The 54983-nt window shown below is 63.6% G+C and carries 55 protein-coding genes and 1 riboswitch (1 of these 56 only partly in view); of the genes, 33 read left to right on the plus strand and 22 right to left on the minus strand.

Features of this window, described 5'->3' with window-relative positions; all coding sequences use genetic code 11:
• Positions 1-103 precede the first annotated feature (103 nt).
• The 4 genes from udp to BN1133_RS00215 all read left to right on the plus strand — a co-directional run bounded on the left by udp (position 104) and on the right by BN1133_RS00215 (position 2922).
• Positions 104-859 (plus strand): uridine phosphorylase, encoded by a 756-nt coding sequence (gene udp / locus BN1133_RS00200; protein ID WP_050664556.1) that lies wholly within the window; start codon positions 104-106, stop codon positions 857-859.
• A gap of 147 nt (positions 860-1006) precedes the next feature.
• Positions 1007-1942, plus strand: coding sequence for a pyrimidine-specific ribonucleoside hydrolase RihA (gene rihA / locus BN1133_RS00205; protein WP_050664557.1), 936 nt, complete (start codon positions 1007-1009; stop codon positions 1940-1942).
• 10 nt (positions 1943-1952) lie between these two features.
• Positions 1953-2402, plus strand: coding sequence for an eCIS core domain-containing protein (locus BN1133_RS00210; RefSeq protein WP_050664558.1), 450 nt, complete (start codon positions 1953-1955; stop codon positions 2400-2402).
• Complete coding sequence (locus BN1133_RS00215) at positions 2392-2922, plus strand: MOSC domain-containing protein (RefSeq protein WP_050664559.1); 531 nt, start codon at positions 2392-2394, stop codon at positions 2920-2922. Before BN1133_RS00210 ends, BN1133_RS00215 begins: the two co-directional genes overlap by 11 nt.
• Here BN1133_RS00215 and BN1133_RS00220 read toward each other — a convergent pair.
• The 4 genes from BN1133_RS00220 to BN1133_RS00235 all read right to left on the minus strand — a co-directional run bounded on the left by BN1133_RS00220 (position 2906) and on the right by BN1133_RS00235 (position 4960).
• On the minus strand, positions 2906-3343 hold the full coding sequence (locus BN1133_RS00220) for a universal stress protein (RefSeq protein WP_050664560.1): 438 nt from the start codon (positions 3341-3343) through the stop codon (positions 2906-2908). The two genes, BN1133_RS00215 and BN1133_RS00220, sit on opposite strands and share 17 nt — an antisense overlap.
• Before the next feature lie 64 nt (positions 3344-3407).
• Positions 3408-3833 carry an EamA family transporter gene (locus tag BN1133_RS00225; protein ID WP_050664561.1) on the minus strand — a complete coding sequence of 142 codons (426 nt, stop codon included), beginning with the start codon at positions 3831-3833 and terminating at the stop codon, positions 3408-3410.
• 92 nt (positions 3834-3925) lie between these two features.
• A complete protein-coding gene (locus BN1133_RS00230; protein ID WP_050664562.1) occupies positions 3926-4348 on the minus strand; it encodes a VOC family protein in 423 nt (140 codons plus the stop codon).
• Positions 4349-4378: 30 nt separating this feature from the next.
• Positions 4379-4960, minus strand: a complete 582-nt coding sequence (locus BN1133_RS00235) for an NAD(P)H-dependent oxidoreductase (RefSeq protein WP_050664563.1) — start codon at positions 4958-4960, stop codon at positions 4379-4381.
• A 136-nt stretch (positions 4961-5096) separates the two neighbouring features.
• On the opposite strand from BN1133_RS00235, the gene BN1133_RS00240 reads away from it, so the two are divergent.
• Entirely contained in the window at positions 5097-5717 is a 621-nt protein-coding gene (locus BN1133_RS00240; RefSeq protein ID WP_050664564.1) for a helix-turn-helix transcriptional regulator, read from the plus strand.
• Positions 5718-5917: 200 nt separating this feature from the next.
• On the opposite strand, the gene recN is transcribed toward BN1133_RS00240, so the two are convergent.
• Positions 5918-7588, minus strand: a complete 1671-nt coding sequence (gene recN / locus BN1133_RS00245) for a DNA repair protein RecN (protein WP_050664565.1) — start codon at positions 7586-7588, stop codon at positions 5918-5920.
• A 140-nt stretch (positions 7589-7728) separates the two neighbouring features.
• A complete protein-coding gene (gene nadK / locus BN1133_RS00250) occupies positions 7729-8616 on the minus strand; it encodes an NAD(+) kinase (RefSeq protein WP_050664566.1) in 888 nt (295 codons plus the stop codon).
• Positions 8617-8774: 158 nt separating this feature from the next.
• On the opposite strand from nadK, the gene grpE reads away from it, so the two are divergent.
• The 4 genes from grpE (at position 8775) to BN1133_RS00270 (ending at position 13879) form a co-directional block, all read left to right on the plus strand.
• On the plus strand, positions 8775-9347 hold the full coding sequence (gene grpE, locus BN1133_RS00255) for a nucleotide exchange factor GrpE (protein WP_050664567.1): 573 nt from the start codon (positions 8775-8777) through the stop codon (positions 9345-9347).
• Positions 9348-9594: 247 nt separating this feature from the next.
• Positions 9595-11523, plus strand: a complete 1929-nt coding sequence (gene dnaK, locus BN1133_RS00260) for a molecular chaperone DnaK (RefSeq protein ID WP_050664568.1) — start codon at positions 9595-9597, stop codon at positions 11521-11523.
• A gap of 121 nt (positions 11524-11644) precedes the next feature.
• Entirely contained in the window at positions 11645-12781 is a 1137-nt protein-coding gene (dnaJ, locus tag BN1133_RS00265; protein WP_050664569.1) for a molecular chaperone DnaJ, read from the plus strand.
• Between the two features lie 213 nt (positions 12782-12994).
• Positions 12995-13879, plus strand: coding sequence for a cation diffusion facilitator family transporter (locus tag BN1133_RS00270; protein WP_050664570.1), 885 nt, complete (start codon positions 12995-12997; stop codon positions 13877-13879).
• Between the two features lie 27 nt (positions 13880-13906).
• Here the strand turns inward: BN1133_RS00270 and BN1133_RS00275 are convergent, their stop codons facing one another.
• Positions 13907-14095 carry a YgaP family membrane protein gene (locus BN1133_RS00275; RefSeq protein ID WP_050664571.1) on the minus strand — a complete coding sequence of 63 codons (189 nt, stop codon included), beginning with the start codon at positions 14093-14095 and terminating at the stop codon, positions 13907-13909.
• Positions 14096-14186: 91 nt separating this feature from the next.
• Here BN1133_RS00275 and BN1133_RS00280 point away from each other — a divergent pair, with 91 nt between their 5' ends.
• The 9 genes from BN1133_RS00280 (at position 14187) to BN1133_RS00320 (ending at position 23747) form a co-directional block, all read left to right on the plus strand.
• Positions 14187-14504, plus strand: coding sequence for an ArsR/SmtB family transcription factor (locus BN1133_RS00280; protein ID WP_050664572.1), 318 nt, complete (start codon positions 14187-14189; stop codon positions 14502-14504).
• Positions 14497-14910, plus strand: coding sequence for a YeeE/YedE family protein (locus BN1133_RS00285; RefSeq protein ID WP_050664573.1), 414 nt, complete (start codon positions 14497-14499; stop codon positions 14908-14910). Before BN1133_RS00280 ends, BN1133_RS00285 begins: the two co-directional genes overlap by 8 nt.
• A gap of 10 nt (positions 14911-14920) precedes the next feature.
• Positions 14921-15355, plus strand: coding sequence for a DUF6691 family protein (locus tag BN1133_RS00290; RefSeq protein ID WP_050664574.1), 435 nt, complete (start codon positions 14921-14923; stop codon positions 15353-15355).
• A 91-nt stretch (positions 15356-15446) separates the two neighbouring features.
• On the plus strand, positions 15447-16391 hold the full coding sequence (locus BN1133_RS00295; RefSeq protein WP_231686218.1) for an efflux RND transporter periplasmic adaptor subunit: 945 nt from the start codon (positions 15447-15449) through the stop codon (positions 16389-16391).
• The gene (locus BN1133_RS00300; RefSeq protein WP_050664576.1) at positions 16381-19521 is read left to right on the plus strand and encodes an efflux RND transporter permease subunit; all 3141 of its coding nucleotides are present in this window, start codon (positions 16381-16383) and stop codon (positions 19519-19521) included. Before BN1133_RS00295 ends, BN1133_RS00300 begins: the two co-directional genes overlap by 11 nt.
• Before the next feature lie 27 nt (positions 19522-19548).
• A complete protein-coding gene (locus tag BN1133_RS00305) occupies positions 19549-20679 on the plus strand; it encodes an efflux RND transporter periplasmic adaptor subunit (RefSeq protein ID WP_050664577.1) in 1131 nt (376 codons plus the stop codon).
• On the plus strand, positions 20672-21352 hold the full coding sequence (locus BN1133_RS00310; protein WP_050664578.1) for an ABC transporter ATP-binding protein: 681 nt from the start codon (positions 20672-20674) through the stop codon (positions 21350-21352). Before BN1133_RS00305 ends, BN1133_RS00310 begins: the two co-directional genes overlap by 8 nt.
• Positions 21346-22548 (plus strand): ABC transporter permease, encoded by a 1203-nt coding sequence (locus BN1133_RS00315; protein WP_050664579.1) that lies wholly within the window; start codon positions 21346-21348, stop codon positions 22546-22548. The genes BN1133_RS00310 and BN1133_RS00315 overlap by 7 nt, the downstream gene beginning before the upstream one ends.
• A 17-nt stretch (positions 22549-22565) precedes the next feature.
• Positions 22566-23747, plus strand: coding sequence for an ABC transporter permease (locus BN1133_RS00320; RefSeq protein WP_231686213.1), 1182 nt, complete (start codon positions 22566-22568; stop codon positions 23745-23747).
• Here BN1133_RS00320 and BN1133_RS00325 read toward each other — a convergent pair.
• Positions 23744-26185 (minus strand): diguanylate cyclase domain-containing protein, encoded by a 2442-nt coding sequence (locus tag BN1133_RS00325; RefSeq protein ID WP_082177832.1) that lies wholly within the window; start codon positions 26183-26185, stop codon positions 23744-23746. The genes BN1133_RS00320 and BN1133_RS00325 overlap by 4 nt on opposite strands.
• Before the next feature lie 443 nt (positions 26186-26628).
• Here BN1133_RS00325 and BN1133_RS00330 point away from each other — a divergent pair, with 443 nt between their 5' ends.
• The 3 genes from BN1133_RS00330 to BN1133_RS00340 all read left to right on the plus strand — a co-directional run bounded on the left by BN1133_RS00330 (position 26629) and on the right by BN1133_RS00340 (position 30116).
• Positions 26629-28323 (plus strand): pyridoxal phosphate-dependent decarboxylase family protein, encoded by a 1695-nt coding sequence (locus BN1133_RS00330; protein ID WP_050664580.1) that lies wholly within the window; start codon positions 26629-26631, stop codon positions 28321-28323.
• 90 nt (positions 28324-28413) lie between these two features.
• A complete protein-coding gene (locus BN1133_RS00335) occupies positions 28414-29013 on the plus strand; it encodes a histidine phosphatase family protein (RefSeq protein WP_050664581.1) in 600 nt (199 codons plus the stop codon).
• Between the two features lie 353 nt (positions 29014-29366).
• A complete protein-coding gene (locus BN1133_RS00340; RefSeq protein ID WP_224160009.1) occupies positions 29367-30116 on the plus strand; it encodes a gamma-glutamyl-gamma-aminobutyrate hydrolase family protein in 750 nt (249 codons plus the stop codon).
• Here the strand turns inward: BN1133_RS00340 and BN1133_RS00345 are convergent.
• Positions 30113-30865 (minus strand): DODA-type extradiol aromatic ring-opening family dioxygenase, encoded by a 753-nt coding sequence (locus tag BN1133_RS00345; protein WP_050664583.1) that lies wholly within the window; start codon positions 30863-30865, stop codon positions 30113-30115. The two genes, BN1133_RS00340 and BN1133_RS00345, sit on opposite strands and share 4 nt — an antisense overlap.
• 165 nt (positions 30866-31030) lie before the next feature.
• Here BN1133_RS00345 and BN1133_RS00350 point away from each other — a divergent pair, with 165 nt between their 5' ends.
• Positions 31031-31462 (plus strand): GNAT family N-acetyltransferase, encoded by a 432-nt coding sequence (locus tag BN1133_RS00350; RefSeq protein WP_050664584.1) that lies wholly within the window; start codon positions 31031-31033, stop codon positions 31460-31462.
• Between the two features lie 6 nt (positions 31463-31468).
• Here the strand turns inward: BN1133_RS00350 and BN1133_RS00355 are convergent, their stop codons facing one another.
• The gene (locus BN1133_RS00355; protein WP_050664585.1) at positions 31469-32029 is read right to left on the minus strand and encodes a YceB family lipoprotein; all 561 of its coding nucleotides are present in this window, start codon (positions 32027-32029) and stop codon (positions 31469-31471) included.
• 92 nt (positions 32030-32121) lie between these two features.
• Between BN1133_RS00355 and cls the strand changes: the two genes are divergently transcribed.
• Entirely contained in the window at positions 32122-33603 is a 1482-nt protein-coding gene (gene cls / locus BN1133_RS00360; RefSeq protein ID WP_050664586.1) for a cardiolipin synthase, read from the plus strand.
• Between the two features lie 66 nt (positions 33604-33669).
• A complete protein-coding gene (locus BN1133_RS00365; RefSeq protein ID WP_050664587.1) occupies positions 33670-34935 on the plus strand; it encodes a DUF945 family protein in 1266 nt (421 codons plus the stop codon).
• Between the two features lie 40 nt (positions 34936-34975).
• Here the strand turns inward: BN1133_RS00365 and purU are convergent, their stop codons facing one another.
• Positions 34976-35812: a formyltetrahydrofolate deformylase gene (gene purU / locus BN1133_RS00370; RefSeq protein ID WP_050664588.1), complete on the minus strand. Its 837-nt coding sequence runs from the start codon at positions 35810-35812 to the stop codon at positions 34976-34978.
• Between the two features lie 165 nt (positions 35813-35977).
• Positions 35978-36122: riboswitch (FMN riboswitch) on the plus strand.
• Positions 36123-36213: 91 nt separating this feature from the next.
• On the opposite strand from purU, the gene ribB reads away from it, so the two are divergent.
• Both ribB and BN1133_RS00380 read left to right on the plus strand, forming a co-directional pair.
• A complete protein-coding gene (gene ribB, locus BN1133_RS00375) occupies positions 36214-36870 on the plus strand; it encodes a 3,4-dihydroxy-2-butanone-4-phosphate synthase (RefSeq protein ID WP_050664589.1) in 657 nt (218 codons plus the stop codon).
• A 219-nt stretch (positions 36871-37089) separates the two neighbouring features.
• A complete protein-coding gene (locus tag BN1133_RS00380) occupies positions 37090-37329 on the plus strand; it encodes an Lpp/OprI family alanine-zipper lipoprotein (RefSeq protein WP_005363258.1) in 240 nt (79 codons plus the stop codon).
• Positions 37330-37467: 138 nt separating this feature from the next.
• On the opposite strand, the gene BN1133_RS00385 is transcribed toward BN1133_RS00380, so the two are convergent.
• Together BN1133_RS00385 and BN1133_RS00390 are read right to left on the minus strand one after the other, a co-directional pair.
• The gene (locus BN1133_RS00385) at positions 37468-38316 is read right to left on the minus strand and encodes a tetratricopeptide repeat protein (protein WP_050664590.1); all 849 of its coding nucleotides are present in this window, start codon (positions 38314-38316) and stop codon (positions 37468-37470) included.
• Between the two features lie 13 nt (positions 38317-38329).
• Positions 38330-39034 carry a 4'-phosphopantetheinyl transferase family protein gene (locus BN1133_RS00390; protein ID WP_050664591.1) on the minus strand — a complete coding sequence of 235 codons (705 nt, stop codon included), beginning with the start codon at positions 39032-39034 and terminating at the stop codon, positions 38330-38332.
• 268 nt (positions 39035-39302) lie between these two features.
• On the opposite strand from BN1133_RS00390, the gene BN1133_RS00395 reads away from it, so the two are divergent.
• The 3 genes from BN1133_RS00395 to BN1133_RS00405 all read left to right on the plus strand — a co-directional run bounded on the left by BN1133_RS00395 (position 39303) and on the right by BN1133_RS00405 (position 41714).
• The gene (locus tag BN1133_RS00395) at positions 39303-39788 is read left to right on the plus strand and encodes a C40 family peptidase (RefSeq protein ID WP_050664715.1); all 486 of its coding nucleotides are present in this window, start codon (positions 39303-39305) and stop codon (positions 39786-39788) included.
• Positions 39789-39925: 137 nt separating this feature from the next.
• Positions 39926-40873: a 23S rRNA (adenine(1618)-N(6))-methyltransferase RlmF gene (gene rlmF, locus BN1133_RS00400; protein ID WP_050664592.1), complete on the plus strand. Its 948-nt coding sequence runs from the start codon at positions 39926-39928 to the stop codon at positions 40871-40873.
• A 124-nt stretch (positions 40874-40997) separates the two neighbouring features.
• Positions 40998-41714, plus strand: coding sequence for a MaoC family dehydratase (locus BN1133_RS00405; RefSeq protein ID WP_050664593.1), 717 nt, complete (start codon positions 40998-41000; stop codon positions 41712-41714).
• A gap of 43 nt (positions 41715-41757) precedes the next feature.
• Here BN1133_RS00405 and BN1133_RS00410 read toward each other — a convergent pair whose 3' ends face one another.
• The 6 genes from BN1133_RS00410 to BN1133_RS00435 are packed head-to-tail and all read right to left on the minus strand — an operon-like array spanning position 41758 to position 47058.
• Entirely contained in the window at positions 41758-42477 is a 720-nt protein-coding gene (locus BN1133_RS00410; protein WP_231686214.1) for a substrate-binding periplasmic protein, read from the minus strand.
• A gap of 55 nt (positions 42478-42532) precedes the next feature.
• The gene (locus BN1133_RS00415) at positions 42533-44290 is read right to left on the minus strand and encodes a bifunctional molybdopterin-guanine dinucleotide biosynthesis adaptor protein MobB/molybdopterin molybdotransferase MoeA (protein WP_050664595.1); all 1758 of its coding nucleotides are present in this window, start codon (positions 44288-44290) and stop codon (positions 42533-42535) included.
• Entirely contained in the window at positions 44277-44861 is a 585-nt protein-coding gene (mobA, locus tag BN1133_RS00420; RefSeq protein WP_153006671.1) for a molybdenum cofactor guanylyltransferase MobA, read from the minus strand. The genes BN1133_RS00415 and mobA overlap by 14 nt, the downstream gene beginning before the upstream one ends.
• Positions 44845-45543, minus strand: a complete 699-nt coding sequence (locus BN1133_RS00425; protein WP_050664597.1) for an ABC transporter ATP-binding protein — start codon at positions 45541-45543, stop codon at positions 44845-44847. The genes mobA and BN1133_RS00425 overlap by 17 nt, the downstream gene beginning before the upstream one ends.
• Position 45544: 1 nt before the next feature.
• Positions 45545-46246 (minus strand): ABC transporter permease, encoded by a 702-nt coding sequence (locus tag BN1133_RS00430; protein ID WP_050664598.1) that lies wholly within the window; start codon positions 46244-46246, stop codon positions 45545-45547.
• Positions 46243-47058, minus strand: coding sequence for an ABC transporter substrate-binding protein (locus BN1133_RS00435; RefSeq protein ID WP_082177847.1), 816 nt, complete (start codon positions 47056-47058; stop codon positions 46243-46245). Before BN1133_RS00435 ends, BN1133_RS00430 begins: the two co-directional genes overlap by 4 nt.
• A 249-nt stretch (positions 47059-47307) precedes the next feature.
• Here BN1133_RS00435 and BN1133_RS00440 point away from each other — a divergent pair, with 249 nt between their 5' ends.
• Positions 47308-48648 (plus strand): sigma-54-dependent transcriptional regulator, encoded by a 1341-nt coding sequence (locus tag BN1133_RS00440; RefSeq protein ID WP_050664600.1) that lies wholly within the window; start codon positions 47308-47310, stop codon positions 48646-48648.
• Positions 48642-50681, plus strand: coding sequence for a sensor histidine kinase (locus BN1133_RS00445; protein ID WP_407922031.1), 2040 nt, complete (start codon positions 48642-48644; stop codon positions 50679-50681). The genes BN1133_RS00440 and BN1133_RS00445 overlap by 7 nt, the downstream gene beginning before the upstream one ends.
• Here the strand turns inward: BN1133_RS00445 and BN1133_RS00450 are convergent.
• The 3 genes from BN1133_RS00450 to BN1133_RS19910 all read right to left on the minus strand — a co-directional run bounded on the left by BN1133_RS00450 (position 50678) and on the right by BN1133_RS19910 (position 54101).
• Entirely contained in the window at positions 50678-51547 is an 870-nt protein-coding gene (locus tag BN1133_RS00450) for a helix-turn-helix transcriptional regulator (protein WP_082177848.1), read from the minus strand. The genes BN1133_RS00445 and BN1133_RS00450 overlap by 4 nt on opposite strands.
• Before the next feature lie 116 nt (positions 51548-51663).
• The gene (locus tag BN1133_RS00455) at positions 51664-52506 is read right to left on the minus strand and encodes a formate dehydrogenase accessory sulfurtransferase FdhD (RefSeq protein WP_050664603.1); all 843 of its coding nucleotides are present in this window, start codon (positions 52504-52506) and stop codon (positions 51664-51666) included.
• A 101-nt stretch (positions 52507-52607) separates the two neighbouring features.
• Positions 52608-54101, minus strand: coding sequence for a hypothetical protein (locus BN1133_RS19910; protein ID WP_153006670.1), 1494 nt, complete (start codon positions 54099-54101; stop codon positions 52608-52610).
• Positions 54102-54457: 356 nt separating this feature from the next.
• On the opposite strand from BN1133_RS19910, the gene BN1133_RS00460 reads away from it, so the two are divergent.
• Positions 54458-54940 (plus strand): DUF3305 domain-containing protein, encoded by a 483-nt coding sequence (locus BN1133_RS00460; RefSeq protein ID WP_050664604.1) that lies wholly within the window; start codon positions 54458-54460, stop codon positions 54938-54940.
• On the plus strand, positions 54937-54983 hold the 5' portion of the coding sequence (locus BN1133_RS00465) for a hypothetical protein (RefSeq protein ID WP_050664605.1). Its footprint extends 355 nt past the window's final position; 47 of the gene's 402 nt are visible here — the first part of the coding sequence; its start codon is at positions 54937-54939; its stop codon lies beyond the right edge, outside the window. Before BN1133_RS00460 ends, BN1133_RS00465 begins: the two co-directional genes overlap by 4 nt.

Raw genomic sequence — 54983 nt, forward strand, 5'->3', positions numbered from 1 at the left:
GGATCGCCCATAGTTGGCGCTCCCCGAAACGGGGGGAAAGATAGCTTGAAAAGTACCTTAAACACTGCGCCTGCCAGATGGCGGTGGCGATCAGGAGTTGACTATGTCTGATGTATTTCACTTGGGTTTGAAGAAAGCGGATCTGCAAGGTGCCACGCTGGCCATCGTGCCGGGTGACCCGGAGCGGGTGAAGCGCATCGCCGAGCTGATGGACAATCCTGTGCTGCTGGCCAGCCACCGTGAATTCACCACCTGGCGCGCCGAAATGGACGGCAAGGCCGTCATCGTCTGCTCCACCGGTATCGGCGGTCCCTCTACCTCTATCGCCGTGGAGGAGCTGGCCCAGTTGGGGATCCGCACCTTCCTGCGCATCGGCACCACGGGTGCCATCCAGCCGCATCTGAACGTGGGCGATGTGATCGTCACCACCGGCTCTGTGCGCCTCGACGGTGCCAGCCTGCACTTCGCGCCGATGGAGTTCCCGGCCGTGGCCGATTTTGAGTGCACCACCGCCCTGGTCGAGACTGCCAAGGAGCTGGGCTCCAGGCTGCACGTGGGCATCACCGCCTCTTCCGATACCTTCTACCCGGGTCAGGAGCGTTACGACACCTTCTCCGGCCGCGTGGTTCAGCGCTTCCAGGGCTCCATGAAGGAGTGGCAGTCCATGGGCGTGCTCAACTTCGAGATGGAGTCTGCGACCCTGCTGACCATGTGCTCCAGCCAGGGGCTGCGTGCGGGCATGGTGGCCGGTGTCATCGTGAACCGTACCCAACAAGAGATCCCGAACGCCGAGACCATGGCGAAGACCGAATCTGATGCCATCAAGATCGTGCTGGGCGCCGCCCGCAAGCTGATCTGATAGCACCACGCCGAGTGGGGGGTGGGGGCCGTTGCGAAAGCGCGGCCCCCATCTTTTTTTGTCATCCCCGAAAGTGTGAGCCGGTCACCGGAAGGGGACGAACGAGACTGGTAGGGTAGGCGTTTTTCCAGCGGTAAGGAGAAACCCATGGCGCTGCCCATCATCATCGACTGCGATCCCGGCCACGACGACGCCATCGCCCTCATACTGGCCCTGGCCAGCCCTGCGCTAAAGGTGCTGGCGGTCACCACCAGCGCCGGCAACCAGACCCCGGACAAGACCCTGCGAAACGCCCTGCGTATCCTCACCCTGCTGGGGCGACGTGACATTCCGGTCGCCGCAGGGGCACCCAAGCCCTTGCGGCGTGAGCTTATCATTGCCGACAACGTGCACGGGGAGTCCGGGTTGGACGGCCCGGCGCTGCCCGAGCCCGCCTTCGCCCCCGTATCCCTCACCGCCGTCGAGTTGATGGCCAACGCCTTGCGCGACAGTCCCGAGCCGGTGACCCTGGTGCCGACCGGTCCGCTCACCAACGTGGCCCTGCTGCTGGCGGCGCACCCCGAGCTCAAGCCCAGGATCGCCCGTATCGTGCTGATGGGGGGCAGCGCCGGCCCGGGTAACTGGACGCCGGCCGCCGAGTTCAACATCTATGTGGACCCCGAAGCGGCCGAGATGGTGTTTCAATCCGGTGTGCCCATCACCATGTGTGGGCTCGATGTGACCCATGAGGCCCAGGTGATGGATAAGGATATCGAGCGCATCCGTGCCATCGGCAATCCGGTGGCACGCACCGTGGCCGAGCTGCTCGATTTTTTCATGATCTACCATCGAGATCCCAAGTGGGGCTTTGCGGGGGCGCCGTTGCACGACCCTTGCACCATCGCCTGGCTGCTGCGCCCGGGGCTCTTTCATGGCATCGACTGCCGGGTCGGCATTGAGACCCGTGGCGAGTACACTGTGGGCATGACGGTGGTGGATCGCTACGGCCTGTCGGGCATGGCCCCCAATGCCACCGTGTTGCTGGGGGTGGATCGCCCGGGCTTTATCGATCTGCTGGTGGAGCAACTGCACGCCTATGACTAGGGAGTAGAGGATGCGCGGGAATCTGGGGTGGCTGCTGGCCGCCCTCGCACTGGGGGGCTGCTCGTCCCCCTTCGAGCGAATGTGGAGTGGGCTGGAGCAGTGCCGCTTCGATGGTCTCTATCTGGATCCCGAGAGCGGCGAGCCGGGCAATCCCGCATTGGCCCGCTACCGCCCCTGGAAGGTGGAGGAGGGGCTCGCCTGGTTTCGGGTTGAGGAACACTATCGCGACATTCCGGTGAGCGGCTTTGTTGTGCCTGCCTCCAGCTTCGATGTGCATCTGCTCTTCATCCCGCTTCCCCTCGACGAGGCGCGGCGCCAGTTTATGCACTACTTCGGCACCGATTTCTCTGACGTGCGTCCCTACCGGGATGGCACGGCCCCCCTGCTGACCCGCAATCGCGGGGATCTCGAGACCAGCGTGCTCGACTGCACCCGCCCCGAGGAAGACGATGAGGATTAACGAGGCCTCGCCCCTGGCGGCTCTGATGGACTCCTTTCCCTATCCGGGTCGGCTCGAGCTGATTGCCTTGCGCCCGGCGCGTGGCGCCCCGGTTGTGCTGGTTGAGCAGGCCCGGTTACAGCCGGGCAAGGGGCTGGAGGGGGATCGCTTCGCGGGCCGGGAGCAGAGCAAACGGCAGGTGACCCTGATCCAGGCCGAGCATCTGGCGGTGGTGGCCGGCTTGTTGCAGCTGCCCGGGCTGGCCCCGCTCGGCAGCACCCTCTTTATTGAGGCGATGGCGGCGCGCGTTAGACGCAACCTGGTGGTGAGCGGCATCAACCTGCTCGCCCTCAAGGGGCGCACCTTTCGCCTCGGGGAGGCGCTGCTCGAATACACGGGGCCGTGCGAGCCCTGCTCCAAAATGGAACTCACCCTCGGCCCCGGCGGCTACAACGCCCTGCGCGGCCACGGCGGCATCACGGCGCGAGTGCTACAGGGCGGCGCTATCGGGCAGGGGGACGCACTTATCCCGCAGCCCTGAGGGGCTCGGCGATGGGCTCGTGACAGATCTGGATATCCACCGGCAGCTTGTAAAGCAGCTGGCGCGCCAGGGAGCCCTCCATCCAGTGGTGCCGGCTGCCGACCAGCAGCAGGTCGCAAGGATGGCTGGCGAGCCAGGCCGCCAGATCCCGAACCACGTCGTCGACCGCCAGGCATTGATACTCGGCCGGATGGGAGAGGGTGGCGACAAGCTCGCTGATCCCGGCTTTGGCGGCGAGCTCGGCGCGGGCGCTGCGCTCTGCAGCGGGCAGCTCGATATGCTCGTTTCGCACCTGGCTGCTGTGGGTCAGGTGCAGCAGGGTCAGCGGGCTGCCCATGGCGTGCGCGAGGCGGCTCGCCTTGGCCAGGGTCTCGCGTTCGTACGCCTTTCCTTCCAGCAGCAATACGATACCGTTTTTCATCGCTCTCTCCTTCCTGTGAGGCTCGGCACCCACAGTGCCACTCATCGATGAATCCCTCATGAAGCTAGCGCCGCAGCGCTAGCAGCAGCACGCCCCCCGAGATGAGGGCCAGCGCGAGCCACTCCCTGAGTTGCGGCCGCTCACCGAGCAAGAGCACGGCGAGCAGGGTGACCAGCACCAGGCTCAGCTTGTCGACCGGGCCCACCTGATAGACCTGGCCCACCTTGAGGGCGCGGAAATAGCAGAGCCAGGAGGCGCCGGTTGCCACGCCCGAGAGGATGAGAAAGAGCCAGGTTCGTCCACTCAGGGTGCCCAGCTCCCCCCACTTGCCGGTCGCCACAAGCGCGAGGAGAGGCAGCAGCACCAGAGTGCGGATCAGGGTGGCGAGATCCGGGTCCACCTCCTGCAGTCCCAGCTTGGCAAGGATGGCGGTGAGGGCGGCGAAGAGCGCCGACAGCAGGGCCCAAACAAGCCAGTCGGAAGCGGGCATGGCTCACCTCGAGGTTAGGGGTTTTCCTGAGTGTAGGCAGTGGCGGAGCGCAGGGCGGTGCACATGCTACCGGTCTGGCTCACGGCTCCTCATCAGGCCGGGTATTGGTTGCGAAGTGCCGGGTCGTCGCTCGAGTACTCGACAAACTCCACCTCCATGCCGTCCGGATCGATGAAATAGAGGTTGCGCCTGCCCGAGTCGGGGGCCCCCCGGCTGCTGACGGGATAGCCGGCCCCCGTCATTCGGCTCTCCAGTGCATCCAGGTTGCTGGTGACGAAGGCAAAATGAGCCAGACCGGGTTGATGGCCGGCGAGCTCGCGGCTGTGCCCTGCGCCGTTATCGTTCAGGGTCAGGTACTGATAGTCATCGCCGTAGTGCAGCCAGCGGCGCGCCTTGCCATGCCAGCTGCCTTCGCCGCCGCCGCGCACCCGCCACTGGGGAAATGCGGTGCGATAGAAGGCGAGGCTGCGGTCCAGATCGGTGACCACCAGATTGAGATGCTCGAGATGAATCATGGGATGCTCCTTGGTTGAATAGACTCGGGTTCACATGCCGTAGGGATAAGGGTCCCGATAGTGGCGTAGCGGCAGTAGCAGCTCGCTGTAGCGCGCCAGCAGGGCGAGACTCTCGTCGATGCGACGGCGCAGGGATCGTTCGCGTTCACTCTGTGCCGACTCTGGCTGCGGATGCAGGACCGAACCGACCCTGCGGACGATGAGGTGGGCGGGAATAAAGAGCAGCTTGTTGTTCTTGTTGCTGCCTTGCAGCTCAGGGATGGGATAGACGCCGTGGATGCCGCTCGAGACGCTCACCAGCAGGGTTGGCTTATGGCCAACCAGAGGGACATCAGCATTCATCAGCCACTGCTTGAGCAGTGGAGAGGCCATGCCATTCCATTTTGGAGAGATCAGAATGAAGGCATCGCTCTGGGCCAGCCGGGGGACCATCGCCTGCCAGGCCTCTCCCTTGCTTGCTTCATCCTCTCCATCCCAGAAGGAGATGGGATCCCGGGCGAGATCGATCCGCTCAATGTCGTGAAACCCGACCGCCTGCTCGGCTAAATACCGTGCGACACGGGCACTCTGGGCCTCTTGTCGCGGACTGCCATTGATGATGGTGAGTCTCATAATAAATAAACCAAAATGTTGTTAAATTGTTTTTGTAATGTATTTGCTTTATTTAAATGGCGCAAGATAAAGTAAACAAAAAAGTTTACTTAACCTCGTCGGCGGCCATAATAGGCCGACAAGGGGGAGTGAGACGATGAAGAGCACAGAGCGGATCCTGGCACTGCTCAAGCAGCAGGGACCCATGACGGCGGCGGCGCTGGCCGCTCAGTTGGAGATGACCTCAATGGGGGCGCGTCAGCATCTGCAGGCGCTGGAGGCCGACGGCATGCTCAGCTTTGAGGATCGCAGCGAAGGGCGCGGCAGGCCTGCGCGTTACTGGCGACTCACCGAGCAGGCGCAGCCCCATTTCGGGGATCGCCATGAGGAGCTGACCCTGAAGCTGATCGACTCGGTACGGGTCATCTTCGGCGAGCAGGGGATGAAGGCCTTGATTGCCCACCGCGAGGCGACCAGTGAGGCGCACTACCGGGCGGTACTGGCCGGCGCTACGACCCTTGCCGAACGACTGGCTCGGTTGGCCGAAGAGCGCAGCCGTGAGGGCTATATGGCCGAGGTGATGCAAGAGGGGGAGATCTGGTGGTTGCTCGAGAACCACTGCCCCATCTGCGCCGCCGCCAGCCACTGTCAGAACTTCTGCCGCTCCGAGTTGGCGCTCTTCAGGAGCCTGTTGGGGGAGGGGGTGACGGTGGTGCGAGAGGAGCACATCCTGGCCGGGGCGCGCCGCTGCGCCTACCGGATCGACGCGACCGTCTGACGGTCAAGGGGCCATCAGGCCCCTGTCTGTTATGCCCTTCGCCGCCGGTGAGGGGGCGCCGATTATCTCCCACACCGAGAAGAGGGCCCGATGGCCCTCTTGTACGCTTAGCCAGCCAGTCGCTCGCGGGCGTTGGCCAGGGTGTTGTCGGTGATGTGATCCCTGAAGCGAGAAGAGGGCCCGATGGCCCTCTTGTGCACTTAGCCTGCCAGCAGCTCGCGGGCGTTGGCCAGGGTGTTGTCGGTGATGTGATCCCCCCCGAGCAGACGGGCCAGCTCGTTGAGTCGGTCCCGCTGGGCCAGGGGCTGCATGCGGGTTTCCGTGGTGTGGCCGTCGGTGTGCTTGCTCACCACCATGTGCTGGTGCCCGTTGCCGGCCACCTGAGGCAGGTGAGTCACGACCAGCACCTGGGTCGATTCCCCGAGCTGGCGCAGCAGGCGCCCCACCACGGCGGCGGTGGGGCCGCTGATCCCCACGTCCACCTCGTCGAAGATCAGGGTGGGGGTAGCCATCTGGCGAGCACTGATCACCACCAGCGCCAGGCTGATGCGCGACAGCTCACCACCCGAGGCAACCTTGCCGAGGGGTTGCAGCGGCTGTCCCGGGTTGGTGGTGACCATAAACTCGATCCGGTCGATGCCAAGGGGCGAGAGACTCTGCCCCCGATCGGCGATCACCTCGATGGCAAACTGGCCCTGGGGCATGGCCAGCTCGGCCATGCTCTCGCTGACCCGGCCGGCCAACGCCTCGGCGTGACGGCGACGGCTTTGGCTCAGCGCCTCGGCGGCGGTGAGGAAGGCCTCGCGCGCCTCGGCGAGCTCAGTCTCCATCCCCTCGAGACGCGCCTCGTCGGAGCCGATGCGATGCAGCTCTTCGGTCAGCCCCTGATGATGCAGGGCCAGTTCGGCCGGTTTGACATGGTGTTTGCGGGCCAGCGAGATGGCCCGCGACAGGCGGCTCTCGAGCTCGATGAAACGCTGGGGATCGAGTTCGAGATTGTCCAGATAGCCGCGCAGCTCCCCATGGCTCTCTTGCACCTGGATGAGCGCCTCATTGAGCATCTCGAGCACAGGGGTGAGGCGGGAGTCCATGCCGACCAGCCCTTCGGTCTTGTCGATGGCGACCTGCAGCAGGCTGGTGATGGTGGTGTCGTCGTTCTCGTAGAGCAGATCGATGCAGCTGCCGCACTCTTGCATCAGCTCGGTGCCGTTGGCCAGGCGCTGGTGCTCCTCTTCTACTTCCTCGAACTCGCCGGGTTGCAGGGCAAACTCGTCGAGTTCCTGCACCTGATACTCGAGCAGCTGGCGACGAGCCTCGCGCTGCTGCTGCTCGGCCTTGAGGCGGACCAGCTCGTTTTGCAGCTGGCGCCAGCGCTGGTAGTGCTCGCGCACCTCACCGAGGAGCAGGGTATGGCCGGCGTAACCGTCGAGCAGGGCAAGCTGATAGTCGGGGCGTAGTAACAGCTGGTGGGCGTGCTGGCCGTGCACGTTCACCAGCAGCTGGCCCAGGCTCTTGAGCTGGGCCAGGGGCACAGGCACGCCGTTGATATAGCTGCGTGAACGCCCCTCGGCCGAGACCACCCGGCGCACTATGCACTCTTCTCTCTCTTCGCTTTCCAGCTCGTTGCTGGTGAGCCAGCCGCGGGCGGCGGGGTTGCCGGCAAGCAGGAAACGGGCGCTCACCTCGGCCTTGTCGCAACCGGGGCGCACCATGCTGGCCTCGGCCCGCTCGCCCAGGCACAGGCCCAGGGCATCGATGGCAATGGATTTGCCCGCACCGGTTTCACCCGTGATACAGGTCATGCCCGACTGGAGATCGAGCTCGAGGAACTTGACGATGGCGAAGTTGGTAATGGTGAGCTGTGCCAGCATGGTCGCGCGTCCTGTAAGGCCATACATTACTGTTTATGTATCCAGTATATACTGGTTTTACATACAGTAAAGATGCCGGGCCGAGGATCTCGAAAAACGGCCCGCACAGGGCCGAATGACACGGGGCCAGAAGGGCAGGGTTAGAAGAGCTTGCTGCCCCAGCCGAGCTTGTTGCGCAGCACGTGGAAGTAGCTGTAATCGAGGGGATGCACCAGCTTGAGCTGGTGGTGGCTCTTCTTGATGATGATCTCGTCGCCCGGGTGCACCGCCAGGGTGATCTGGCCGTCGCAGCTCACCTGCATGGCGTCGTCCTGGTTGTCGGGAGAGACCAGCAGGCGCACCTCGCAGTCGGCGTCCAGCACGATGGGGCGGCTGCTCAGGGTGTGCGGAAACATGGGCACCAGCGTGATGGCGCTGAGCTTGGGGGTGAGGATGGCGCCGCCGGCCGAGAGGGAATAGGCGGTGGAGCCGGTCGGGGTCGCCACGATAAGTCCGTCCGAGCGCTGACTGTACATGAAGCTGCCATCGATGTAGACCTCGAACTCGATCATGTGGGCGATCTTGCCCGGGTGCAGCACCGCCTCGTTGACGGCGAGGTTGCTCGCCTTGCGCTCCCCGTGGCGATAGACGGAGGCCTCCAGCAAGAAGCGCTGCTCGCTCTTGAAGTGGCCCGAGAGCACCTGCTCGAGGGGCACCAGATAGTCTTGCGGCGAGAGATCGGTGAGAAAGCCGAGGTTGCCCCGGTTGACGCCGATCACCGCCACGTCGAAGCGCGACAGGACCCGCGCCGCCCCCAGCATGTTGCCGTCGCCGCCCACCACGATGGCGAGATCGGCGCGCTCCCCGAGCTGCACCAGATCGACGATGGACTCATTGTCTGCGACGCCGAGGGCCTGTGCCACCCGGCTCTCGACCAGCACGGTGAAGCCGCGTTGGGTCAGGTAGTCGTGCAGTCCTTTGAGGGTCTGATTGGCGCCGTTGTGATGGGGTTTGCCGATGAGGCCTATGGTCTTGAACGGAGAATTCATGGTTTGCGTCGTATGTCGCCCGTGATGGGGCGAGTATACCGCGTTTGCCCCGCTTTTCTGCTGCTATATAGCCAAACCGGCGCATGCCCTCTTGAAAGCCGGTTCGTCGTCCCCATAATAGCCCCACGTAAAGAAGTTACCTGTAATTTGGAGATGTCATGAACCACGAAGAGCAGAAGGTCGAACAGGTGGAAGGGCTGGAAGATCACGTCGAGCAGCCCGATGTGGACAGCGAACTGACCCCGGAGCAGGCACGCATTGCCGAGCTGGAGGCCCAGCTCGAGGCTGCCACTGCCGCCGCGGCCGACGAGCGGGATCGTGCGGTTCGCGCCGTCGCCGAGATGGAGAACCTGCGTCGCCGCGCCGCCCAGGACGTGGAGAAGGCGCACAAGTTCGCCCTCGAGAAGTTTGCCGCTGAGCTGCTGCCCGTCATGGACAACCTGGAGCGCGCCATCGAGCTGGCCGACAAGGAGAACGAGGCCCTCAAGCCGATGGTGGAAGGGGTTGAGCTGACCCTCAAATCCATGCAAAACGGCGTGGCCAAATTTGGTCTGGTGGCGGTGGATCCCACCAACCAGCCGTTCGATCCCAACGCCCATCAGGCCATGAGCCTGGTGCCGAGCGCCGATGTCGCCCCCAACACCGTCATCGCCGTGATGCAGAAGGGCTATGAGCTCAACGGCCGCGTCATTCGTCCGGCCATGGTGATGGTCTCCAAGGCCGTCGACTGAGTCGTCCGGCCGGGAGTGAGCCCGCCCCGTGGCGGGCTTTTTGTTGATTTTTTTTAAGGCCTACCCCTTGAAGGGTCGATCCTGACCCCCATATAGGATTCAAGCCTGCGGCGGGAGTGGCCGGGGCGGTCGGGAAATTTATCGCCGACCCCTTGAAAGCCAGTGGGGGCGACCCTATCTAGCCGTTAACGAGACATAAAGGCAGGTTTGCCTGCCACATCAGTTGAAGCATTTGGAGATTCGTCAAATGGGTAAAATCATCGGTATTGACCTGGGTACTACCAACTCTTGCGTAGCCATCCTCGATGGCGACCACGCTCGCGTGATCGAGAACGCCGAGGGTGACCGTACTACTCCGTCCATCATTGCCTATGCCGATGACGGCGAAATCCTGGTCGGTCAGCCTGCCAAGCGTCAGGCCGTCACCAACCCGAAAAACACCCTGTTCGCCATCAAGCGTCTGATCGGTCGTCGTTTCGAAGACGATGAAGTGCAGCGTGATCTCGAGATCATGCCGTACGCCATCGCCAAGGCCGACAACGGTGACGCCTGGGTTGAGGTGAAGGGCAAGAAGATGGCCCCTCCGCAGATCTCTGCCGAGGTGCTGAAAAAGATGAAGAAGACCGCCGAAGACTTCCTCGGTGAGCCGGTGACCGAAGCCGTTATCACTGTGCCGGCTTACTTCAACGACGCCCAGCGTCAGGCCACCAAGGACGCCGGTCGCATCGCCGGTCTGGAAGTGAAGCGTATCATCAACGAGCCGACCGCGGCCGCGTTCGCCTATGGCGTGAACAAGGTCAAGGGCGAGCGCAAGATCGCCGTCTATGACCTGGGTGGTGGTACCTTCGATATCTCCATCATCGAGATCGATGAAGTGGAAGGCGAGACCACCTTCGAAGTACTGGCCACCAACGGTAACACCCACCTGGGCGGCGAAGACTTCGACAACCGCATGATCAACTACCTGGTTGACGAGTTCAAACGTGAGCAAGGCATTGACCTGCGCAACGACCAGCTGGCCCTGCAGCGCCTGAAAGACGCCGCCGAGAAGGCCAAGATCGAGCTCTCCTCTGCCCAGCAGACCGACGTCAACCTGCCGTACATCACCGCCGATGCCACCGGTCCCAAGCACATGAACATCAAGGTGACCCGCGCCAAGCTGGAAGCCCTGGTAGAAGACATGGTGAAGGACTCCCTGGAGCCGGTTCGCGTTGCCCTGAAAGACGCAGGCCTGTCTGTTGGCGAGATCGACGACGTGATCCTGGTGGGCGGTCAGACCCGTATGCCGCTGGTTCAGAAGACAGTGGCCGAGTTCTTCGGCAAAGAGCCGCGCAAAGACGTCAACCCTGACGAAGCCGTGGCCATGGGTGCTGCCATCCAGGGCGCCGTACTCTCTGGCGAGAAGACCGACGTACTGCTGCTGGACGTGACTCCGCTCTCTCTGGGTATCGAGACCATGGGTGGCGTGATGACCGCGCTCATCGAGAAGAACACCACCATCCCGACCAAGAAGTCCCAGGTGTTCTCCACCGCCGAAGATAACCAGTCTGCCGTGACCATTCACGTGCTGCAGGGTGAGCGCAAGCGCGCCGGTGACAACAAGTCCCTCGGCCAGTTCAACCTGGAAGGCATCCGTCCGGCGCCCCGTGGCCTGCCGCAGATCGAAGTGACCTTCGACATCGACGCCAACGGCATCCTGCACGTCTCCGCCAAGGACAAAGAGACCAACAAGGAGCAGAAGATCACCATCCAGGCTTCCTCCGGTCTGTCCGATGCCGAGATCGAGCGCATGGTTCGCGAGGCCGAAGCCAACGCGGCCGAGGACAAGAAGTTCGAAGAGCTGATCCACGCCCGCAACCAGGCCGATGGTCTGCTCCACTCCGTGCGCAAGCAGGTTACCGAAGCCGGTGAAGCCCTGCCGGCCGACGACAAGAGCAAGATCGAAGCCGCGCTGTCCGAGCTGGAAGCGGCTATCAAGGGCGACGACAAGGCCGCTATCGAGGCCAAACAGCAGGCTCTGCTGGAAGTCTCCCAGAAGCTGATGGAGATCGCTCAGCAGCAAGCCCAGGCCCAGCAGGGTGGCGAGGCCGGTGCCGGCCAGCAGCAGTCCTCTGCCAAGGCTGACGATGACGTGGTCGACGCCGAGTTCGAAGAAGTGAAGGACGACAAGAAGTAATTGTCCCGGCGGGTCGGCAACGGCCCGCAGGGTGCGCCCCTGAGTGCACTGTCCATGAATTCACGGGCGTTGGGAGACCAACGCCCGTCTGCATAAATGCTGATATAGCAACAGGATGAGTATGTCGAAGCGCGATTACTACGAAGTGCTGGGTGTGGCCAAAGGCGCCGACGAGCGCGAGATCAAGAAGGCCTACAAGCGCCTGGCCATGAAGTACCACCCGGACCGCAACCAGGGTGACGCGGAGGCCGAGGAGAAGTTCAAGGAGGTCAAAGAGGCCTACGAGATCCTGACCGACGCCGAGAAGCGGGCCCGTTATGACCAGTTTGGCCATGCCGGGGTCGACCCCAACATGGGTGGCGGACACGGTGGCTTTGGCGGCGGTGCCGACTTTGGCGACATCTTCGGCGACGTGTTTGGCGACATCTTCGGTGGCGGACGTGGTGGTCGACGTGGCCCGGCCCGCGGTGCCGACCTGCGCTACAACATGGAGCTGACTCTGGAGGAGGCCGTGCGCGGCGTCTCCAAGGAGATCAAGATCCCGACCCACGTGCACTGCGAGCAGTGCAACGGCACCGGCGCCAAGAGCAGCGCCGACGTTAAGACCTGCCCCACCTGCCACGGCTCCGGCCAGGTGCAGATGCGCCAGGGCTTCTTCGCGGTGCAGCAACCCTGCCCCCACTGCCACGGACGCGGCAAGATCATCGCCATCCCCTGCGGCAAGTGCCACGGCGAGGGTCGCTATCAGCGCACCAAGACCCTGTCGGTCAAGATCCCGGCGGGTGTCGACACCGGCGATCGTATCCGTCTCTCCGGCGAAGGTGAAGCGGGCGAGACCGGCGCGCCGAACGGGGATCTCTACGTGCAGGTGCACGTGCGCGAGCACGAGATCTTCGAGCGCGATGGCAACAACCTCTACTGCGAGGTGCCGATCAGCTTCACCGCGGCGGCCTTGGGCGGCGAGATAGAAGTGCCGACCCTGGACGGCCGGGTCAAGCTCAAGATCACTCCTGAGACCCAGACCGGCAAGATGTACCGGATGCGCGGCAAGGGCGTGAAATCGGTGCGCTCCGGCCAGATTGGCGATCTCATGTGCAAGGTGGTGGTCGAGACCCCGGTCAACCTCACCGAGGAGCAAAAAGAGCTGCTGCGTCAGCTGGACAACTCCTTCAGCGGGGCGGCGGCCAAGACCCACAAGCCCAAGTCCGAGGGCTTCTTCGAAGGGGTGAAACGCTTCTTCGACGATCTGACCAACTGACGGGTCATCCACAACGCCGGCTTTCGCCGGCGTTGTTCTTTCTGCCGGGGCAGGCGTGACCCTGTGCCGTGTCTGGGCCGGCTGCCCATTGAGAGCAAGGGCGACCCCCCTGATTGCCCCCTTGCCACCACATTTTCTTACAAAATAACCGACCGGCGATGGCGCCATCTTGGGTTAAAAGGAGTCCCTGTTACCCCACACGGAGTGGTTGTTATGAACCGCAAACGTCGCGCCGCCCTCTTGTCGGTCTGTTCCAACAGCGTGCTGATCGTCGCCAAGCTGGCCGTCGGCCTGCTCACCGGGGCGGTCAGCATCATCTCGGAGGCGATCCACTCGGCCATGGATCTGGTGGCCTCCCTCATCGCCTTCTTTTCGGTGTCGCGCTCCGACGCGCCCCCCGATGCCTGTCACCCCTATGGACATGACAAGATAGAAAACATCTCCGGCGTCATCGAGGCGCTGTTGATCCTGGCCGCCTCGCTCTGGATCCTGTTGGAGGCGGGGTCCAGGCTGTTTGCTCCCGAGCCGCTGACAGGCCCAGGCTGGGGTGTGCTGGTGATGGGGGGCTCGGCCCTGGTTAACGTGTTGGTCTCCCGTCACCTCTATCGGGTCGCCCGGGAGGAGGAGTCCCTGGCCCTCGAGGCCGATGCCTTGCACCTGAAGGCCGATGTGCTGACCTCTCTCGGGGTGGCGACGGGGCTGCTGCTTATCTGGGGTGGCATGGTACTGGGTTGGGATCTGGCCCGCCTGGACCCCCTGGTCGCCATCGGCGTGGCCCTGTTCATCCTCAAGGAGGCCGCCGAGCTTTTGGCCCGGGCCCTGCGTGGTCTGCTCGATCACCGAATGGAGGAGGGGGAGCTCGATTCACTCGAGGCATTGCTACGGGAGCGTTGCCCCCGGGGCACCGGCTATCACGACCTGCGCAGCCGACAGTCCGGTCGTCGCCGCCATATCGACTTCCACCTGACGGTGCCGCCGGCCATGACGGTGGATCGCGCTCATGCCCTGTGTGACGAGCTGGAGGAGGCGATCCTGGGGCTGCTGCCCCATGCGGTGGTGCTTATTCATGTGGAGCCTGATGGCGTACACCCGTTATAACAGAGGGGCGGCCATGGCCGCCCCGTTTCATTGCGTAAATCCCATTCGCTTGAGGATCATCGCCGCCGGGCAGAAGCCGGTGAAGGCGCTCTGGATCAGGTTGGCACCGACAAACACACTCAACCAGACAAAGGCCGGGTGTACCCAGGTGGTCAGTGCCAGGGAAAGCAGCAGCATGCAGCCCGCCACCACCCTTACCCCATTGTCTACCGTCATCACTCCCTCCCCATCATATTGAATTAGTCATTGCTAATTTAGCATTGCTTTATAAAATAGAGCAAATATCAGCAATTTCTAATTTAAAGCCATGAGTCAGTTCGATGAGATGAATCGTCACGCCGAAGCGGCCGCGACCCTGCTCAAGGCCCTGGCCCATCCCGAGCGTCTGTTGGTGTTGTGCCAGCTGCTCGAGGGGGAGAAGGGGGTGGGCGAGCTGCTCGCCCACAGCCGTCTCGGTCAGTCCGCCTTCTCCCAGCAGTTGGCGGTGCTGCGGCGCTGTGGGCTCATCCATTCGCGCAAGGTGTCCCAGCAGATTTACTACTCGCTGAGGAGCGAGGCGGTGAGTGATGTGCTGGCCGCCCTGGCTCGTCACTTCTGTCACGTCGAGGAGAAAGAGAATGATTGAGACCCCATGGTTGCTGTCGTTACTGGGCGGCACCCTGATAGGCGGCGCCGCCCTGCTTCTGCTGCTGGTCGGTGGGCGCATCGCCGGGGTGAGCGGAATCCTGGCCGAGGCGCTGCAGCGGGGGACTCCCTGGCGCTGGGTTTTCCTGTTGGGGCTGGGACTCGGCGCCTGGCTCGCCTTCACCCTGGGCTGGGCCACCCTGCCCGTTTTCGATGCCCTGCCGGCCTGGCCCTGGGTGTTGAGTGCCGGGCTTCTGGTCGGAGTCGGTACCCGGCTTGGCAATGGCTGTACCAGTGGTCACGGCATCTGCGGCATGGGGCGACTGTCGCCGCGCTCCCTGGCCGCGACCCTGACCTTTATGACCAGCGGTATCGTCACCGTCTTCATCACTCACCACCTCTTGTAAGGAGTCTCTCATGCTGCCGTTTGTCACCCTGCTCTCGGGCACCCTGTTTGGCCTTGGCCTGGCTATTTCGGGCATGGTGGATCCGGCCCGGGTCACCGGTTTTCTTGACCTGGCCGGTGCCTGGGATCCTGGCCTGGGTTTCGTGATGGGCGGGGCCCTGGCGGTCTTCCTGCCCGGTTACCTGCTGTGGGTGCGCCCCCGTCGCCAGAGCCTGCTTGGTCAGTCGCTCCCTCCCGTACCTGCGGCCCGCATTGACGCTCGTTTGCTTGGTGGTGCTGCCCTTTTCGGGGTAGGCTGGGGCATGGTGGGGATTTGTCCGGGGCCTGGCATCAGCCTGCTGGCCAGCGGCCACCCCCTCATCGTGCTGTTCGTGGCGGCCATGGGGGCCGGTCTGCTGCTGGTGGACCGACTCTTGGTGCCGCGTATTCTGGCCGCGCGCGCCTGACGCACGACCCACAGGGAGGTGAACCATGACGACGAGGATACACGCTCTGATGCTGGGGCTCTTGTTGACAGGGCCCCTCGAGGCCGAGGAGATGGTAACCCTGCAGGCGGAGCCGGTGGCACGCTGGCTTACTCTGGATGGTCGGGTTGAGCCCATCAATCAGGGTACGGTTGCCGCTCAGACCAGTGGTCGCGTCGTGCGTATGCTGGTGGACGTCAACGATCGGGTAGAGACCGGGGCACCGCTGCTGGAGATCAGCGGCAACGAGCAGTCGGCCGCAGTGGAAGGGGCCAAGGCCAGGCTCGCCCGTGCCCAGGCTCAGCAGCGCGAGGCCGATCGCCAGCTCACCCGCTTTCAGGCTCTCTCGGTCAAGGGCGTGGTGACCCGCTCCCAGCTCGATAACGCCCAGGCCGCCGCCCTGGCGGCGCGGGCCGAGGTGAAGGCGGCCGACGCCGCCCTGGTTCAGGCGCGCGAGGCCTTTGGTTACACCCGGATCCTGGCCCCCTATGGGGGTGTGGTCACCGCCCGCCATGTGGAGCTGGGAGAGACGGTCGCCCCCGGCACACCGCTGCTCTCCGGCCTCTCCCTCGATGCCCTGCGGGTGGAGAGTGAATTGCCCCAATCGCTCCTCGGCAGCGCCGCCTTGCAGAGCGATGCCATCGAGGTGCTGTTGCCTGGCGGTGCAATACAACCGCTGCGCATCAAGCGCTTCGACTATGCCGATCCCCAGAGCCACACCTTTCGTCTGCGTCTCGACTTGCCCGAGCGCCAGGCCGGGGTACTCCCGGGCATGTGGGTCAAGGTCCGGGTGCGTCTCGGTGAGCGCAACGCCTTGATGATACCGGCTGGTGCCTTGTTGCGTCAGGGGGAGCTCAGCGCCGTCTACCTGCGCCGTGGTGAGGCGTGGACCCTGACCCCGGTGCGGGTGGGGGAGAGCGAAGGAGAGCGCGTCGAGATCCTGGCCGGCCTCAAGGCCGGCGATCGCATCGCAGCCGATGCCTGGGCCCGGGTACGGGAGGGCGATCATGAGCAGTGAGCAGCCCCTCGGCATCGCCGGTCGCCTCGCCGCCGCCTTCCAGGGCAGCGCCATCACGCCACTGCTGGCTCTGGTGGCCCTGCTGCTCGGCCTGTTCGCCGTCATGGTGACCCCCAAAGAGGAAGAGCCGCAGATCGACGTTACCTTCGCCGATGTCTACATCCCTTATCCGGGGGCCAGCCCGCGCGAGGTGGAAAACCTGGTCACCACCCCGGCCGAGCAGGTGATCTCCCAACTGGCCGGCATCGATACCCTCTACTCCTTCTCCCAGCCCGACGGCGCCCTCATCGTCGTGGTGTTCAAGGTGGGGGTGAAGCGGGAGCGGGCCATCGTCGATCTCTACAACCAGCTTTACGCCAACAAGGATTGGCTTCCCGCCGGTCTCGGCGTGGGGGAGCCCCTCATCAAGCCGCGTGGCATCGATGACGTGCCCATCGTCAGCCTCACCCTGTGGAGCAAGAGCCTGGGCGCCGCCGCCCTGACCCGCGCCGCCCACGAGCTCGAGACCGAGCTCAAGCGCCTGCCGGGCACCCGTGACATCACCACCCTGGGCGGGCACGACGAGGTGCTGAACGTGACCCTGGATCCCGCCGCCCTGGCGGCCCACGGCCTGACGCTGCAGGCGCTGAGCCAGCGACTCGGCGCCGCCAACCGGGTCGCGCCGCTGGCGGGCATCACCCAGGATAACCGGGAGTTCAAGGTACAGACCGGTGCATTCTTGCGCACGGCCGACGAGGTGGCACAGTTGGTGGTCGGTGTGCAGGAGGGCAGACCCGTCTACCTGGGAGAGGTGGCCAGCATTGGCCTCGGCGCGGCTCAGCCGACCCGCTTCGCCTGGTTTGCCACGTCTCAGGGGGGGCCCTACCCGGCGGTCACTCTCGCCATCGGCAAGCAGCCGGGGCAGAACGCGGTAGAGGTGGCCAGGCGTATCGAGGCGCGGGTGGCACAGCTTGAGGGTCGCCTGCTACCGAGCGAGATCGAGGTGAGTGTCACCCGCGACTACGGGGTGACCGCCGCCGACAAGTCCAATACCCTGATCGGCAAGCTCATCTTCGCCACCGCGGCCGTGGTGCTGCTGGTGGTGGTGAGCATGGGTTGGCGCGAGGCCCTGGTGGTAGGGCTCGCCATCGTCATTACCCTGCTGCTCACCCTGTTTGCCTCCTGGGCTTGGGGGTTTACCCTCAACCGGGTGTCGCTGTTTGCCCTTATCTTCTCCATCGGCATTTTGGTCGATGACGCCATCGTGGTGGTGGAGAACATTCACCGTCACCGGGCGCTCTCCCCACGCCCCCTGCGCGAGCTTATCCCGGGGGCGGTAGACGAGGTGGGGGGGCCGACCATACTCGCCACCCTCACCGTCATCGCCGCCCTGCTGCCGATGGCGTTTGTCAGCGGCCTGATGGGCCCCTACATGAGCCCCATCCCCATCAACGCCAGCATGGGAATGCTGCTCTCCCTGCTGGTCGCCTTCATCTTCTCCCCCTGGCTCGCCGGGCACCTGCTTGGCCATCACGCCCATCAGACGCCAACCGCCGGGAGTGGCACCCTGTTTGAGCGGCTGATGTCCCCCTTTCTCATCGGGGCGGGAGCGAGGCGGGCGAGGCGCCTGCTGTGGCTCGCCGTGATCCTGCTGGTGGGGGCCGCGGCCAACCTGCCGGCGCTCCAGTGGGTGGTGCTCAAGATGCTCCCCTTTGACAACAAGTCCGAATTCCAGCTGGTACTCGACATGCCCGAGGGAACCAGCCTGGAGCAGACCCAGCGCACCCTGATGGCGCTCGGCCGCGAGCTTGGCAAGGTGCCCGAGGTGAAGGACTACCAGATCTACGCCGGCACCGCGGCCCCCATCAATTTCAATGGCCTGGTACGCCACTACTTCGTGCGTGGCGGCGCCAACGTGGGCGACATCCAGGTCAACCTGGTGGACAAGCACGCGCGCTCGCGCAGCAGCCACGCCATCGCCCGCGCCCTGCGGGAGCCATTGCAGGCCATCGCCCGCGCCGAGGGGGGCAATCTCAAGGTGGTGGAGGTGCCGCCCGGACCGCCGGTCTGGTCACCCATACTGGCCGAGGTCTACGGTCCGACCGATGCCCTGCGTGCCCAGGGGGCCGAGCAGGTGATGACGGCCCTGCGCGAGACGCCCGATGTGGTCGACATCGATCTCTACCGACCCGATGCCCAGCCCCTGTGGCGCCTTGTCCTCGACCGCAGCAAGGCGGCCCGGCTCGGGGTGGATGCGCAAGAGGCAGTGGCTACCCTGGCCGCCGCAGTGGGAGACGCCGACGTCACCTGGCTGCACCGGGAGGAGGCCAAGTACCCGGTGCCGGTGCGCCTCACCCTGAGCCAGGCCGACCGGGTCGATCTCCGCGGCGTGCTGGCCCTCAAGGTGCGTGGAGCGTCGGGGGGGCTTGTCCCCCTCTCGGAGATCATCGAGCGGCGGGACGAGACCCTGCCCCCCTATATCACCCACAAGAACATGCTCCCCATGGTGATGGTGGTGGCCGACATGGCCGGCTCGCTCGACAGCCCCCTCTACGGCATGGTGGAGGCGGGCAGCCGTATCGCGTTGCCCCAGTACTATGTGCACCAGCCCAATGGCCCCGGAGAGGTGGCCATCCTGTGGGACGGGGAGTGGAAGGTGACCTATGAGACCTTCCGCGACATGGGGATCGCCTACGCCGTCGGCATGGTGCTTATCTACCTGCTGGTGGTGGCCCAGTTCCGCTCCTACCTGGTACCCCTCATCATCATGGCGCCCATCCCGCTCACCCTGATCGGTGTCATGCCGGGCCATGCCCTGCTCGGCGCCCAGTTCACCGCCACCTCGATGATCGGCATGATAGCCCTGGCCGGCATCATAGTGCGCAACAGCATACTGCTGGTGGACTTCATCGAGCTGGAGCGAGGCCAGGGCACCCCCTTCGAGCAGGCGGTGATCCGCGCCGCCCAGGTGCGCGCCAAGCCGATCCTGCTGACGGCGCTGGCGGCCATGACAGGCGCCCTGTTTATCCTGGATGACCCCATCTTCAATGGGCTGGCCATTTCCCTCATCTTCGGGATCCTGGTCTCGACCCTGTTGACCCTGGTGGTGATACCCTTGCTCTATTACGCCCTGCTCGCGCGCCGGGGCTGACGGCGCGCCCCGGATGGGGAGACAGCCATGAGAAAATGGTGGTGGGGAGGCGGGGGCGCCGTGCTGGCGACCCTCGCCCTGGCCTGGTGGCTGCGCCCGGTGGCGACGCCTGTCCCGCTGGTGAGCGTGGAGCGCGGCGAGGTGCGGGTCACGGTCGTCAACACCCGGGCCGGCACCATCAAGTCGTGCCGCCGATCCGGCCTGAGCCTGCCTGGCGGCGGCGTGGTGAGTCAGGTGGCGGTGCAGGCGGGGGAGAGGGTCAAGCAGGGGCAGCTGCTGCTGCGCCTGTGGAGCGGGGATCTCGAGGCCGAGCTCGCCCGTGCCCGCGCCCTGGCCATCCTGGGGCGTACCGAGCGCGCGCGCAGCTGCACCGAGGCCGAATTCTACCGGCGCGAGGCGGCGCGTTTGGCCACCCTGCTGGCCAAGAACCTCACCTCGCGCACCCTGGCCGAGCAGGCCCAGAACCTGGCCGACAGCCGCCGCCTCGCCTGCGAGGCCGCGAGCGATCAGCTGGGGGTGGACGCAGCCCAGGTGGCGCAGGTGCAGGCGCGCCTGACCGAGCGCACCCTGCTCGCCCCCTTCGACGGGGTGGTGGCCGAGGTCAACAGCAAGCTCGGCGAATACATGACCCCCTCGCCTCCCGGGGTCGCCATGCCCCCCGTCATCGATCTCATCGACGATACCTGTCTCTATGTCTCCGCCCCCATCGACGAGGTGGATGCTGCCCGCCTGCGCCTCGGCCAGCCGGCTCGTGTGCTGCTCGACGCCATGCCCGGGCGCGAGCTGGCGGCCGAGATCACCCGCATCGCCCCCTATGTGAAGGAGCTTGAGAAGCAGGCCCGCACCGTGGAGGTAGAGGCGGCCATCGAGGAGACGCTCACTGGCGCCCCCCTGCTGGTGGGCTACAGCGCCGATCTCGAGGTGACCACGGGGCGCATCGCCAAGACCCTGCGTATTCCCGCGAGCGCCCGGGCCGAGGATGGCAGCGTGCTGCGCCTGGAAGGGGATCGCCTGGTGCGTCTCACCCCGGAATGGGGGCTCGAGAGCTGGAACTGGGTTGAGGTGATCTCGGGCCTGGCCGAGGGGGACAGGCTCGCCGCCCAGCCCGCCCTCATCAAGGGGGAGGGGCCCTACCGCCCCGAGGGCGCCCATGAGTGAGCTCATTCGCCTCGAGGGGGTGTGCCGGCGCTTCAATCTGGGGGGCAGCGAGGTGCTGGCCCTCAATGGGGTAAGCCTCGCCATCGAGGCGGGGGAGTACCTGGCGGTGATGGGGCCCTCGGGCTCGGGCAAGTCGACCCTGCTCAACGTGCTGGGGCTGCTGGATCGGCCCGACGAGGGCGAGTACTGGCTTGAGGGGGCGCGCACCGCCCGCCTGACCGAGCCCGAGCTCGCCCGTCTGCGCGGTCAGGCCATCGGCTTCGTGTTCCAGTCGTTTCATCTGGTGCCGCGCCTCACAGCCTTCGAGAACGTGGCCCTGCCCCTGATGCTGGCCGGGATGGCCCCCGCCGAGCGAACGGCCCGGGTGGCGGCTCTGCTTGCCGATCTCGGGCTCGGCGAGCGCGCCGACCACAGGCCTGCCGAGCTCTCCGGCGGCCAGCGCCAACGGGTGGCCATCGCCCGCGCCATGGTGACCCGGCCTCGCCTGCTGCTCGCCGATGAGCCGACCGGCAACCTGGATTCCCGCTCGGGGGAGGAGGTGATCGCCCTGCTCGAGCGCCTCAACCGCGAGCGCGGGGTGACCCTGGTGGTGGTGACCCACGACGAGCGGCTCGGGGCGCGGGCGGGGCGGCGCATCTCCATGAATGACGGCCGGCTGGAGTCCCCATGCTAGGGCGCGACGCCATCGCCTTCGCCGCCACCGCCCTGCTGCGCCATCGCGGCCGTGCCCTGACCCTGATCGCGGCGGTGAGCCTGAGCGTCGCCTCGGTGCTGCTGCTCACGGCCCTGGGGGAGGGGGCGCGGCGTTACGTGGCGGCGGAGTTTGCCAGCCTCGGCAAGGATCTGCTGGTGATGTTTCCCGGCCGCAAGGAGACCCGGGGCGGCCTGCCGCCTCTGACCGGCAACAGCCTGCGGGGCATCACTTTGGAGGACGTGGACTTTCTCGCCCGGCGCGAACCGGCACTTCGCCTGGTGCCCCTGGTGCTCGGCACCGCCGAGGTGGCCGCCGGCGGGCGGCTGCGCAGCGCCATGGTGCTCGGCACCCGCAACGGGCTGCGCGAGACCCACGGCCTGACTCTTACCTCCGGTCGCTGGCTGCCGGCGGGCAGCCCGCCGGTTACCCTGCTCGGGGCCACGCTTTCGCGCGAGCTGTTCGGCGAGCGGGACCCGGTGGGGATGTGGGTGCGTCTCGACGGGCGCCGCTACCGTGTGGTGGGGCGCTTCACCAGCCAGAGCAGCAACCTCGGCATGGATCTCGCCGAGACCGCCCTGATCCCGGTCGAGCGTTCCCTCACCCAGTTCAACACCGAGGGGCTGTTTCGCCTGGTGATCCAGCCCCTGGCCGGTCAGGGGCTGGACTCGCTGACGGCGCGCCTCGAGCGGCTGATGCAGGCGCGCCACGGCACCCTGGACGTGACCCTGGTGCGGCGCGACGCCATGCTGGCGGCGTTTTCCTCCATCCTCGCTACCCTGACCCTGGCGGTCGCCGGCATCGGCGCCATCAGCCTGCTGGTGTCGGGCATCATGATGATGAACCTGGCTCTTATCAGCACCCGCCAGCGCACCGGCGAGATAGGCCTGCTCAAGGCGTTGGGGGCCGACGGCGCCACCATTCGCCGGCTGTTTCTGTGGGAGGCCCTGCTGCTCGCCGGAGGCGGCGGCCTGCTCGGCGTGGCGCTCGGTTACCTGCTGGTGGCGCTTGGCGGTGCGCTTTGGCCCGCCTTCCCCCTGGCGGTGCCTTGGCCGGCGCCCCTGATAAGCCTGCCGGCGGCGATCGCGGTGGGGCTCTTTTTCAGCTGGCTGCCGGCCAGCCGGGCGGCGCGTCAGGAGCCGGTCGGCAGCCTGCGCAGCGGCCAGTGGGGGGCCTGATGCGCGCCGGGGATCTCATGGCCTGGCTGTGGCGCGCCCTTGGGGCCGCCGGCAGCCGCAGCCTGCTCTCGGCACTCGGCATCGCCATCGGCATTGCCGCCGTCACCCTGCTGACCGGCATCGGCGAGGGGCTGCGCCTCTACCTGCAAGGGAGTTTCGCCCAGTTTGGCACCCGGCTGGTGGCGGTCACCCCGGGCAAGACCCAGACCGGCGGCGGCCCCCCGGGCCTGCTCTCGAGTAGCCGCCCGCTGCTGTTGCTGGACGCCGAGGCCCTGGCGCGCCTGCCCGGGGTGGAGTCGGTGCTGCCGGTGGTGCAGGGGCAGGGGGAGGTGCGCAGCCGGGGGCTGACCCGCAGCACCGCCATCCTGGGTACCGGCTCGGCGGCGCTGGCCGGCTGGCGCCTGACTCTGGCCGAGGGGCGCTTCCTGCCGGCCGAGGAGGGGGCCATGCCGCGCGCCCTGACGGTGCTGGGGGCCAAGGTGGCGGCCGAGCTGTTCCCCTGCGGCGGCGCGCCGGGGAGCCTGATCCGGGCCGGCGATCGGCGCTTTCGGGTGGTGGGGGTGCTGGCCCCCAAGGGGCAGTTCCTCGGCTTCGATCTCGACGACATGATCTATGTGCCGGCGGCCCACGCCCAGGCCCTGTTCAACCGGGAGGGGCTGCAGGAGATAGACCTCGTCTACGGGGCCGGAGAGCTCGAGTCCGTGGTGTTGGAGCGGGTGCGACGCCTGCTCATCGCCCGCCACGGGGCGGAGGATTTTACCCTGCTCTCCCAGCAGGAGATGCTGGCAAGCCTCGACAAGATCTTGGCGATGGTGAAGCTCGCCATCGGCGGGCTCGGGGTGGTGTCGCTGCTCATCGGGGCGGTCGGCATCTTCAGCATCATGAGCATCAGCCAGCAGGAGCGAGTTCCCGAGATTGGCCTGCTGATGGCCCTCGGCAGCCCGCGCCGGCAAATTCTCACCCTGTTTTTGCTCGAGGCCATGGCGCTGGCTCTGGCGGGGGGGATGCTCGGGCTCCTGCTGCTGCTTGGGGCCAGCCTGCTGACCGGCTGGCTGCTGCCGGCCCTGCCGTTGGCGCTGCACCCTCTCTATTTGCTGCTGGCGCTGGCGGGTAGCGCCCTGGTGGGGCTGCTCGCCGGGGTGGCGCCGGCCTTGCGGGCGGTGCGCCTCGACCCCGTCGTGGCCCTGCGCGGTGACTAGGGCCCGCGGCGCAGGCTGCGCACCAGAGAGAAGTAGCGACGATCGCACTGGCTCATATGGCCAACGACCAGATCCTGAATAACGAAGTTGAGTAACTGATCTCCCCCCAGCTCACCGCTGCGCGCCGCCGCGAGCAGTCTCTCGGCTTCCAGGAGTAGCTCCTGGTGGGCCTGATGGTGATCGGCCAGATCCCGGTAACCGAGTTGGCTCAACACCTCTTCCTCGTAGGCGAAATGGTGGCGAGTGGCCTCGACCAGGGCTCGCAGCGCCTCGAGGAAGAGGGCCGGGCTCTGTTCACGCTCCTGGGCCCGCTCCAGCAGCCGGTTGGTGAGGACCAACAGCTGGCGGTGCTCGGCATCCAGACGAGGGTGGCCACACTCCTGGCTGGCACTCCAGTTCAGGGTCTCCTGGTTGGGATCCAGAGCCTGGCTGTAGAGGGCGACCCGGCCACGACCATTGCGCTTGGCCTGATACATGGCCTGATCCGCATGGTGCATCAGCTCGCGGGCACTCTTGCCGTGCTCGGGATAGAGGGCGACCCCTATGCTGCTGGAGATGTGGAGAGTCTCGCCACTGGCCATGTGGAAGGGGATGGCGAGATTGTGATGCAGGGTGTCGGCCAAGGAGAGGGCCTCATCCCCCATGCCAGGCAACAGCATGACGAATTCATCACCGCCGAGGCGGGCCACCAGATCCTGGGCCCGCACCGTATCGAGCATGCGCTCGGCCACCAGCACCAACAGGGCATCCCCCACCTCATGGCCCAGGGTGTCGTTGATGGGTTTGAAGTGATCGAGATCGATAAACACGATGGCCAGGGGTTCGCCCCGGGTCAGTGCCTCACCCAGCCTGCGCTGTAGCAGCCGTCGATTGGGCAGGTTGGTGAGCTGATCGTGAAAGGCGAGGCGCTGCATCATCTCTTCGTGCTCGATGCGCTCGCTGATATCGCGGGTCACGCCCAATATGGCGTGAGGGCGCCCTCTCTGATCCCCGTGCAGGGTGGTGGTGACCTCTGTGGTGACCAGGTGGCCTCGCCTGTGGTAGAGGGCGAGTCGCAGCAGCTGGCGAGTCTGTCGATAGGCCCCCTGATCCCAGGCCACCAGGGCTTCTTGCAGTCTTTTCTGCAGATCCAGCAGGGAGCCGTCTGTCATCAGTTGCTGCAGGGGGAGGGCCATCGCCTCGCTCGGGGTCAGCTCCAGCAGGTGACGAATGGCCGGACTGATATAGGTAAAGCGCAGGGTGGCCACGTCCATGGTCCAGATCACGTCGGCACTGTTCTCGGTCACGAAGCGGTAGTGCTGCTCCCGCTCTGCCAGTTCACCGGTGAGGCGCTGGCGTTGGTGGCTCTCCCGCTTAAGGCGCAGGTAGAGATGGCAGAAGATGATCAGGGTCAGGCCCAGCAGGATGGCGATAAGGATGCCGATGGCGAGGGTGCGATCGAACGCCATGGCTTGCAGCCTGAACTGGCGAGCCGCCGGGTCATAGAGAAAGCGGGTCAGATCGGGGATCGCCGTGATGAGGCCCAGGCTGCGGTAAGTCTCACCGATGGCCCGCCATCGCTCCGGCTGCATATAGCCGGGCTCTATCACCTCGGGCTCCATCAACTTTCCGGTCTCGCGAGCCTCAAACTCCAGCGCGGCGCGGCCGAAGCTGCTGGGGTGGTTGGCCAGCAGCCAGTCGATCACCCGATCGGGGTTATCGAGGGCGTAACGCCACCCCTTGAGGGTTGCCTCGCGAAAGGCGTGCACCCGCTTTGGGTGGAGTGCCAGCTCCTTGTCTGTGGTGAAGAGCACATCCCCGTAGAAGTCGATCCCCGCATCCCGTGGCGTGAAGAGGCGATAGGGGATGCCGAGGGCCGTGAGTTGGTAAGGCTCATCGGTGCTGTAGGCGCTCATGGCATCCACCCTGCCATCCAGCAGGGGGGTCAGATCTTGGGTGTGGGGCTGCTGGCTGGCCGGGGTCACCCGGTTTCGCAGCAGCATGGCGGTGAGCTCTTCCCCATGGGGCTCCAGCATCAGCCGTTTGCCCGCCAGATCCTTAAGCTGCTGCAGATCGTCGCGCTCCAGGGTTAACAGCGTCATGGGGGAGTGTTGGAAGATGGCTGCCAGGGCCACCACTGGCTGGCCTGCGGCGCGGGCTCGCAGCAGATCGCTGCCACCGATGCCGTAGTTGGCCTGACCGCTGAGCACCAGGGCAACCACGTCGGTGGAGGGGGGGGCCTCCTTGAGGGTCACATCCAGCCCAGCCGCTTTATAAAAGCCCTGGAACTGGGCGGCATAGAGGCCGGCAAACTGGAACTGATGGTGCCATTTGAGCTGGACTGTTACCCGCTCGAGGGGGAACGCTGCCGGTGAGAAAAGCAAGGAGAGCAGGAGTAGCAGCCGCGCAATGGCTTCTCCTGCGGTGGTAGAAAACACGATGGAGTTGCCCAGCGTCATACTGCCTCTCTCGTCGAAGCCGGCCTTGTTATAAGGTCAATCAAATTGCGGTTGCCTGCAATAAATCTCTGCACCCCGGCCCTTTAACAGGGAAAGAAGATGCTATTTTTGGGTCGTTGGTCACAATAAATAGTGCTAGTTTGTTTTTTATGGCTTCGATGGGCTATGAGTGAGTTTCGTACGGAGATCGCATGGTCGGTATTTTAATCAAACTTGTCTTAAATGGAGCCCTTAAAGAGGTGAATTAATCTTCGTTTAGTGCTTTTATGCGTCAATACTTGGCGCTGCCATGTTATTGATGATTTTGTTATTTTTGCCATCCCTGTTATGGAATGGATGATTCGGATAACAAAAACTAGGGGAAGCCATGAGGAATTGTCGGTGTTAAGTCGAGGGGCCTGAGGCGTATAACTGCGCTACCCGAAAGCTGGAACATCATAACAATGCATCATTTACTCTATCTGCAAGACGAAGCGGTGAACGCCGTTTCCCCCGGTTTCTCCCGTCTCTTTGCCTCGGTCAAGGCCAACTACTTCTCTCGTGACCCCGATCTCTGGCCTGTCTATCGTGAACCCGGTTTTGCCGCCCTCAATGCCTTTCGTGCCCGCGCCCTGGCCCCGTCGGAGCGCCTCAACGCCTGGCCGGATGGCCAAGCCCGCCTCGCCGATCTGTGTGAGACCATGCCGGTGCCGGCCGCCATGCGCGATCCGAGAACGCCCCTGGACGAGCTGATCTTCGCCGGCGCCCTCTCCAAGGACTGGGAGAATCCCTCCAGCGTCGAGAACGTGGTCACCATGCCGGCGGATCCCGCCATCTATGGTGCCCAGATGGGCATCCTTGCCAACCCCAACCTGGTCTACTCGGAGTACGCCGGGGTGGCCGAGGAGCTGGAGAAGAAGGTAGTGCGCCAAATCGCCCTGCTGGCGGGCTATGACCCGGAGCGCGCCACCGGCATCTTCACCCAGGGGGGGACCTTCTGTAACCTCTACGGCTACCTGCTCGGCATTCGCAAGAGCCTGCCCGAGGCCAAGCACAAGGGGCTCGGCCACTATCAGGACTACCGCATCATCAACTCCCAGGGCGGCCACTACTCCAACATCACCAACCTCTCCCTGCTCGGGGTGGACATCGACAACAAGACCATCCGTATCCAGGTGGGCGAGAACAACGACATCGATCTGGCCGATCTCGAGCGCACCCTGACCGCCTGTTTTGCCCTGAAGCATGTGGTGCCGACCATCATGCTCACCATGGGCACCACCGACACCTTCGGGGTGGATCGGGTGAAACCCGTGGTCGAGCTGCGCGATCGCCTGTGCGAGCGCTTCGAGGTGGCGGTCAAGCCCCATATCCACGTGGACGCGGCTATCGGCTGGTCGATGATCTTCTTCCTGGGTTACGATTTCGCCGCCAACCCGCTGGCCATCAACGCCGCCACCCTGGCCGGGATTGAGCGCAACGTGGCACGCTTTGCCGAGCTGAAATTCGCCGATTCGTTCACCGTCGACTTCCAGAAGTGGGGCTATGTGCCCTACACCTCCAGCCTGGTGATGATAAAAGAACAGGACGATCTCAAGGCGATGGAGAACGACCCGGAGAACTTCTCCTATTTCGAGCGCGACATCCAGGGCCACACCCACTTGCAGTCCACCATAGAGTGCTCTCGCGGGGCGAGCGGTCTGTTTGGTGCCTACGCGGCGCTTAACTACATGGGGGTCGAGGGGTATCGCATCGTGCTGGCCCACTGCCTGCAAAATGCCAACTACTTCCGCTTTCGCCTGAGCCAGCTTGGCAACGTCAAGCTGGTGGCCCAGGAGAACCAGGGGCCGAGCGTGGGCTTCAAGATCTACAACCCCGAGTGGGTCAGCGATCCGGAGGCCGAGTTCGCCTTCGAGCTGGCCCGCTCCAACGACCCCGCCTACCGGGCTCGTCTGGCCCGTAATACCGATTGGCACCGCAGCCTGTTCAAGGGGCGTGGCAAGGTGGGGCTCTTCACCAACTGGGTGGAGGCGGCGGCCCGCTCCGACTACGACGAGCGCGGACGTTACTCTTACATCGCCGGGGAGAAGGCGGTGTTTATGAACCCCGCCTGCACCCGGGCACAGATCGATGCCTTTATCGCCCACTTGAGGGGATAAGCGTTCCTGCGTCACAAGGCGGGCTCGGCCCGCCTTTTTTGTCTGTGCGCCGCCGTGATACAAAGGCCGCTTATCAAGATGGAGAGACATATGGAGCTTGTTGTGGTGCGCCACGGGCAGACCCTGGCCAATGCCCAGGGGCGTTACTTGGGCACACTGGACTTGCCCCTCGACCCTGTAGGGCAGGAGCAGATGCGGGCGCTTGGGGAAGAGCTGGCCCGCGAGATGCCGTTTGACTGCCTGCTCTGCTCCCCTCTGCTGCGGGCACGCCAGAGCGCGGCCCTGCTGGGAGAGCGGCTGGGGCTTGCGCCCAGGGTGGTGCCCGCCTTTCGCGAGCGAGGGGTCGGCTGCTTCGAAGGATTGACGCACGAGGAGGCGGCGCAGCGTTATCCCGATCTCTGGGCCCTCGACATCACCCGCCGTTGGCACTTGGCCCCCCCTGGCGGTGAACCCTTGACCGCGATGGCCGCCCGATTGGGGATGGCGCTGACGGCCCTGGCGCAGCAGCATCATGGGGAGCGGGTGCTGATGGTGGCCCATGGGGTGGTGGGGCGCATGTGCCGAGCCTTGCTGGTCGAGGGGTTTGCGACCTTCTTCGATCGCCCCCTTGGCAACGGAGAGTGGCTTCACTTCAGGTTGCCAGTGCAACCCTGTCTGCATCCATCCCCGCATAACCATGCTGATGTTTAGCATTTTAATCAGATGAATATCTGTTTCTGTCATCCATGGGTCTGTGGCCCCCTAAAATTGCTCTCCCATCGGGTCTTCCCATCGTAATGTTAAAAAAATGTATCAAAAAGGGGTTGATATATTAAACGGCCAAGGCAGACTGTGGGTAAGCGCGATCTCGTCGGATCGCGTCGCGCCATCGCCAGGCCATCTGTCACATGGCAGCCCGGGCGGGAGTGTCCGGGTCGGCGCGAACCAGACTACTGACAGGGAAATGCAGGTGATTTATGCCAAATACTCTCCCACTCTCCTCACATGGTCAGCTCGCCCATGCCAGACCCCAGGGACAGGGCAAGCGCAAGCCGACCGTATTGATGACCATGGGCAGCCAGGCCCGTGCCGGTCACGACTATCAGGTAATGACGCACAAGTACATCCTGCCCCTGGTGGAGCAGTCCGGCTGTGTGCCGCTACTGGTGCCCACCTGCTGTGGCGTGGATGATCTGGATCACTATCTGGATATGGCCGATGGCCTCTATCTGACCGGCGCCGGCTCCAACATCGATCCCGGGCTTTATGGCCAGGAGAATCTGACGCCGGAGAAGCAGCAGGATCAGGAGAGGGACAGGGTCGATATCGCCCTCATCCACGGCGCTCTGGCTCGTGGGCTGCCCATCTTTGGCATCTGCCGTGGCATGCAGGAGCTCAACGTTGCCCTGGGCGGCGATCTCTATCAGAAGGTCTACAGCGAAGAGGAGTATGAGGATCACCGGGAGGACAGCACGGCTTCGGTGGACGAGCAGTATGGCGAGAGCCACGCCATCACCCTGGTCGAGGGAGAGTGGCTGCGCCAGGTGCTCGGCAGCGATACCATCATGGTGAACTCACTGCATGGCCAGGGGCTATGCCGTCTGGGCGAGGGGTTACACCCTCTGGCCTATGCGGAGGATGGTCTGGTCGAGGCGGTGGGAATGAAGGGAGGGGCCTTCGTGTTGGGGGTGCAGTGGCACCCGGAGTGGAAGGCCAGCGAGAATCCCTACTCGATCCGTCTCTTCAAGGCATTTGGTGAGGCGTGTCGTGCCCGCACCGTGCAGCGCAAGCCCAGACTGGAGGCCGTGAGCTAACCCCAGCGATAGCATCCCATATAGAGGTTGCCCAGATCCCAGCTCTCGTGCAGCCGGGTCCATGGCGCCTCTCCCGCTGCACCCAGTGCGACGAAGAGGGGTCTGAGGTGATCGTCCACCGGGTGCGCGAGCACCGCATGGGGGGCCTGAGCGCGGTACTCCAGCAGTGCTCCTTTATCGTCGTCTTGCAGCTTCGCTTCCAGCCAGTCGATGAAGTGGCTGGCCCAGGGATCCGGCTCGCCCCCACGCCACTTCAGGGCGCCCAGATTGTGGGTCAGGGAGCCGGATGCCACTATCCCTATCCCTTCGTGACGCAGCATCGAGAGGCGCTCACCCAGTGCCCACAGGGCCGCCGGTGACCACGGCTCGGGGAGGGATATCTGCAGCAGGGGTATCTTTCCCTGCGGATCCATCAGGGAGAGGGGAGACCAGACTCCGTGATCGAAGGGGCGGGGGGAAACCTGCGCATCGAGCAGACCGGCAACACGCTCAACCAAGGCGTCGGTGCTCTTCCCGGGCCAGCGTATTTGGTAGAGAGGGTCGGGAAAACCGTAGAAGTCGTACATCAGCTCATGCCCGGACGAGCAGCCTATCTGCGGCGCCTGGCTATACCAGTGCGCCGAGAGGACCGCCAGGGCTTGGACCCGCTCCAGTCTCGCCGTCTCGAGAAAGGCGCAGGCCGGCGGGCGACGCAGCACCAGATCCGGTGAGCCGTGGGAGATAAACCAGACGGGGGCGGGATGGGACATGGTGCCAGGCCTCTTCGTGCAGTGCTTCTCGGAGCATAAGCCCGACCGGAAGAACAGAGAAGCACAACGTGATTGATGGGCTGACAGAGTGGTGATTGCAGGTTAATCTGTGAGGACAACTGTTCACCATTTCAGGAGTGGGCCAGGGACGCCCCATCCATCAGGATGAATTTACACTTCTCAGAATTCTTCGATCCGGATCTGACACTCATCCGCGACTTCTACGAGCGGGTCTTCTCCCGCTACGACCCGGATCTGTCGGAGCGGATCTTCGTTGCGAAGGATTCCCACTGGCTGGTGGGGGTGCTGCGTATGCGCGCCGAGGAGGGCTACTACCACCTCTGTGGTCTGCAACTGCTCCCCCACTATCAGCACAGGGGAATAGGCTCCCTGCTGTTGCAGCATGCCTGCGAGACTCTGGGGGATCGTCCCGTACTCTGTCAGGTGCTCCCGTTCGAGCGAGATTTTTACCTGCGCGCCGGATTTTTGCGTTGTGAACTCCCCCAACTCCCCGAGCCCATGCGCTCCCGGGTCAGCGGTCAGGTGGAGCTCGGTTACTGTGTCGAACCCCTGATCCGCCATCGTTGCTCCGCCTGATCCCGTTTAGCCTCTCTCCTTGCCCGCCGTCTCCTTGAGCGTCAGCTTCAGCTTGCCGGGCAGCACCTCGATACCGTTCAGATTGTCGCGCCACCAGCGGGTGCGGGCATCCTTGCCATCGAGGCGATAGACCGGTTGCCCCTGAAGCCGCTGTTGCAGGCTCTGTAGCAGCAGGTTGACCATGATGCAGTACTGTTGCTGGGCCTCTTTTGGCTCCATTCGATATTCAACTACCCTGGCCTCGTCCAGATAGAGAGCGTGGCTTTGGGCCTCGTAGCGGGGTTTGCCATCCAGAGTCACAAAGAGGCGCGCATCGACGGGGGGCTTGTTGCCCATGGTGATGGTGGCGGTGCCCCTGCCGGTGACCCTGGCCATGCCGGGTTGCTGGCGGCCGAGTTCGACCTCCCCTTCGGTCAGTTGCAGGCGCGCATCGAAGAGCCCCTTCATCTGAACCTGTCGTTCGATCTGTCCCTTCTGATTGAGCAGGGTGGTCAGCTGCTGTTCGCTGACTTCACTCTGTCCCGGTGCCAGGAGGGCCAGGCTCAGTAGCAGAGATTGGAGAACCATATGAATAACCTGATAGTATGGGGGCGCAAAGCATACCACAGCTTCAGTGGCCTGCTCTGCGTCCTCTCTCTGGTCCCATATAAGGAGCGAGTTTGTTCAACGGTGTTGAAAAAGAGCTGCACGATCTCGTCACCCATTTTTTAGGCCTGTTGCTGCTGCTGTTTCATACGGTCATCGTGGCGGGTGTCTCCCTGCGAGTGATCTTCAAACGACGCCCGATAGGGGTCTCTCTGGCCTGGCTCTCCCTCATCTATGCCATTCCCTTTGCCGGGGTCGGTTTCTATATCCTGTTTGGGGAGATCCGTCTCGGTCGCCGCCGTGGTGAGCGAGCCAAGACCATGTACACCCCTTATGCGGTCTGGATCCGTCAGCTGGCCGGTCGCTTTCCCCAGTATCGATGCCAGGTGGGTGACAAAGCCGCGCCCCTGCACGATCTGGTGCAGGGGCGCCTCGGCATGCCCATGCTCTCGGGCAATCGCATGACCCTGCTCGATCACCCGGAGCGGATCCTGGGTGAAATCGCCGGCGATATCCGTCAGTCGACCCTGTCGTGCTATCTGGAGTTCTACATCTGGCATCCGGGAGGCTGGGCCGACGAGGTTGGCGAGGCGCTTATCGAGGCGTCCCGACGCGGCGTGGATTGTCGCGTGCTGCTCGACTCGGTGGGGAGCAAGGCCTTCTTTCGCTCCCCCTGGCCCGGACGTTTTCGCGAGGCCGGGGTTCGTCTCATCGAGGTATTGCCGGTAGGGGCATGGCGCATCCCCTTCCAGCGCCAGGATTTGCGCATGCATCGCAAGCTGGTGGTGATCGACGACAAGGTGGGCTACACCGGCTCCATGAACATGGTCGATCCGCGTTTCTTCAAGCAAGATGCCGGGGTGGGCCAGTGGGTCGATATCATGCTCAGGGTTCAGGGGCCCATGGTGCCCCTCATGTGGTCCCTGTTCGTGTGGGACTGGGAGATGGAGAGCGGTGAGCGCCTGCTCGACAGCCTGCAGCATCAGCCCGAGGCCTGGCCCCTTATCAATGTGCGCACCCAGCTCATCCCCTCCGGCCCCTTCGAGGGGGGGGACTGTATCCAGCAGATCCTGCTGCTCTCCATCTATCAGGCCAGGGAGCGCATCATGCTGACGACCCCCTACTTCGTGCCCGACGATCCCCTGGCGGCCGCCTTGCGCTCGGCCGCCGACCGAGGGGTACAGGTGCAGCTTATCCTGCCCCATCGCAACGACTCCCGGCTCGCCCACCATGCGGGGAATGCCTTCCTTGAGGAGCTTCTCGAGTCTGGCGTGGAGATCTATCGCTATGATGCCGGCCTGCTGCATACCAAGAGCGTCCTGGTGGATGGCGATTTTGCCCTGGTCGGTACGGTCAATCTCGACCGGCGCAGCCTCTGGCTCAACTTCGAGATGACCCTGCTGGTGGACAACCCGGCCTTCGTCGGACAGCTTCGCCAGCTGGTCGAAGGTTATATGGAGAAGGCGAGCCCCATGAATCTGGCCCAGTGGCGCCGGCGCAGCTGGTATCGGCGCATGATGGAAAATCTCTGTTACCTCTTTAGCCCCTTGCTTTGAGTGCTTGTCATCGCGCCTGTCGCTTCGTAGAGTGCCTGCTGTCGTTTGATCACAGGATGAAAAAGAATGAAAAAGAGGGTGACGGGTGGTGTGGCCGTGCTGTTGCTGGCCGGTGCGGCTGGCAGTTGTTGGTACACGGGGCAGCGGATCGACGAGCAGATCCCCGTGCAGTTTGCCAAGATCCACCAGGAGACAGGCCTGCAACTGGAGTGGCTGCCGGCGGAGTCGGGTCTGTTTCGACGGGACGGGGACGTGGTTCTGACCCTCTCTCCCGAGTTGTTGCAGAGCCTCGGAGCTTCGGCCGGCGATGACAAGGCTCTGCGACTCTACCTTCACAGCCGCACGACCATCTTTCCCCTCTATGGGCGCACCCGGGTGACCCTCGACAAGGAGCGTGGGGATCTCGCTGCCCTGCTCAAGGAGCTGGGGCTACAGGCGTGGGAGCCCATTCTGGAGAGCAGGACCAGCTACTGGAATGGACGCAACGCCAGTCGCCTGACGATGCCCGAGGTCACACTCGACGAGCAGGGCAGCAGCATAGCGTTGCACCCTCTGACCCTCAACTTCAGCGGCGATCTGAAAGGCAATGGCCGCCTCACCTTCGATTGGCAAGGGCTGCGTTATCGGGAGAGTGACGAGCCCATCGAGCTGACCCTGGAGGGGGCAAGTGGCAGTGCGGATCTTGACAGGATTGCCGGTCTTGTCATGGTTCCCGCCAGTGAGGGCAAGGTGGCCGCTCTCTCCCTGTCGGCCGGGGAGGGGTTCACCCTGAAGGCTCGGGGCCTGCACTCCAGCTCACGGCTGGAGGGGGACGATGCCGATACTCTGGGCAGCCAGTACGAGACCGGTCTTGAGCGCCTCGATCTGGAGATGGAAGGGGAGAGTATTGCCCTGAGTGAGGGGATCCTCTCCATGCGCCTCAAGGGGATGGATCTGGAGGGGTATCGTGCCCTGCAGCAGGCCAACGGTGCCGACCTGGATCCTGCCAAGCTGGAGCAGGCCCTCGATCAACTGCTGGGCAGGGGGATGACCCTGGAGCTGGATCGTCTGTCGGCCCGTATCAATGGTGAGCCGGTGACCATAAAGGGAAATCTGGTGCTCTCCTCCACCACTCTGGCACAGTTGACCAACGGGGTGGATGGATGGCGCGCCCTCTCCGGCCAGTTTGATGCGAGCGTGTCGGGCAAGTTGGGGGAGGCGCTGCCCCAGGCGGCCCCCCTGCTGCGCAACCTGACCGGCATGGGCTACTTCAAGCCCGCCGGTGATACCTTGAAGGCCGAGGTCATCCTCTCCCGGGGCAGGGTGACCATCAATGGCCTGCCGGCCATGTAAAGACCGTCAAGAAAGGCGCCCTCGGGCGCCTTTTGTTTGCCTATTTAAAGACCACTGTCTTGTTGCCGTGGACGAAGACCCGCTCGCACAGCACCAGCTCCAGGGCGCGGGAGAGCACGGATTTCTCTACATCCCGGCCGGCCTTGGCCATGGCCTCGGCGTCGAAGGCATGGTCCACATGGATCACGTCTTGCTCGATGATGGGCCCTTCATCCAGATCGTCGGTGACGAAGTGGGCGGTGGCGCCGATGATCTTGACGCCGCGGTTGAAGGCCTGCAGATAGGGGCGGGCCCCGATGAAGGCGGGCAGGAAGGAGTGGTGGATGTTGATGATCTGGCGCGGGTAGGCCGCCACAAATTCGGGGGTCAATACCCGCATATACTTGGCCAGCACCACATAGTCGGGGGTATAGCCGTCGATAAGCTGGCGCACCTGCCGTTCATGCTCCCCGCGCTCGAGCCCCTCGTGAGAGACCGTATGGAACGGGATATCGAACTTGCCACACAGCTCGGCCAGGGTGTCGTAGTTGCCGATGACGGCGGCAATCTCGATGTTGAGGGCGCCGGCATAGCTCTTCATCAAGATGTCGCCGAGGCAATGGGACTCCTTGGTGACCAGGATCACCACCCGCTTGGCGCCCGCTTTGACCAGACGACGGGAGGCTCCCTGGGGGAGAGCATCGTCGAGGTCGGCCAGCAGGGTCTCGTCATTGAAGCGGCCCTCCAGCTCGGTGCGCATGAAGAAGCGCCCCTGGGGGTGATCCACGAACTCGTCGTTCTTGATGATGTTGAGTTGGTGCTTGTAGCAGATGTTGGTGATCTTGGCGATCAGCCCCTTGGCGTCGGGGCAGTCGGTCAGCAGAATTTTCTTTTCCATTTTCTCTGTCATCGTGTCCATTGTGATGGGCGCAGTGCGCCGTTTTTGTCGCACTATGCCATGAGAGAGGGCGAGGGCGCCACGACTGCGTGACCGCTGCCGCAGAGGAGAACTTTTTTCAGGCTCGCTCTGGTCTCAGGCAAAGGTTTTCACTACCCTGTCGCTGCTTATTCTCAGGGCGGGGTGAAATTCCCCACCGGCGGTATCCTGCCTTGGCAGGGAGCCCGCGAGCGCCCGACGGTCGTCGGGGTCAGCAGATCCGGTGCGAGGCCGGAGCCGACGGTGATAGTCCGGATGAAAGAGGATAAGGGCATGGGTACGCGGGATTGCCTGCGTCCCTGTGCTTCTGTCTGCCTTTCCGTGCCCTGATTCTGGTATGTGTTAATCAACGGAGTATTACCATGAATCAGTCTCTGCTCTCCCCTTTTGGTACCCCTATTGAACGTGTCGAAGCCGCCCTCGAGGCCCTGCGTCAGGGTCGCGGTGTGCTGGTTGCCGATGACGAAGACAGGGAAAATGAAGGGGATCTCATCTTCGCCGCCGAATCCATGACCCCCGCCCAGATGGCGCTGATGATCCGCGAGTGTTCCGGGATTGTCTGTCTCTGCCTGACCGAGGAGCGGGTGCGCCGCCTCGAGCTGCCCATGATGGTCGAGGCCAACTCGAGCCAATACCAGACCGCCTTCACCGTCACCATAGAGGCGGCCGAGGGGGTCACCACCGGGGTCTCGGCCGCCGATCGCATCACCACCATTCGTGCCGCCATTGCCGACGATGCCCGTCCTTCCGACCTCAATCGCCCCGGTCACGTCTTTCCCCTGCGTGCCCGTGAGGGGGGGGTGCTGACTCGCCGTGGTCACACCGAGGCCACCGTGGATCTGATGACGCTCGCCGGTCTCAAGCCCTTCGGCGTGCTGTGTGAACTCACCCTGGAGGATGGCGCCATGGCGCGCCTGCCTGATCTGGTCGCATTCGGTTTGAAACAGGGTATGCCGGTATTGACCATCGAGGATCTGGTACAGTATCGTCTGGCACTGTTGAGACAGGGTCATCGATGACAGATGAGGTTTGTCATTTCATCTGCAATTGGTTACGCTCTGTCTCGGCTTTGATGGGAATTTCACCGTTTTTTGTTTCTTCTGATGCTTTTTTAAGCTGACGAAAAAAAATGAGTGAAATAATGCATTTATCCTTGAAAAGCCCTATGCAAACTTCTTTTTATTTGTGCCATAATAACGCCGCTTGCTAAACGTCTGGCGAGTTAAAGGGAGCTAAAAATGAAAAAAATGCTGTTGGTAGGTGTTGTAGGTCTGTCTGCTCTGCTGGGCGGTTGTGCTAACACCGAGCTGGAAACTTCTGTTCAGAACCTGTCTAACAAGGTTGATCAGCTGGCTCAAGATGTTAGCGCCGTTCGTGCTGACCAGTCCAAGATCGCTGCCGACGTAGCTGATGCCAAGGCTGAAGCTGCTCGTGCTAACCAGCGCCTGGACAACATGGCTACTTCCTACAAGAAGTAATTCATGTAAAAAGTGGCGCAGGAAACTGCGCCATTTTTTTTGCCTGCCATCTAGTGGTCTGACCACTTTCGCATATCTTCCCTCCCATGCCCCTCTCATACCGGTAATTAAGAAGCCGGTCGAGTGACCGGCTTGTCATCAGTAGAGCAGGCTGTAGAGCTTGCGCCGCCATACCGAGGCGACCGGGGTACTCCCCATGGTGTTGAGGATGTCGAGGTAGATCTTTCTCGCCTCTCCAAACCCCAGATCCTTGCGCAGTATGGTGATCAGCAGCTCCAGTGCCTCTTCCTGGCGACCAGCGGCGTTATAGAGCACGGCCAACTCCTGGCCGATGGCAAGGTCATCGGGACGGGCGGCATGCTGCTCCTCGAGGGCCCGCAGCTCGGGGCTGTCCGAGGCCTGACGCGCCAGATCCAGACGCGAGCAGAGCACCTGATAGTGATCGTCCTGGGCCACCATGGGAATGGTGGCAAGGCGCTGCTGCGCCTGATCCAGCTGGTTGAGATCCAGCTCGGCCTGAATGAGCCAGAGCGTGATGTCGTGGCGCTCGGGTGCCAGCTGATGGGCGCGGGTGAGCAGGGGGAGGGCCTCGCCGGCGTTGTCCTGCTCCAGATGCTCGCGGGCCTGGGTCAGCAGGGTCTCCTCCTCACGGGGGGCGAAGGCGGCAAAGTAGTGGCGCAGGGCGGCCTCATCCTGGGGACCTTCCAGAAACCCCTCCTCATCGGGTCTACCCTGATGGAATTTCACCAGGGCGGGCAGGGCTCGCAGGGAGAGCTGGGTCGCCAGAGACTGCAACTGGGGATCGTTCATATCGACCTTGGCCAGGGTCACCGCCGGATTGTTGTGACCGACCAGGGCTTCGACCAGGGGGGTCATCGCCTGGCATTCGGGCATCTGGGGGGCGTGGAAGTAGATCACCACCGGCTTTTGCATGGAGGCATCGAGCAGGGCGGTGTGAAAATTCTGGGGAGTAATGTCGACGATCATAGAGAGGCTCTCGCTACAGATTAATGGCTAGATGGGGGGGCTCGGGGCAGATTTCAAGCCTCTCGTCGAGCCAGTGGATGGCGAGATGATGAGTTCCCCGGGTGGCGAGGGCCAACCATCCCTCCTGAAAGGGGCTGTCGCTCACCTCGTAGGTGTGGTGATCGAGACGATTTTCCAGCCACCACTCCTGCTCCGGATGGAAGATAACGTTCTCGAGACCGGCAGCCAGCCCACCCCCGTGGGCCTTGAGGAGTGCCTCCTTGCGGGCCCAGAGCCGGTAGAAGCCATCTGCCTGGGAGGGCTCGGGAAGGGCGGCGAGCCATTGGCTCTCCTCGGGGGCGAAGAAACGCCGGGCCAGTTTCAGCAGATCCCGTGCCCGTCTTCCCAGCTCGAGATCGACGCCCACCGGCCCCTCCTGGCACAACGCCAGCACGGCCCAGTCACCGCTGTGGGTGAGGTTGAAGTACCAGGCGTCATCGAGCAGACAGGGTTTTCCCCCCGCCAGGGTGCCAAAGTGCAAGGGGTGTCCCGGGAGGCGCCGACCCAGCTCACGGCGCAGCAGGGCGCGGGTAAGAAGCCACTGCCTGGCCCGGCCGGGTGAGGTGAAACGGGCGGCATGCTGCCGTTCATCGGCCGGGAGGCACGCCTGCAGATCGGGCGAGATCTGCGTCTCCTCCCCGGTCAGGGAGAACAGGAAGAGGTCGACCCGATGCACCATTTTTCACTCCAAAATGCGCTTGAGGCGCCAATAAAACCATATTTGCTATCGGCAGGGTAGCCTTGTCGAGAATTGTCTATTGTTTGCCCATGATCACATTTGGCATGAAAAATAAGGAGTTTTTGCAAGAAAATGTGATGTCGATGGGTTTTATTTCTTGATCTGACCCGTTTCTTCTTTATAGTCGAAACCTGTTGTCTGCAAAGGTTCTGGGAACCTGATTGTAACTTATTGTTTACATTAGGGAGAGAAGGGATTGCGTTACTTGATGCTGCTGCTGGTAGCACTGGGCATGGCGGGTTGTTCATCGACGCCGGATCCGGAGCTTGCGAGCAAGATTGAGGTCTCCATGGTCGAGCCGGTGGTGGAGCCGGAAACCAGTGCCCCGAGCATCGAAGAGATCATGATGGTCTACAAAGAGTGGCGCGGTGTTCCCTATCGGATGGGTGGCACGACCCAACGTGGTGTCGACTGCTCTGCCTTTGCCCGCGAGGTGTTTCGTGATGCCCTCGGCGTCGAACTGCCCCGCTCCACCCGCTCTCAGGTTCACGAAGGGACCCGGGTTGCTCGCAACGAGCTGGTGGAAGGGGATCTGGTCTTCTTCAAGATCAACTCCCGCCTCAACCATGTGGGGATCTACGTGGGCAATGGCGAGTTTATTCACGCCTCGACCCGTAAAGGGGTGACCCGTTCCAAGCTGGACGATCGCTACTGGCGATCCAAGTTCTGGCAGGCACGACGCATCGAGATCTGAATCTTGGTCCCTCTGGAAAAACGGCTCCTCGGACGAACCGTTTCTCCAGAGAGATAGCAGGGGCTCCTTCGGGAGCCCTTGGCATTTCAGGGGGCTAGCCTCTATAGTGTGCGCCGGTTTTTAAGGCGAGCCTCCCCATGTCGACCACCCGCAGTGGACTCCACCCCCGCAACCGTCATCGCCACGGCTATGACTTCAAGATGCTGATCAAGGCCCATCCCCCCCTCGCACCTTTTGTCAGGCCAGGGCCCCACGGACGGCTCACCATCGACTTTGCCGACCCCCGTGCGGTCAAGGCCCTCAATGCCGCCATCCTGTTTGGCATGTATCGCCTGCGTTTTTGGGATATTCCGGACGGTTACCTCTGTCCCCCTATCCCGGGACGGGTGGACTATCTGCACCATCTGGCCGATCTGCTGGGGGAGGGCACAGCCCCCGGTGGCAAGCGGGTGCGTCTGCTCGACATAGGCACCGGGGCCAACTGCATCTATCCCCTGCTCGGACACCAGGAGTATGGCTGGAGCTTCGTCGGCTCGGATGTGGAGCCTGCCTCTCTCAGGAGTGCCAGTCTGATCGTGCAGAGCAATGCCCTGCAGCGGCAGATAGAGTGCCGTCTACAGCCGGATCGGCGCCATATCTTCCAGGGGCTGCTGCGCCCGGACGAGCACTTCGCCGCCACCCTCTGCAATCCGCCATTTCATGCCTCGGCTAAAGAGGCGAGCAGCGGCAGCGAGCGCAAGTTGCGCAATCTGGCCCGCGCCCGGGGTGAGCGTCAGCCGCAGGGGGGCAGGGAGCCGAGCCTTAACTTCGGTGGCCAGCACAACGAGCTCTGGTGCGATGGGGGTGAGCTGGCGTTCTTGCGGCGCATGATTGCCGAGAGTGCCGATTACGCCACCCAGTGCGACTGGTTTACCACCCTGGTCTCCAAGGGGGATAACCTGGCCCCGGCGCGCAAGGCACTGGCGGCGGTCAAGGCCGCCGAGGTGCGGGTGATCCCCATGGAGCAGGGGAACAAGGTGACCCGGATCCTGGCCTGGCGTTTCTCCAACACGGGGTCATCGCGCCTGCCTCCGGGGGGGATGTGAGTGACCACTTCGGCGTGTGGTACAGTTGTACGCCGAGATTTTTTTGCAATTTCACCTGCGACTTTCTTAAAATAACAACTGGTTTGACCTGTCTAAGGCACACCCGGACTGAAAGGAAAGGTTGATGAAGGTTGTCGATTTTCTGAAGCGCAAGAAGGAGATACTGGCGCAGCATCCATTTGAGCTCAAGGATTGGCTCTCTCCCGCCATACGCGATTATTGGCACGAGTTTCAGCAAAAGGCCCAGCACCATCCCCTGTTTGGTCGGGTGATCGAGTGGGGGGATGCCTCCCAACAGCAGGCACAGCCAGCCCAGGTGGCCGAGGCCCAGGTGGTCAACGGCACGCCCGAGGCGAGCCCGATCGCCCTGGAGGGGGAGGCGGCTGCCGTCCATGATCGCCTGCTCGCCCAGGTGGGAGAAGAGACCCACGTCGGTGAGTGGCTGCTGGTGGATCAGGCCATGATCGACGGTTTTGCCCGGGTGACGGGGGATCACCAGTGGATCCACACCAACCCCGAGCGTGCCGCCGCCGAGTCGCCCTTCAAGACCACCATCGCCCACGGCTTCCTGACCCTGGCCCTGCTCCCGCAACTGACCGGCTCGGTCGACGAGAGCAACCCCGAGTTTCCAAGCGCCCGTATGGTGGTGAACTTTGGCCTAGACTCCGTGCGTTTTCCCTATCCCATCAAGGTGGATAGCCGCATTCGAGCCCGCACCAAACTGGCCCGGGTGACCCCGATCAAGGGGGGGATCGAGCTCCTCAAGGAGATCAAGGTCGAGATAGAGGGCGTACGTCGTCCCGGTTGTGTTATCGAGTCGCTCACCCGCCTCTACTTCTGAGTTCGATGAGTGCAATCGACAGGGCCTGCGGGCCCTGTCGTCGTTACTGGCCTTCTGTCAGCGCCTGATAACGACCGCTGGTGTGCAGCCGGCGCAGCCCCGCATCGAAGTGATCGCGCATCGTGGGCTCGCGAAAGGCGAAGTGGTAGACGGTGGGCGCAAAGAGGGGGTTTTCGATGACCCGCTGCGGGTCATAGACAGTGGGGGCCTCTTTGGCGAAGTGACGGCGGTAGTACTCGAAGATGCGCCGCTCCAGCACGATGGCCTGGGCGCGCCCTTCGAAGAGCTGGCGCACCTGGTGCTCCTGGCGGGGCTGCTCCTGATAGGATTGGCTCAATGTGGCGGCATGGTCGAACTCGGGACCCAGGATCTCGCGGGCCTTGGGGAAGGCGACCACATGCAGCCCCGCCAGCTCCTCGAGGCGGTTGAGCCGGTGAGGGGCCAACGTAAAGATGCGGTTATAGAAGGTGATAACGGGGGCCGACAGGTATCCCTTCTGCAGCATGCCCGGTTTGACGTTGATGATGGCATCGAGCTTGCCTTGCTCCATCAGCGCGAAGGTCTGGCGCAGGGGGAGATAGTGGAAAGAGAGGGTATAGGGGGCCCCGGCCAGCGCCTCGCGCAGCAGCGACAGCTCGATGCCGCTATCTGTTTCCCGGATGACATAGGGGGGAATGGCAAAGCTGACTCCGACCTTGAGCGTCTCGGCGGGAGCCGGGTTTGCCAGCAGCATCAGCAGTAGTGTGATCAGCGCTCTTGCCATCATTATCCCCCGACCTGTGTCGGGCCATTGTGACACACAATCCCCGTGAAAACGCCTATCCCAGCAATCCCTGCAGGGGATGGATCCAGACCGCCTCGCCGGTGCGAATGCCCGGCTGGGAGGGGAGGATCTCGATAAGGCAGTTGGCCCTCGACAGTGAGCTCAAGATCCCCGATCCCTGGGGGCCCGTGGTGCGTACCTGCAGCTGGCCGTTGGCATCCTGCTCGGCGATGCCGCGCAGAAATTCGCTGCGTCCGGGGCGGCTTCTCATGGGCTCCAGGGCGCGGGCCATCAGGCGCCACGGCCGCCAGTTGCGGCCCTCCAGGGCATGCAGGGCCGGCAACACGAATTGCAGGAAGCAGACCACGGCCGCCACCGGATTGCCCGGCAAGCCGAAGAAGGGGGTCTCTCCCAGCTTGCCGAAGGCGAGCGGGCGTCCCGGGCGCATCTGAATACGCCAGAAGGCCACGGCGCCCAGCTTCTCCAAGGCATCGCGGATATAGTCCGCATTGCCTACCGATACTCCCCCCGAACTCAGCACCAGGTCGCACTCGGCGGCGGCCTGTTGCAGGACGCTCTCCATCATCGCCTGATTGTCGGGCAGGATCCCCAGATCCACCACCTCGCCTCCGGCACGCTCGATAAGGGCGCGCAGGGTGAAGCGGTTGCTGTCGTAGATGGCGCCCGGGCGCAGGGGCTCCCCCGGAGCCTGCACCTCATCACCGGTGCTAAAGAGTGCCACCCTGAGGGGGGCCAGCACAGTCAGCTCCGGGTAGCCCAGAGAGGCGGCAAGTCCCAGCTCCGGGGCTCCGAGCCGGGTGGCTGCGGGAATGGCGATGGCGCCGGCGGCGAGATCCTCTCCCGCCTGGCGCACATTCTGCCCCTGTTTCAGCGGCGCAGTAAAACGCACCATGCCTGCCTCTTCGATGGCCTGCTCGCGCATCACCACCGTATCGACGCCGGCGGGCAGCGGGGCGCCCGTCATGATCCGTACCGCCTCTCCGGGGGCCAGCTGCAGCGAGCTCGGGTGACCGGCCAGCACCTCGCCCATCAGGCGCCACTGGCCGCAGGCGAGATCCGTGCCGCACAGGCCATAGCCATCCATGGCCGAGTTGGCGTGGGGCGGCACATTGACCGGACTGGTCAGGCTGGCTGCCAGCACCCGGCCAAGGCACTGGGCCAGGGGCAGGGTCTGCTGGCGGGGATGGGGGGTGAGGGCCTTAAGGATGCGCTCGCGGGCCTGCTCGACCGAGAGAAAGGCGGGGCTCAAGGCATCGCAGCCGCTCTCGGCCCGGGTCGGGGCGGCCAGATGGGCCTCGATAAAGTCGGCGATGGCCGCAACCTCGTTGAGCGGCAGCAGTGGCACCGTGAGCTCGAGGGGCACGTCCGAGGCGACCGCCAGCAGATCCTCGGGGCGTACCTCGGGCAGGGGCTTGCCCAAGGCGGCGCGGTGCAGGGCAATCTTGGGGATGGGGTCGTGCTTGAATCCCTCGACCAGGATGAGGTCGAGGGCGCGCCGATCCAGCTTGGCCAGCAGCTCGCCGAGGGGGGCCTCCCCTTGCGGGGTCTCGGTCAGGTGGGCGTGGCGCCGGGAGGAGGCGATCAGCACCTGGCTGGCCCCGGCCTTGCGCAGGCGCCAGCTATCCTTGCCCGGTTGATCCAGATCGAAGTCGTGGTGGGCGTGCTTGAGCACGGCCAGGCGCAGCCCCCGTCCGGTGAGCTCGGGGATCAGCTGTTCGAGCAGGGTGGTCTTGCCGGTACCGCTCCAGGCGGCGAAGCCGATGATGGGGAGATCGGGGCTAATTTGAGTCATGGCGGGCGAGCTCGTCGGGGCTGTTTAAATTGTCGAAGGCGTGGGGGCAGTCGGAGAAATCGGCCAGCACCATGGTGTGCCTGGCATACCAGCGGTCGATGCGGCGCTCTCCGGCGGCCAGGGTGGCGGCCAGGGATCCTCTGAGGGAGCGTTTGACCAGGGCGACCACGGGTTGCAGCCACTCCCCGTCGTGGGCCACCACCACCTCGCATTCGGGGGTGCGGGCGGCCTGGAGGCGTGATACCAGATCCCGCGGCAGGAAGGGGGTGTCACAGGGAACAAACAGTACCCACTCACTCGTGGCGGCCTCAAGCCCCGCCAGCATGCCGGCCAGGGGGCCGGGGTAGTCGCCCAGGGTGTCGCTCACCACGGGGGCGAGCGCCTGATAGCGCGCCAGATTGCGGTTGGCATTGATAAGCAGGCCGTCGACCTGGGGGGCCAGGCGCTCTTGCACGTGGCAGATGAGGGGCTTGCCCCGCAGGGGGATCCACCCCTTGTCGCTGCCTCCCATACGGGTGGCTCGGCCACCGGCGAGGATGACGGCGATGAGGGTGTCAGGCGCGTTGGACATGGGCATCTCTTGTTGGCATGCGATAGAGGGTCAGGGGGCTGCTCTCCTGTAACTGGCCGTGTTGCAGCAGCCAGTGGCGCTGGCAGTGGCGGGTCAACAGGTTCTCCTGGTGGCTGGTCACCACCCGGGCGCAGCCCCGGGAGCCCAGATCTTGCGTCAGATCGGCCATCAGGGCAATGGAGTGATGGTCGAGATTGGCGGTGGGCTCGTCGAGCAGCAGGAAGGCGGGCTCCAGCACCCAGGCCCGGGCCAGGGCCAGGCGCTGGCGCTCCCCCCCCGAGAGCAGCGACACATGCTCCCCCGCCAGGTGATCGAGATCGGCCCGGTGCAGGGCATCCACCAGACGCCTGGCCGATCCCCGCCGGGCCCCCCAGCCCAGGTTGTCGCGCACCGTGCCGTCGAACAGATAGGGGCTCTGGTGCAGGTAGATGACCCGCCCCGGCCCCGGCTCTCCCAGACCCAGGCGGCGTGCCAGCCGCAGGGGGAGGGGAGGGCGGTTATTGAGGCGCCCCCGGGTGGGGCGCTGCAGTCCGGCCAGGATCTTGAGCAAGGTGGTCTTGCCCACCCCGTTGGCTCCGCGCAGCCAGATGGCCTCTCCCGGCTGGATGGCGAGCTCGGGAATATAGAAGAGCGGGCGCTCGCCGAACTGCATATGGAGGTGGTGGGCGTGAAGGGCAAGCATGTCAGCTCCTCAGAAAGGCGCGCCCCTGCAGCAGCGCGAGCAAGAGGTTGAGCAGCAGGGCCAGGGCCAGCAGCACCATGCCCAGGGCAATGCCCTGGGTGAAGGCTCCCTTCTGGGTCTCCAGGGCGATGGCGGTGGTGATGTTGCGGGTGAAGTAGAGGATGTTCCCCCCCACCAGGGTGGCGCACCCCACCTCGGTGACGATACGGCTAAAGGCGGTCACCCCGGCGGCCAGCAGGCCGAAGCGGCACTCGTGGCACACCTGACGCAAGGCGCGCAGGCGAGAGCCCGAGAGGGTGAGCGCGGTCTCGAAGGCGCGGCGGTCACTGTGCTGAAAGGTGGCGTGAGACATGGCGGCGACCACCGGAAAACCGATCAGCACCTGGCCCGCTATCATCCCCTGCTGGGTGAAGAGCCACTGCCAATCCCCCAGGGGACCGGAGCGGGAGAGGAGCATATAGAGCAGCAGACCGATCACGACGGTGGGGATCGACTGCAGGGTGTGCAGCAGGGTGAGCCAGAGCCAGCGCGCCGGCAGAGGCAGATAGGCCAGGGCGAAGCCGAGCAGCAGGGCCGGCAACCAGCAGATGGCCAGCGCCAGCCCCGAGACGGTAAAGGAGATCCCGACTATCTGCCACAGGTCGGGATCGCCGCCGAGCAGCAGGCCGAGGGCCTGCCGGGTGGTCTCCAGCAGTGAACTCATGCCTGCTTGTCGGCGTCCGCCACAAACAGCTGCTTGCCGTTCACGCTAAAGCGGTTGATCAGGGCCTGACCATGCCGGGAGACCAGCCAGTCGCTGAGGACCCGGGCCCCCTGGGTATTGAGCTTGGGCCAGCGCTCGGGGTTGACCAGGATCACCTGATAGGGGTTGAACAGGCGCGGGTCCCCCTCCAGCAGCAGGGCCAGCTTGAGCTTGCCCTCATAGGCGAGCCAGGTGCCGCGATCGGTGAGGGTGTAGCCGCCCAGCTCGGAAGTCATGTTGAGCGTCGGCCCCATCCCCTGACCGATGGACTTGTAGCCCTTGAAGGCCGGGGTGATGCCGGCGGCCTGCCACAGGCTCTTCTCCTTGATATGGGTGCCCGACTCATCGCCGCGCGAGACGAAGGTGGCATCCTGTCCGGCCAGGGTCTTGAGGGCCTGGGCCGCATCCTGCTTGCCCTTGATACCGGCCGGATCGCTCTTTGGGCCGACCAGCACGAAGTCGTTGTACATCAGGTGGCGCGGCTCGATGCCAAAGCCCCCGTCCACGAACTTCTTCTCGGCGCTCGGGGCATGGGTCATCACCAGATCCACGTCGCCATTCTCCCCCATCTTGAGGCTCTGGCCGGTGCCGGCGGCCAGCACCTGCACCTGATAACCGGTCTCCTTGGTAAATTGGGGCAGCAGCCAGCCCAGCAGGCCCGACTGCTCGGTGCTGGTGGTGGTGGCGAGGCGGATGAGGGGTTTGACCGGCTCGGCCTGGGCCAGTTGGCCGAGCAGCAGGGTGCCGAGTAACAGGGCGGCGAGGCGTTTCATGAGATTCTCCATTGGCTGGTGACTGGGGCCCGCTCCGGGGTCCTCCTGGATGGGGGATCCTGTTAGCAAGGGGAGTGCCAGCTCGAACGACATTAATAAAGTTAATATAAAACAATTGGTTAATGTCGGATCTTGAGCGCGGGGGCCGGCCCCTGTGCGACATCCCCTTGGTTTATAAGGGTAAAGAGGACAAAATGTCTCACCCCTTGGCGGCCTTTGGGCCCGGATTGTCCCAGTGCGAGAACTCCCATGACATTGCCCCTCCCCAGCTGGTCTGCCCTCTCTTTGCTCATCGTCGATGACGAGCCCGGCATGCGCTCCTTCCTGTGCAAGGCGCTGGCCAGGCGCTTCGCCCAGATCGAGGTGGCCGCCAGCGTGGAGGAGGCCGAGGCCCTGCGCAGCCGGATGCACTTTGACCTCATCATCGCCGACATCCGATTGCCGGGGCGCTCGGGCATCGAGTGGCACGAATCCTTGCAACCCGAGGAGCGCCGCTCCGATCTCATCTTCATGACCGGCTTCGGTGACATGGAGTCGGCCCTGCGCGCCCTGCGCCTCGGGGCGAGCGACTTTATCCTCAAGCCCTTCAACCTCGAGCAGATGGTGCAGTCGGTGGACCGCGTCATCGCCCGGCGCCGACTGGAGCGGGAGAACTGGCTGCTGCGCCAGGAGGTGAGCAAACACTTCCCCATGCAACTCATCGGTGACTCGGCCAACACCCGCGAGCTCAAGACCCTGATCGCCCGGGTTGCCCCTTCACCGGCTGCCGTGCTGGTGGAGGGGGAGTCGGGCACCGGCAAGGAGCTGGTGGCCCGCGCCCTGCACCAGCTCAGTGGCCGCAGCGGTGCCTTCGTGCCGGTCAACTGCGCCGCCATTGCCCCCGAGCTGCTCGAGAGCGAATTGTTCGGCCACCTGCAGGGGGCCTTCACCGGCGCCCGCAAGGGGCGCGATGGGCTGTTTCGCGAGGCGCACCAGGGGACGCTGTTTCTCGACGAGATCGGCGAGATGCCCCTGGCCATGCAATCCTCCCTGCTGCGGGCCCTGGAGCAGAAGGCGATCCGCCCGGTCGGGGGGGAGCGGGAGCTGCCGGTGGACGTGCGCATCGTCGCCGCCACCAACCGCAACCTCAAGGCCGAGGTAGAGGCGGGGCGTTTTCGCGCCGACCTCTACTACCGCCTCAACGTGGTCACCCTGCGGGTCGCCCCCCTGCGCGAGCGCCCCGAGGATATCCCCGCCCTGGTCCACCACTTCACCACCCGCCTCACCGCCGAGATGGGGATGGAGCCCCTCCACTGGACCCATGAGGATGTGGCCGCCATGCAGGGCCACGACTGGCCCGGCAATGTGCGGGAGCTGCGTAACCTCATCGAGCGCAGCCTGCTGCTCGGCAAGCCCCCGGCCCTGGAGTGGCAGAGCCCGGCCCGCTCCGAGGGGGGCTATCCGGACGAGTGGGATCTGGCGCGGGTGGAGCGCGCCCATATCGAGCAGGTGGTGGCCTGCTGTGACGGGAACAAGTCGGCGGCGGCCCGCATCCTGGGGGTGGCCCGCAAGACCCTGGAGCGCAAGTTCAAGGAGTGGGAGTCGTGCTAGGGCGCCTGCCGCTGCGCTGGCGCACCCGGGTGCGTTGGCGACTGCTCACCCTCACCTCTGTGCCCATCCTGGTGACCCTGGTCGGCATGTTGGGGCTGACCCTCTACTGGACCCTCACCTACAGTTGGCAGAATCTGCTCAGTCGCGCCCGGGCCGATCTCGGGGTGGCCCATCAGGCGCTGGTGGTGCAGCAGGAGCACCAGAGCGAGTTTCTCACCCACCTGCGCGACAGCTGGCGTTTTCAGCAGCAGCTGCGCCACACTCCCCAGGCGCTGGGGGCGTGGCTCGCCCACCCGGGGGAGCGCGGCGCCCTCGATCTGGTGCGCCTGCGCCGGGACATCGATCTCGCGGCCCTGCCCCTGTGGGTGGCCGAGCAGTTGCAGCGGGGCCAATCGGTCAACCAATTTGCCCTCTGGGATGAGCCGGCGCTGGCGGCGCTCGACCCGGCCCTGGCCCGCCAGGCGCGGATAGGGGAGGAGACCCGCGCCATGGTGAGCCTCTCCTGGGTGCCGGTCAGCGGCCCCGACGGGCGGCTGCAGGGAGTGCTGGAGGGGGCCATGCTCATCAATCGCAACGGCCACCTGGTAGACCGGCTGCGGGATCAGGTCTTTGTGCGCGGCACCCTGCCAAGGGGTGAGCAGGGGGCGGTGACCCTCTTTCTCGGGGATCTGAGAGTGAGCACCAACGTCCCCGCCGACAGCGAGCAGGGGGCCGGACGGGCGATCGGCACCCGGGTCTCCGAGCCGGTGCGCCGCCACGTGCTGGAGCGTGGCGAGGTGTGGGTCGACCGCGCCTGGGTCCATGATGCCTGGGCCGTGTCGGGCTACGAGCCCCTGCACAACCTCTATGGCCAGGTGATCGGCATGCTCTATGTGGGCTTTCCCGAGTGGCCCTTCGTGCGCACCTATCTGGTCAATCTGATGGAACTGGGGGGCTGGGTGGTGGTGATCCTGCTCTTCTCCGGCCTGCTGGTCTACCGGGGGGCGCGGGATCTCTTCTCCCCCATCGAGCAGATCCACCGGGTGGTGCGCGCCACCCGCCGCCAGCAGGAGGCGCGTATCGGCGAGCTCGGCCTCGATCCCGCTCACGAGCTGGCTCAGCTCGGGCGCCAGTTTGACGCCATGCTCGATCTGCTGGCCGAGCGCAACCGTCAGATAGCCAGCGCCGCCGGCCTGCTGGAGGAGAAGGTGGCCGAGCGTACCGAGCGGCTGCATCAGAAGACCGCCGAGCTCGAGGCCCATATCCGGATGCTCACCGAGGCGCGCCAGCAGCTGAGGGTGAGTGAGAAGCTGGCGGCCCTGGGCGAGCTCTGCGCCGGGGTGGCCCACGAGATCAACAACCCCCTGGCGGTGATCCTCGGCAACATGGAGCTGCTCAAGATGGAGCTCGGCGAATCGCCCCCCGACGAGATAGAGCAGGTGCTGGCCCAGGTGGATCGCATTCGCGCCATCACCCGCAGCCTGCTGCAATACTCCCGGCCCGGCGAGTACGAGACCCCCCCGGTGTGGCAACACCTGGGCCCCATCATCGGGGAGAGCCTCACCCTGGTGGGGGCCACCTTGCGTCAGCAGGGCGTGGCGGTCGAGAGCCGGCTCGCGGCAAGCGCCCCGGTAGAGGCCGACCGCCAGCAGTTGTTGCAGGTGATGATCAACCTCCTGGTCAACGCCGGCCACGCCATCGCCCGCCAGCGGGAGCAGGGAGGCACGGCGGGGCGCATCGAGGTGACCACCAGCGACTGGTGTGAGCGAGGGGAGGTGTGCGGCGCCGAGATCCGGGTGCGTGACGATGGCTGTGGCATCCCCCCCGCCCTGCAGGATCGCATCTTCGAGCCCTTCTTCACCACCCGGGCCAACGGCACCGGCCTTGGCCTGGCCCTCTGCTATCGCATCGTCGACCGTTGGGGTGGCACTCTGCAGGTGAGCTCGGTGCCGGGGGAGGGGAGCTGCTTCACCGTGCGTCTGCGCAGCCGTGCCCGGCTCAAGGGCGTCGACGCGGGCGGTGCCGACGCCTGGCGGCTGGGGGTGAGCGGCTAGCCCTGGGGGCTCCAGAGGGGTTTGCCACAGCCGGCCAGATCATAGCCGCCGAGGCGGGCCGCCAGCTCGCGCCCCTCGCTCCCCTGCAGCCACTCGATCAGCTGCTGCAGCAGGGTGCGAAAGAAGACCCCCTGGGGCATCACCAGATCGAAGCTCTCCTGGGAGAGCGGCAGGAAGCCCAGGCCAAACTCGGTGGCGGTAGAGAGGGCCCCCGGCCCCACATCCGCCTCACCCCGGCAGAGGGTGGCGGCCAGGCTCTGCTCGCTGTCGCAGCGGGCCAGGGTGCTGAGATCCTCCATCGGGCGTCCCTCGGTGAGCAGCCACTCCTGCAGGGCGCGCTGGCTGCCCGCCCCCTCCTGGCGCATCGCCCAGTTGAGCGGCAGGGCCGCCTCCACCGACGAGAGGGTGAGCCCAGGGCGCAGGATCAGCCCCTGCATGCGGCGAAAACCGTGCACCAGCACCCACTGGCGGTGCCCCTGGTATTGCTGGATCAGGGCCGGATGGCGCAGGTGGGACTCCTCGGCCCGTCCCCAGTGCACCGCGCACAGATCCACGTGGCCGCGCGCCAGCATGGCCAGCCCCTGACGGGTGCCGCACGGGGTATAGCCCAGCAGGGCGTTGCTGCCGAGGCGCTCGGCCAGACGGCCGAGCCCGTGTTGCAGCAACACATCGTCGGAGCCGGCCAGGATCAGCCGATCGTTCATCACCCCGTCATGGCAGCTGCCGAGCAGCCAGCGATCGAGCAATGACTTGGGAAACAGCCACTTGCCGGTCGCCTTGGTGGCCGGGATGCGCGCCTCGTTGGCGAGCTGGTACACCTTCTTCTCGTTCAGATCCAGATACTCCGCCACCTGGCGGGCATTCATAAACTCGGTCATAAAAGGGGCTCTGCCACCTGTCGGGCACTCATAAACCCGGTCATAAAAGGGATTCCGCCACCAGGCGGGCATGGATAAACCCGGTCATCAAAGGAGCCCCGGGCTTAGCCACGGCGCACCCCCTCCAGCACAGGGGGCTTGTCGTCGAGCTCGAGATTGTCCTGGCCGGTAAAGACCTGGAAGTGGCGCCCCTTGGCGCGGGCAATCATGGTGATGCCGAGGCGCCGGGCCAGATCCAGCCCCATCTGGGTGACCCCCGAGCGCGACAGCAGCACCGGAATGCCCATCTGCGCCACCTTGATCACCATCTCCGAGGTGAGTCGCCCCGTGGTGTAGAAGATAAGATCCTCCCCCGACGCCCCCGAGAGCCACAGCTCGCCCGCCAGGGTATCCACCGCATTGTGGCGCCCCACGTCCTCCACAAACGAGACGATCTCGGTACCCCGGCACAGGGCGCAGCCGTGCACGGCGCCGGCCATCTTGTAGGTGTCGTTGTGGGCCGAGAGCGCCTTGAGCAGCCCATAGAGGGTGCTCTGGCGCACCCTGGGTTGTGCCAGCACCACCCCTTCGAGCTGTTTCATCACGCTGCCATACATGGTCCCCTGACCGCAGCCCGAGGTGACCGTCTTTTTCTCCAGCGCCTTGTCGATGCCCCCGGTCGCCTCGGCGGTTACCAGGGCGGCCGCCTCGCTCTCCCAGTCCACGATCAGGGATTCGATGGCCCCCAGATCCCGGATAAATCCCTGATTCTTGAGATAACCCAGCACCAGTGCCTCGGGGCGGGCCCCCAGGGTCATCAGGGTCACCACCTCCTTCCAGTTGAGATAGACGGTGAGCGGCCGCTCGCAGGCGATATGCTGGGTGTGGCACTCCCCCTGCTCGTCGATAATCTCCACGGCCATGGTAAGCCGGGCGGCGGCATTGCTCTTGATAAAGGTCGGTGTCATAAGGCCCTCATGACCGATAGTGGGGTGTTTAGAGAAGGGACAGAGCAAGTTTTGTTCCAGATTATTTTTAGTGATGTTTTTTGTTACATTTCCATTGAGGGTTAAAGTAAGTCAGCAATGGTATTAATTTTGTGTTTAAGTTTACAACTAGTCTTAATTTGATACGTGAGCTTGTGTGTGCGATAAACGAGACCTTTGTCGGCTATGATATCTCGCAACCAAAAATAAATATCTATTGACCGACGTCTTCGAGATTCTTCATCTTCAGGGAAATTGAATCTCTTTTGAAGTGTTTTGTCTTTTGATAGTAGTTCACAATTTATCTTCTCATCACGAGATAAGTGGTATTTATATAATGTTAACCGCCATGCGTAGCCACTAGCATTCCAGTAAGGCTTTATCTGGCTGTATTTATCTTTGAGAGTTGGTGGGGCTATATTTAACGAAGTACAGAGATATAATATCTTCTCCTTGTCTGATTTCATGTAAAATGACATTACATCATTTTCTATAGAGCTAATCTTGTCACTTAACTCAGCCAAGGTTCTCTTTTTTAAGACATCCCTCCAAGTTATAATGTTTCTCATCTCGCATTTTGAGCGATAACTACCATTATTATGTAACCTTGTTATGGCAACTATATACGGCTTAGGATTTTCATAAATCAAATCAGAGTTATCACCTAAAACGAAAAAAATATCATGCCAAGTTTTGTGGTTTATCTCTGCTGTTGCATGAGCAATTCGTTTGTCAGAGTCAAATGATGATGGCGTAGTTAGCTTTGTTATTGTTAGCGGCACGCTTTTTCTATGAGTTATTTTTTTACCTACAAAATTGATAGCTTCTTCTTTATTTTCTAAATTTGGTATTTTTATGTTTTTTGAAAAATTCGATATGTCAGTAGAAGCGATATATGTTAAAAACTTATTGAAATTTTCAGTGTTGATATGTTTTGTTTTTTGTTCTAACTTCCGCTGAGCTTCAGCGATTAGATTTTCCTCTTCGCTGTTGAATATCCACCTTCTAGGCGCAGTTTTTAATACATTGTTTTTTAACTCGCTCTTGGCTATATCTAGCTCAAGTTCACTAAGGTCTATCTCGATGGACATAAGACTTTTTTGTTCAAATTTTGAAATAGCAATGTCATCTTTTTTATGTGTACGATAAATTTCAACGGCAAATAATTGGCTTGTGCTATGATCTTCACACAACACATCGGCCACAATATCATCAATCTTTACTTCCGAATTAGCAGTGTAATCAGTTAGAAATAGTTTTTTGTAATACCAGCGCTCAACATATCGCTCATCGAGGTCACAATATGATTCAAGTTCTCCTTCTAAACAAGGTAAATATAGTGGTTCAGAATTTCTTGACGCATCCTCGATAATTTTTTTTGCTAAAAAGTGGATAATGCTCTCACCTGAACAATTAGTATCTACTTGATGAGAGAAATACCAAGTTTTAACTTCTCCTTGATTAGCGCACAGTGCACCACCACATTCAATGCACAAACATTGGCATTTATTTCCATTAAGGACCTCAGAAATATGCGTTATATCGCCATTAAGATTAATTCCCCATGCTAATTTCACACTATGAATCATTCTATACCTCGAATAGTCATTCGAAACAAAAGTGATTTTTTAGAAAAAGATGGCGATTATCAATAGTTCATCTTTAAAATTTCGACATCTGTGATTTGAAACTAAACCTTGCATGTTGGGCGCTGCGCTCTGCACCAACCTATGCTCAGCGCCAACCCAAATCCCGCACGATGCCCCCACCCTCAGCAAAGCCCCCATCGGCTACCAACCCCGCCTTGGCCCCACTCTTGCTATGTCTTCTCCCACTGATGGCCGTGCCGCCCCGAGTTTGCTGTCTTAAGCTGCCCCGACAGGGGCTAAACAGGGGGGCGCGGCCGGGAGAACTGTCGCACCGGGAGCCAACGATGACCTCTTCCCCCCATACCGAGCAGCGCTGGCTGCGCCCCCTTATCACCCTGCACCAGAGCCGGGTTGGCCGCTGGCAGAGCCTGCGCCCCGAGCTCGACGGCGTGCTGCCGGCCGGCGAGGAGCCGGGGGCCCTGCCGCTGACCCTCTATCGCGACGAGCGCAGCGACTACCGCTTTAACTTAAGCGCCGATGCCCCGCGCCTGTTTCTGATCGCCAGCGGCCCCGCCGAGGCCCTGCGCCCGGATTTTCTGACCTTGAGCCAGACCCTGGCCGCCGCCTATATGGACGGGGAGCGCACCGTCCTCTCCTGCCCGCTGCCAGAGGCGCTGCAGGCCTGGTGCGAGGCCTTTATCGGTCGCCATGGTGAGCTTATCGAGCGCCGCGGCAAGGGCAAGAAGGGCAAGGGACGCGCCCGCGAGACGGTGGGGCCGGATGCGTGCACCCTGCACGGGGATCCGCTGGAAGGGGCGCAGCCATGAGCGAGTTTCTGCGCCGCTGGTCGAGCCGCAAGTTGGCCCAAGA

This window comes from Aeromonas schubertii, from assembly GCF_000820105.1.
Lineage (GTDB): Bacteria > Pseudomonadota > Gammaproteobacteria > Enterobacterales > Aeromonadaceae > Aeromonas > Aeromonas schubertii.

Coding starts and splice junctions, on each gene's coding strand:
- BN1133_RS00380 (WP_005363258.1), top strand. CDS start 37,090: ATGAAAAAAATGCTGTTGGTAGGTGTTGTAGGTCTGTCTGCTCTGCTG.
- rlmF (WP_050664592.1), top strand. CDS start 39,926: ATGTCGACCACCCGCAGTGGACTCCACCCCCGCAACCGTCATCGCCAC.
- BN1133_RS00315 (WP_050664579.1), top strand. CDS start 21,346: ATGCTAGGGCGCGACGCCATCGCCTTCGCCGCCACCGCCCTGCTGCGC.
- BN1133_RS00335 (WP_050664581.1), top strand. CDS start 28,414: ATGGAGCTTGTTGTGGTGCGCCACGGGCAGACCCTGGCCAATGCCCAG.
- mobA (WP_153006671.1), bottom strand. CDS start 44,861: ATGTCCAACGCGCCTGACACCCTCATCGCCGTCATCCTCGCCGGTGGC.
- BN1133_RS00300 (WP_050664576.1), top strand. CDS start 16,381: ATGAGCAGTGAGCAGCCCCTCGGCATCGCCGGTCGCCTCGCCGCCGCC.
- BN1133_RS00415 (WP_050664595.1), bottom strand. CDS start 44,290: ATGACTCAAATTAGCCCCGATCTCCCCATCATCGGCTTCGCCGCCTGG.
- BN1133_RS00340 (WP_224160009.1), top strand. CDS start 29,367: ATGACCATGGGCAGCCAGGCCCGTGCCGGTCACGACTATCAGGTAATG.
- BN1133_RS00230 (WP_050664562.1), bottom strand. CDS start 4,348: ATGATTCATCTCGAGCATCTCAATCTGGTGGTCACCGATCTGGACCGC.
- BN1133_RS00295 (WP_231686218.1), top strand. CDS start 15,447: ATGGTAACCCTGCAGGCGGAGCCGGTGGCACGCTGGCTTACTCTGGAT.
- BN1133_RS00310 (WP_050664578.1), top strand. CDS start 20,672: ATGAGTGAGCTCATTCGCCTCGAGGGGGTGTGCCGGCGCTTCAATCTG.
- BN1133_RS00430 (WP_050664598.1), bottom strand. CDS start 46,246: ATGAGTTCACTGCTGGAGACCACCCGGCAGGCCCTCGGCCTGCTGCTC.
- BN1133_RS00345 (WP_050664583.1), bottom strand. CDS start 30,865: ATGTCCCATCCCGCCCCCGTCTGGTTTATCTCCCACGGCTCACCGGAT.
- grpE (WP_050664567.1), top strand. CDS start 8,775: ATGAACCACGAAGAGCAGAAGGTCGAACAGGTGGAAGGGCTGGAAGAT.
- BN1133_RS00210 (WP_050664558.1), top strand. CDS start 1,953: ATGCGCGGGAATCTGGGGTGGCTGCTGGCCGCCCTCGCACTGGGGGGC.
- BN1133_RS00225 (WP_050664561.1), bottom strand. CDS start 3,833: ATGCCCGCTTCCGACTGGCTTGTTTGGGCCCTGCTGTCGGCGCTCTTC.
- BN1133_RS00450 (WP_082177848.1), bottom strand. CDS start 51,547: ATGAATGCCCGCCAGGTGGCGGAGTATCTGGATCTGAACGAGAAGAAG.
- udp (WP_050664556.1), top strand. CDS start 104: ATGTCTGATGTATTTCACTTGGGTTTGAAGAAAGCGGATCTGCAAGGT.
- BN1133_RS00355 (WP_050664585.1), bottom strand. CDS start 32,029: ATGGTTCTCCAATCTCTGCTACTGAGCCTGGCCCTCCTGGCACCGGGA.
- rihA (WP_050664557.1), top strand. CDS start 1,007: ATGGCGCTGCCCATCATCATCGACTGCGATCCCGGCCACGACGACGCC.
- BN1133_RS00435 (WP_082177847.1), bottom strand. CDS start 47,058: ATGAAACGCCTCGCCGCCCTGTTACTCGGCACCCTGCTGCTCGGCCAA.
- dnaJ (WP_050664569.1), top strand. CDS start 11,645: ATGTCGAAGCGCGATTACTACGAAGTGCTGGGTGTGGCCAAAGGCGCC.
- BN1133_RS00280 (WP_050664572.1), top strand. CDS start 14,187: ATGAGTCAGTTCGATGAGATGAATCGTCACGCCGAAGCGGCCGCGACC.
- BN1133_RS00330 (WP_050664580.1), top strand. CDS start 26,629: ATGCATCATTTACTCTATCTGCAAGACGAAGCGGTGAACGCCGTTTCC.
- BN1133_RS00275 (WP_050664571.1), bottom strand. CDS start 14,095: ATGACGGTAGACAATGGGGTAAGGGTGGTGGCGGGCTGCATGCTGCTG.
- dnaK (WP_050664568.1), top strand. CDS start 9,595: ATGGGTAAAATCATCGGTATTGACCTGGGTACTACCAACTCTTGCGTA.
- BN1133_RS00460 (WP_050664604.1), top strand. CDS start 54,458: ATGACCTCTTCCCCCCATACCGAGCAGCGCTGGCTGCGCCCCCTTATC.
- BN1133_RS00410 (WP_231686214.1), bottom strand. CDS start 42,477: ATGGCAAGAGCGCTGATCACACTACTGCTGATGCTGCTGGCAAACCCG.
- BN1133_RS00285 (WP_050664573.1), top strand. CDS start 14,497: ATGATTGAGACCCCATGGTTGCTGTCGTTACTGGGCGGCACCCTGATA.
- BN1133_RS00405 (WP_050664593.1), top strand. CDS start 40,998: ATGAAGGTTGTCGATTTTCTGAAGCGCAAGAAGGAGATACTGGCGCAG.
- purU (WP_050664588.1), bottom strand. CDS start 35,812: ATGGAAAAGAAAATTCTGCTGACCGACTGCCCCGACGCCAAGGGGCTG.
- ribB (WP_050664589.1), top strand. CDS start 36,214: ATGAATCAGTCTCTGCTCTCCCCTTTTGGTACCCCTATTGAACGTGTC.
- BN1133_RS00350 (WP_050664584.1), top strand. CDS start 31,031: ATGAATTTACACTTCTCAGAATTCTTCGATCCGGATCTGACACTCATC.
- BN1133_RS00235 (WP_050664563.1), bottom strand. CDS start 4,960: ATGAGACTCACCATCATCAATGGCAGTCCGCGACAAGAGGCCCAGAGT.
- BN1133_RS00305 (WP_050664577.1), top strand. CDS start 19,549: ATGAGAAAATGGTGGTGGGGAGGCGGGGGCGCCGTGCTGGCGACCCTC.
- BN1133_RS00290 (WP_050664574.1), top strand. CDS start 14,921: ATGCTGCCGTTTGTCACCCTGCTCTCGGGCACCCTGTTTGGCCTTGGC.
- BN1133_RS00320 (WP_231686213.1), top strand. CDS start 22,566: ATGGCCTGGCTGTGGCGCGCCCTTGGGGCCGCCGGCAGCCGCAGCCTG.
- BN1133_RS00325 (WP_082177832.1), bottom strand. CDS start 26,185: ATGACGCTGGGCAACTCCATCGTGTTTTCTACCACCGCAGGAGAAGCC.
- recN (WP_050664565.1), bottom strand. CDS start 7,588: ATGCTGGCACAGCTCACCATTACCAACTTCGCCATCGTCAAGTTCCTC.
- BN1133_RS00455 (WP_050664603.1), bottom strand. CDS start 52,506: ATGACACCGACCTTTATCAAGAGCAATGCCGCCGCCCGGCTTACCATG.
- BN1133_RS00270 (WP_050664570.1), top strand. CDS start 12,995: ATGAACCGCAAACGTCGCGCCGCCCTCTTGTCGGTCTGTTCCAACAGC.
- BN1133_RS00240 (WP_050664564.1), top strand. CDS start 5,097: ATGAAGAGCACAGAGCGGATCCTGGCACTGCTCAAGCAGCAGGGACCC.
- BN1133_RS00425 (WP_050664597.1), bottom strand. CDS start 45,543: ATGCTTGCCCTTCACGCCCACCACCTCCATATGCAGTTCGGCGAGCGC.
- BN1133_RS00220 (WP_050664560.1), bottom strand. CDS start 3,343: ATGAAAAACGGTATCGTATTGCTGCTGGAAGGAAAGGCGTACGAACGC.
- BN1133_RS00390 (WP_050664591.1), bottom strand. CDS start 39,034: ATGGTGCATCGGGTCGACCTCTTCCTGTTCTCCCTGACCGGGGAGGAG.
- BN1133_RS00215 (WP_050664559.1), top strand. CDS start 2,392: ATGAGGATTAACGAGGCCTCGCCCCTGGCGGCTCTGATGGACTCCTTT.
- BN1133_RS00365 (WP_050664587.1), top strand. CDS start 33,670: ATGAAAAAGAGGGTGACGGGTGGTGTGGCCGTGCTGTTGCTGGCCGGT.
- BN1133_RS00440 (WP_050664600.1), top strand. CDS start 47,308: ATGACATTGCCCCTCCCCAGCTGGTCTGCCCTCTCTTTGCTCATCGTC.
- BN1133_RS00385 (WP_050664590.1), bottom strand. CDS start 38,316: ATGATCGTCGACATTACTCCCCAGAATTTTCACACCGCCCTGCTCGAT.
- nadK (WP_050664566.1), bottom strand. CDS start 8,616: ATGAATTCTCCGTTCAAGACCATAGGCCTCATCGGCAAACCCCATCAC.
- BN1133_RS00395 (WP_050664715.1), top strand. CDS start 39,303: ATGCTGCTGCTGGTAGCACTGGGCATGGCGGGTTGTTCATCGACGCCG.